Source organism: Erwinia sp. 1181_3, from assembly GCF_052824965.1.
Genome location: NZ_VTDE01000010.1, coordinates 57,672 through 115,342, shown reverse-complemented (window position 1 = coordinate 115,342; position 57,671 = coordinate 57,672). Strand labels below are relative to the sequence as shown.

General features: G+C 55.3%; 46 protein-coding genes (2 of these 46 cut by a window edge). 34 read left to right on the top strand and 12 right to left on the bottom strand.

Features of this window, described 5'->3' with window-relative positions; genetic code table 11:
* The 8 genes from FY046_RS19605 to FY046_RS19570 form a co-directional block, all read left to right on the top strand.
* Nucleotides 1-190: the end of an ABC transporter permease gene (locus FY046_RS19605; RefSeq protein WP_159338592.1), read on the top strand. The gene continues 1,025 nt to the left of window position 1, outside the view; 190 of the gene's 1,215 nt are visible here — the last part of the coding sequence; its start codon lies off the left edge, out of view; it ends in the stop codon at nucleotides 188-190.
* A 45-nt stretch (nucleotides 191-235) separates the two neighbouring features.
* Nucleotides 236-1,792, top strand: a complete 1,557-nt coding sequence (locus FY046_RS19600; RefSeq protein ID WP_133844673.1) for an SUMF1/EgtB/PvdO family nonheme iron enzyme — start codon at nucleotides 236-238, stop codon at nucleotides 1,790-1,792.
* A gap of 229 nt (nucleotides 1,793-2,021) precedes the next feature.
* Nucleotides 2,022-2,504 carry an Hcp family type VI secretion system effector gene (locus FY046_RS19595; protein WP_167864174.1) on the top strand — a complete coding sequence of 161 codons (483 nt, stop codon included), beginning with the start codon at nucleotides 2,022-2,024 and terminating at the stop codon, nucleotides 2,502-2,504.
* Nucleotides 2,505-2,529: 25 nt separating this feature from the next.
* Nucleotides 2,530-3,153 carry a peptidoglycan recognition protein family protein gene (locus FY046_RS19590; protein WP_259152172.1) on the top strand — a complete coding sequence of 208 codons (624 nt, stop codon included), beginning with the start codon at nucleotides 2,530-2,532 and terminating at the stop codon, nucleotides 3,151-3,153.
* Nucleotides 3,147-3,581, top strand: coding sequence for a hypothetical protein (locus FY046_RS19585; protein WP_171149997.1), 435 nt, complete (start codon nucleotides 3,147-3,149; stop codon nucleotides 3,579-3,581). Before FY046_RS19590 ends, FY046_RS19585 begins: the two co-directional genes overlap by 7 nt.
* Nucleotides 3,582-3,772: 191 nt before the next feature.
* Nucleotides 3,773-3,919 (top strand): hypothetical protein, encoded by a 147-nt coding sequence (locus FY046_RS19580; RefSeq protein WP_171149447.1) that lies wholly within the window; start codon nucleotides 3,773-3,775, stop codon nucleotides 3,917-3,919.
* Between the two features lie 178 nt (nucleotides 3,920-4,097).
* Complete coding sequence (kduD, locus tag FY046_RS19575) at nucleotides 4,098-4,859, top strand: 2-dehydro-3-deoxy-D-gluconate 5-dehydrogenase KduD (protein WP_159338338.1); 762 nt, start codon at nucleotides 4,098-4,100, stop codon at nucleotides 4,857-4,859.
* A 59-nt stretch (nucleotides 4,860-4,918) separates the two neighbouring features.
* Entirely contained in the window at nucleotides 4,919-5,557 is a 639-nt protein-coding gene (locus tag FY046_RS19570; protein WP_133844663.1) for an RpiB/LacA/LacB family sugar-phosphate isomerase, read from the top strand.
* Nucleotides 5,558-5,628: 71 nt separating this feature from the next.
* Here FY046_RS19570 and FY046_RS19565 read toward each other — a convergent pair whose 3' ends face one another.
* Nucleotides 5,629-5,949 carry a cupin domain-containing protein gene (locus FY046_RS19565; RefSeq protein WP_133844661.1) on the bottom strand — a complete coding sequence of 107 codons (321 nt, stop codon included), beginning with the start codon at nucleotides 5,947-5,949 and terminating at the stop codon, nucleotides 5,629-5,631.
* 3 nt (nucleotides 5,950-5,952) lie between these two features.
* Nucleotides 5,953-7,134 carry an oligogalacturonate lyase family protein gene (locus FY046_RS19560; protein WP_446186400.1) on the bottom strand — a complete coding sequence of 394 codons (1,182 nt, stop codon included), beginning with the start codon at nucleotides 7,132-7,134 and terminating at the stop codon, nucleotides 5,953-5,955.
* Between the two features lie 504 nt (nucleotides 7,135-7,638).
* On the opposite strand from FY046_RS19560, the gene FY046_RS19555 reads away from it, so the two are divergent.
* The 4 genes from FY046_RS19555 (at nucleotide 7,639) to FY046_RS19540 (ending at nucleotide 12,982) form a co-directional block, all read left to right on the top strand.
* Nucleotides 7,639-9,213, top strand: coding sequence for an MFS transporter (locus tag FY046_RS19555; RefSeq protein ID WP_167864179.1), 1,575 nt, complete (start codon nucleotides 7,639-7,641; stop codon nucleotides 9,211-9,213).
* Between the two features lie 89 nt (nucleotides 9,214-9,302).
* Complete coding sequence (locus FY046_RS19550; RefSeq protein WP_446186399.1) at nucleotides 9,303-11,378, top strand: right-handed parallel beta-helix repeat-containing protein; 2,076 nt, start codon at nucleotides 9,303-9,305, stop codon at nucleotides 11,376-11,378.
* 24 nt (nucleotides 11,379-11,402) lie between these two features.
* Nucleotides 11,403-12,083 carry an oligogalacturonate-specific porin KdgM family protein gene (locus FY046_RS19545; RefSeq protein ID WP_133844653.1) on the top strand — a complete coding sequence of 227 codons (681 nt, stop codon included), beginning with the start codon at nucleotides 11,403-11,405 and terminating at the stop codon, nucleotides 12,081-12,083.
* 236 nt (nucleotides 12,084-12,319) lie between these two features.
* A complete protein-coding gene (locus tag FY046_RS19540) occupies nucleotides 12,320-12,982 on the top strand; it encodes a hypothetical protein (RefSeq protein ID WP_171149449.1) in 663 nt (220 codons plus the stop codon).
* A gap of 66 nt (nucleotides 12,983-13,048) precedes the next feature.
* Here the strand turns inward: FY046_RS19540 and FY046_RS19535 are convergent, their stop codons facing one another.
* The 7 genes from FY046_RS19535 to FY046_RS19505 form a co-directional block, all read right to left on the bottom strand.
* Nucleotides 13,049-13,990, bottom strand: coding sequence for a metallophosphoesterase (locus tag FY046_RS19535; protein ID WP_159338342.1), 942 nt, complete (start codon nucleotides 13,988-13,990; stop codon nucleotides 13,049-13,051).
* An 11-nt stretch (nucleotides 13,991-14,001) separates the two neighbouring features.
* Entirely contained in the window at nucleotides 14,002-14,829 is an 828-nt protein-coding gene (locus tag FY046_RS19530) for a carbohydrate ABC transporter permease (RefSeq protein WP_374760147.1), read from the bottom strand.
* An 8-nt stretch (nucleotides 14,830-14,837) separates the two neighbouring features.
* Entirely contained in the window at nucleotides 14,838-15,749 is a 912-nt protein-coding gene (locus FY046_RS19525; protein WP_133844645.1) for a carbohydrate ABC transporter permease, read from the bottom strand.
* Between the two features lie 9 nt (nucleotides 15,750-15,758).
* Nucleotides 15,759-17,039: an ABC transporter substrate-binding protein gene (locus FY046_RS19520; protein WP_159338343.1), complete on the bottom strand. Its 1,281-nt coding sequence runs from the start codon at nucleotides 17,037-17,039 to the stop codon at nucleotides 15,759-15,761.
* 28 nt (nucleotides 17,040-17,067) lie between these two features.
* Nucleotides 17,068-18,171, bottom strand: coding sequence for an ABC transporter ATP-binding protein (locus tag FY046_RS19515; protein WP_171149450.1), 1,104 nt, complete (start codon nucleotides 18,169-18,171; stop codon nucleotides 17,068-17,070).
* A gap of 162 nt (nucleotides 18,172-18,333) precedes the next feature.
* Nucleotides 18,334-18,945, bottom strand: a complete 612-nt coding sequence (locus tag FY046_RS19510; protein ID WP_133844639.1) for a hypothetical protein — start codon at nucleotides 18,943-18,945, stop codon at nucleotides 18,334-18,336.
* Between the two features lie 129 nt (nucleotides 18,946-19,074).
* Nucleotides 19,075-19,659, bottom strand: a complete 585-nt coding sequence (locus FY046_RS19505; protein WP_159338346.1) for an HD domain-containing protein — start codon at nucleotides 19,657-19,659, stop codon at nucleotides 19,075-19,077.
* A 63-nt stretch (nucleotides 19,660-19,722) separates the two neighbouring features.
* On the opposite strand from FY046_RS19505, the gene FY046_RS19500 reads away from it, so the two are divergent.
* From FY046_RS19500 to FY046_RS19430, 15 genes are all read left to right on the top strand, one after another.
* Nucleotides 19,723-20,181, top strand: coding sequence for a MarR family winged helix-turn-helix transcriptional regulator (locus FY046_RS19500; RefSeq protein ID WP_133844634.1), 459 nt, complete (start codon nucleotides 19,723-19,725; stop codon nucleotides 20,179-20,181).
* Nucleotides 20,182-20,268: 87 nt separating this feature from the next.
* Nucleotides 20,269-20,697, top strand: coding sequence for an organic hydroperoxide resistance protein (locus tag FY046_RS19495; protein ID WP_133844632.1), 429 nt, complete (start codon nucleotides 20,269-20,271; stop codon nucleotides 20,695-20,697).
* 333 nt (nucleotides 20,698-21,030) lie between these two features.
* A complete protein-coding gene (gene eptB / locus FY046_RS19490; protein WP_133844630.1) occupies nucleotides 21,031-22,698 on the top strand; it encodes a kdo(2)-lipid A phosphoethanolamine 7''-transferase in 1,668 nt (555 codons plus the stop codon).
* A gap of 717 nt (nucleotides 22,699-23,415) precedes the next feature.
* Nucleotides 23,416-25,026, top strand: a complete 1,611-nt coding sequence (dppA, locus tag FY046_RS19485) for a dipeptide ABC transporter periplasmic-binding protein DppA (protein WP_133844628.1) — start codon at nucleotides 23,416-23,418, stop codon at nucleotides 25,024-25,026.
* 206 nt (nucleotides 25,027-25,232) lie between these two features.
* Complete coding sequence (gene dppB / locus FY046_RS19480) at nucleotides 25,233-26,252, top strand: dipeptide ABC transporter permease DppB (RefSeq protein WP_133844626.1); 1,020 nt, start codon at nucleotides 25,233-25,235, stop codon at nucleotides 26,250-26,252.
* Nucleotides 26,253-26,261: 9 nt separating this feature from the next.
* Nucleotides 26,262-27,164, top strand: coding sequence for a dipeptide ABC transporter permease DppC (dppC, locus tag FY046_RS19475; RefSeq protein ID WP_133844624.1), 903 nt, complete (start codon nucleotides 26,262-26,264; stop codon nucleotides 27,162-27,164).
* 8 nt (nucleotides 27,165-27,172) lie between these two features.
* Nucleotides 27,173-28,159 carry a dipeptide ABC transporter ATP-binding protein gene (gene dppD, locus FY046_RS19470; protein WP_167864184.1) on the top strand — a complete coding sequence of 329 codons (987 nt, stop codon included), beginning with the start codon at nucleotides 27,173-27,175 and terminating at the stop codon, nucleotides 28,157-28,159.
* On the top strand, nucleotides 28,149-29,150 hold the full coding sequence (dppF, locus tag FY046_RS19465) for a dipeptide ABC transporter ATP-binding subunit DppF (RefSeq protein WP_159338348.1): 1,002 nt from the start codon (nucleotides 28,149-28,151) through the stop codon (nucleotides 29,148-29,150). The genes dppD and dppF overlap by 11 nt, the downstream gene beginning before the upstream one ends.
* Nucleotides 29,151-29,690: 540 nt before the next feature.
* Nucleotides 29,691-30,464 (top strand): cellulose biosynthesis protein BcsO, encoded by a 774-nt coding sequence (gene bcsO, locus FY046_RS19460; protein ID WP_446186398.1) that lies wholly within the window; start codon nucleotides 29,691-29,693, stop codon nucleotides 30,462-30,464.
* Nucleotides 30,455-31,252, top strand: coding sequence for a cellulose biosynthesis protein BcsQ (bcsQ, locus tag FY046_RS19455; protein WP_167864186.1), 798 nt, complete (start codon nucleotides 30,455-30,457; stop codon nucleotides 31,250-31,252). The genes bcsO and bcsQ (FY046_RS19455) overlap by 10 nt, the downstream gene beginning before the upstream one ends.
* Nucleotides 31,253-31,347: 95 nt before the next feature.
* Nucleotides 31,348-33,447 (top strand): UDP-forming cellulose synthase catalytic subunit, encoded by a 2,100-nt coding sequence (gene bcsA / locus FY046_RS19450; RefSeq protein WP_446186397.1) that lies wholly within the window; start codon nucleotides 31,348-31,350, stop codon nucleotides 33,445-33,447.
* The gene (gene bcsB / locus FY046_RS19445) at nucleotides 33,444-35,939 is read left to right on the top strand and encodes a cellulose biosynthesis cyclic di-GMP-binding regulatory protein BcsB (RefSeq protein WP_446186396.1); all 2,496 of its coding nucleotides are present in this window, start codon (nucleotides 33,444-33,446) and stop codon (nucleotides 35,937-35,939) included. Before bcsA (FY046_RS19450) ends, bcsB (FY046_RS19445) begins: the two co-directional genes overlap by 4 nt.
* Nucleotides 35,939-39,982: a cellulose synthase subunit BcsC-related outer membrane protein gene (locus FY046_RS19440; protein ID WP_446186404.1), complete on the top strand. Its 4,044-nt coding sequence runs from the start codon at nucleotides 35,939-35,941 to the stop codon at nucleotides 39,980-39,982. The genes bcsB (FY046_RS19445) and FY046_RS19440 overlap by 1 nt, the downstream gene beginning before the upstream one ends.
* A 2-nt stretch (nucleotides 39,983-39,984) precedes the next feature.
* Nucleotides 39,985-40,449: a cellulose biosynthesis protein BcsD gene (gene bcsD / locus FY046_RS19435; RefSeq protein ID WP_133844610.1), complete on the top strand. Its 465-nt coding sequence runs from the start codon at nucleotides 39,985-39,987 to the stop codon at nucleotides 40,447-40,449.
* 11 nt (nucleotides 40,450-40,460) lie between these two features.
* Nucleotides 40,461-41,459: a glycosyl hydrolase family 8 gene (locus FY046_RS19430; RefSeq protein ID WP_167864274.1), complete on the top strand. Its 999-nt coding sequence runs from the start codon at nucleotides 40,461-40,463 to the stop codon at nucleotides 41,457-41,459.
* Between the two features lie 443 nt (nucleotides 41,460-41,902).
* On the opposite strand, the gene bcsG is transcribed toward FY046_RS19430, so the two are convergent.
* From bcsG to bcsE, 3 genes are read right to left on the bottom strand one after another with little or no spacing between them, the layout of a single operon-like run.
* Nucleotides 41,903-43,558 carry a cellulose biosynthesis protein BcsG gene (gene bcsG / locus FY046_RS19425; RefSeq protein ID WP_167864187.1) on the bottom strand — a complete coding sequence of 552 codons (1,656 nt, stop codon included), beginning with the start codon at nucleotides 43,556-43,558 and terminating at the stop codon, nucleotides 41,903-41,905.
* Nucleotides 43,555-43,746: a cellulose biosynthesis protein BcsF gene (gene bcsF, locus FY046_RS19420; RefSeq protein ID WP_133844606.1), complete on the bottom strand. Its 192-nt coding sequence runs from the start codon at nucleotides 43,744-43,746 to the stop codon at nucleotides 43,555-43,557. The genes bcsG and bcsF overlap by 4 nt, the downstream gene beginning before the upstream one ends.
* On the bottom strand, nucleotides 43,743-45,290 hold the full coding sequence (gene bcsE, locus FY046_RS19415; protein ID WP_133844604.1) for a cellulose biosynthesis protein BcsE: 1,548 nt from the start codon (nucleotides 45,288-45,290) through the stop codon (nucleotides 43,743-43,745). Before bcsE ends, bcsF begins: the two co-directional genes overlap by 4 nt.
* Nucleotides 45,291-45,587: 297 nt before the next feature.
* Here bcsE and bcsR point away from each other — a divergent pair, with 297 nt between their 5' ends.
* The 7 genes from bcsR to FY046_RS19380 all read left to right on the top strand — a co-directional run.
* Nucleotides 45,588-45,779, top strand: a complete 192-nt coding sequence (bcsR, locus tag FY046_RS19410) for a cellulose biosynthesis protein BcsR (protein ID WP_159338350.1) — start codon at nucleotides 45,588-45,590, stop codon at nucleotides 45,777-45,779.
* On the top strand, nucleotides 45,779-46,507 hold the full coding sequence (bcsQ, locus tag FY046_RS19405) for a cellulose biosynthesis protein BcsQ (protein WP_159338351.1): 729 nt from the start codon (nucleotides 45,779-45,781) through the stop codon (nucleotides 46,505-46,507). Before bcsR ends, bcsQ (FY046_RS19405) begins: the two co-directional genes overlap by 1 nt.
* The gene (bcsA, locus tag FY046_RS19400; protein ID WP_133844598.1) at nucleotides 46,504-49,113 is read left to right on the top strand and encodes a UDP-forming cellulose synthase catalytic subunit; all 2,610 of its coding nucleotides are present in this window, start codon (nucleotides 46,504-46,506) and stop codon (nucleotides 49,111-49,113) included. The genes bcsQ (FY046_RS19405) and bcsA (FY046_RS19400) overlap by 4 nt, the downstream gene beginning before the upstream one ends.
* Before the next feature lie 10 nt (nucleotides 49,114-49,123).
* Entirely contained in the window at nucleotides 49,124-51,370 is a 2,247-nt protein-coding gene (bcsB, locus tag FY046_RS19395) for a cellulose biosynthesis cyclic di-GMP-binding regulatory protein BcsB (protein ID WP_446186403.1), read from the top strand.
* Nucleotides 51,370-54,348 (top strand): cellulose synthase subunit BcsC-related outer membrane protein, encoded by a 2,979-nt coding sequence (locus tag FY046_RS19390; RefSeq protein ID WP_159338352.1) that lies wholly within the window; start codon nucleotides 51,370-51,372, stop codon nucleotides 54,346-54,348. Before bcsB (FY046_RS19395) ends, FY046_RS19390 begins: the two co-directional genes overlap by 1 nt.
* A 162-nt stretch (nucleotides 54,349-54,510) precedes the next feature.
* Entirely contained in the window at nucleotides 54,511-56,508 is a 1,998-nt protein-coding gene (hmsP, locus tag FY046_RS19385; RefSeq protein WP_167864191.1) for a biofilm formation regulator HmsP, read from the top strand.
* 184 nt (nucleotides 56,509-56,692) lie between these two features.
* Nucleotides 56,693-57,671: the 5' portion of a dicarboxylate/amino acid:cation symporter gene (locus FY046_RS19380; RefSeq protein WP_133844594.1), read on the top strand. Its footprint extends 296 nt past the window's final position; 979 of the gene's 1,275 nt are visible here — the first part of the coding sequence; its start codon is at nucleotides 56,693-56,695; the stop codon falls past the right edge of the window.

Genomic DNA, 57,671 nt, shown 5'->3' with positions numbered 1-57,671 from the left:
GATTGCCAGCCAGGTCTTTAACCGGGCGCTGGCGGGTAGCCAGGCCACGGGGCAGATGCTGTGCAAAATCACGCCGATGCATAGCCTGCTGGCCATGGCCCTGACGGCGGTGGTAGCGCTGCTGGTCGCCAGTATTGGCGCTTACCGTGCCATCCATATTGAACCCGCGCAGAGTCTGCGCGAGGTGTGATGCTGCCACCCTTATTTTCTTATTACTGATTAGCGGAGACTGTTCGTGACCTTTACGCCTTCCTCATTGTCATCCTGGCTGTTTCTGGCTTTGCTCGCCAGTGCCGCACCTGCCCTGGCCGAGCCCTGGACAGGCGATAGCTACAATCCTAAACCTGATGATGACGATATCATTCTGCCGATGCCCTGCGAGGGATCGATGGCTTTTCGCCGGGTCGAGATTCCCCTTGCTGGCCCCCTTGATGACCTGCCGATCACGCTGGGGCAGGATGGCGGAGAATGGGGCTTTGTTGAACACAGCTATCCGGCTTTTATCGCCGGGAGCTTCTCCGATGCCGGTAAGAGCAAAGGCCGTTATTACCTGATGGCAAAATATGAGCTTACCGCATTGCAATATCAGGCACTGACGCAGGGAACCTGCCCCACGCCGTCGCGTAAACTCAGCGTGCCGGAGACCGGTATCAGCTGGTTTGATGCGGTCAGCGTGGCGAATAAATACAATGAATGGCTACGCAGTAATGCGGCCGATAAACTGCCGAAAGAAGACGGTACCGCTGGCTTTTTACGCCTGCCTACGGAGGTGGAGTGGGAGTTTGCTGCCCGTGGCGGACTGAAGGTTAACAGCGCGGAGTTTCGTGATGTCCATTATCCAATGGATGACATGAAAAACTTTGAGTGGTATTCCGGTGCGCAATCGTCCAATGGCAAGGTGCAGCTGATCGGGCGTCTCAGCCCGAATCCTCTTGGCCTGCATGATATGTTGGGCAATGTCTCGGAGATGATGTTTACCCCGTTCTATCTCAATAAACTCAATCGCCTGCACGGTCAGGCTGGGGGCTTTGTGGTGCGCGGGGGCAACTTCCAGACCAGTGCAGCGGAGATCCGCAGTTCGGCGCGCAAAGAGGTGAACTATTACGACAGTACCAGCCCTGCGACCAGTAAAACCACCGGGCTGCGCCTGGTGCTGGTAGCCCCCGCGATGACCTCAACGGGCCGGGTTAAGCAGCTGGAAAAAAGCTGGGCTGCGCTCGGGGCAGACAGTAGCGGTGCAGATAAGAAAAAAGATGAAGCGAAAGACACCGTCAAAGCACTGGGAACGCTGGCCTCAGGGGTAGATGATGCCGCACTGAAGAAAAAGCTCAATGACCTGGAAAGTCAGCTGCGGGCCAGCAATCAGCAGCAGCAGGAAGAGCGAGCGCAATCGATCCGCGCCAGCCTTAACCTGGGATCGTTCCTCTGCACCAAGCTGCAGGATGATGGTCGCTTCCTCGATTTCCTCACACATAACTATGAGGCGCTGTGTAAGGATAAAGACAGCAGCGATCAGAACTGTGCTATCCGTAAAACCAAACTGGGTGAGCAAACAAAAAGTTTACAGCAGGTGACCAGTTACTACGCCAGTAGCCTGGTAGATTCGGCGACCTTATATGGGCAGGAAGGGCTGAAACATGAGGTTGGCGTCTTTGATCAGATGCTGACCCTGAACAAGCGTCTGTCCGGGCTCAAACCTTTCCTGGCCGCACACTGGCAGAACCAGCAGAAATATCTGGAGAACGGCAAGATTGATACCGCCGGCTGGCTGGAAAGCTGCAAGAAAATTTAACGCCTTTACTTGAGGCCTCGCCAGGGTTGTGTTAATCGCACAGCGGATAGCAGGCCTCATCTCTTCAGCAACAATTAGAAAATCATTTTTTTACTATTTATAACCCTCCTCAATTAGCCGTACCTTCCCTTGTTTATAAATATTCAGCTTATTAATTATTCCACTAATAAGCTCAGGCTAAACCAATAGCCATGAGTTTTATCGTTTTACTCATATACAAGGAGGACGTATGGCTCAGGATATTTTCATTACATTTAAGGGGATTGAGGGTGAATCTCTGGATTTTTCACATAAAGGTGAGATTGAGGTTATACGCTGGAAATGGGCCGTCAGTCAGCCTGCCAACATGCACTCAGGAAGCGGCGGGGGGGCCGGAAAGTCGACCGTCGGCGATCTGTACTTCGATCACCGCCTCGATAAAGCCAGCCCCAATCTTCTTCAATACTGTCTTACTGGCAAGCACATACCGGAAGTCGTGCTGACCGTTCGCAAAGCCGGCGGCTCTCCGCTGGAGTATCTGCGTGTGACCTTAGAGGAGGTGATCATTACCCGGGTTGAGTCTTTCGGTTATGACACCATGCGCAGTCCGCGAGAAAAGGTCGGGTTATCATTCTCACGGGTGAAAATGGATTATGTTTTGCAAAATGCAGAGGGCGGAATGGCAGGCACGGTTTCCATGGGGTATGACATTAAAGCCAACGCCATTATTTGATTTTTGTAACCTAAGGAAGGGACTTATGCTTTATATCGACGAGGGTGGTTATATTGATGCAGAACGCATCATCCTGAAAATATTCAATAATATTGAGCGTGGAAAGATGGATGCGGTTAATGGCATCGTTGTGCATCAGACCAATGCGCCGACAGCCAGCAGTACCTTTCACAGTTATCAAACGAAAGGCGCCACCGGCGCTCACTTCCTGATTGACAGAGATGGCAGCATCTATCAGACCGCTTCGTTATTCCAGATCACCTGGCATGTGGGAAAATTACAATCCCGCTGTTTTCTGACCAAAAAATGCGAACCGACGGATTTTCAAAAAGTGGCTGAACTGGAAAAGTCATGGAGAAATTCTGACAAAGTGCATCAGATTGAAAAAGTGAAAAACTACCCTGATCGATTCCCGAGCAATGTGGATAGTATTGGGATTGAGATTGTGGGTGAGTCAGTAGAGGTTAAGAACAAAAAAACGGGTAAAGACGAATATATCTATGAGGCAGTCAATGCGCGACAAAATGACTCTTTGACATGGTTAATTAAAGAATTATCTGAAACACTCAACGTCAGTATGAATGAAATATATCGTCATCCGGAAATAGGAAGAAAAAACGAAACGGAGGCTAGTACAGCACAATGGTAAAATTTAAAAAATCATTTAGTGTTGTCTTATTCATCTTCTTCTTTATTTCAACGCAAGCACAGGGAAGAGAAGTCAGTCAACTTGACGTTGAAGGGATAGGATTACATTACGATGGACGTACAGACAAAAATGAAGAAGAAGCTTGTAAGGTCTTCAGGCCGACGAATAAACAGATGATCCGTTTTTTCAACCAGGCTAAAGAGTCAAAAAAAAGTGGGAACCTGCTTCATGAATACTATTCGCCTTGTGTTTCTACTGGCGAAGTAAAATTCCAAGATGGTTCTTCCGGGCACTGGACGGTGCAATCCAGCGGTCTGGGGCTTGTAATCTTCGATAATGGAGAGGCAGCCACTTTCTTCCTTAAAGACAACCAGTGGGCCGATCCTTATGCCTGCACTTATGGCTTAGGTGATGATCCAATATGTTAAATAAACCAATGATAAAGGGTCGTTCGGAAAAGATGATCGACCCCTACGAGAAATCGCAATCGCGTTGGGTTTTTAAAACCGACAGCGAGTACGATTTTGCGTGGAGGGGGCCAGCTTGAGGTAAGCCGGGCGTCACGCGCCAGGACGGCGCGTGTCGAGGCCCGCATGGATGCGTCTTTTGCCGATCCGGCGTGCTCAAACTGGCCCCGGACCTGACGCCGGATGAGCAGCCACTCCTGTTTGTGATGCAGACCTGGCCCGTGGTACACACCATCCGCCCGGGCCGATCGGAAAAGATGATCGGCCTCTACATCATTCCTGAACTCTCCAGGATGTGATCCCCGCAGCAAAAATAGATACTCAGGTTTATATAAAATGAAACATCGTTTCATTTTGTTGAGTTTACCCCACTTTGCCGTTAAGCTGCCTGTATCAGTTTTGGTATCGGGCACTGTCCGCACACTTTAGGGTCACGGCAAGCGCCTGAACATGTTTGGTCAAACTCAAGGAAATAACATGATTCTGGATAATTTCTCCCTGTCGGGAAAAGTGGCGGTGGTGACCGGATGCGATACCGGTTTAGGCCAGGGCATGGCGCTCGGCCTGGCGGAAGCGGGCTGCGATATTGTCGGTATCAATATTGTCGAACCCACAGAGACCATTGAACGCATCGCGGCAACCGGGCGTCGTTTCCTCAGCCTGACCGCCGACCTCAGTGACACCAAAGTGATCCCGGGATTGCTGGAGCGCGCAGTCGCCGAGATGGGCCACCTGGATATTCTGGTGAATAACGCCGGGATTATCCGCCGTGAAGACGCCATCGACTTCAGTGAAAAGAACTGGGATGACGTGATGAACCTGAACATCAAATCCGTGTTCTTTATGTCGCAGGCGGTGGCAAAACAGTTTATCGCGCAGGGAACAGGCGGGAAAATTATTAACATTGCGTCGATGCTCTCTTATCAGGGGGGTATCCGTGTGCCTTCTTATACTGCCTCGAAAAGCGCGGTGATGGGCGTCACCCGTCTGCTGGCGAACGAATGGGCGAAGCACCAGATCAACGTCAACGCGATTGCACCCGGCTATATGGCCACCAACAACACTCAGCAGCTGCGCGCCGATGAAGCCCGTAGCGAAGAGATCCTCGGCCGCATCCCGGCCGGGCGCTGGGGCCTGCCAGCCGACCTGATGGGGCCGGTGGTGTTCCTCGCATCTACAGCATCTGACTATATTAATGGCTACACCATCGCCGTCGACGGCGGCTGGCTGGCGCGTTAATACCCCCTAATTCACTGATGTGCAGCGGGCGATCCCGCTGCACCCAAGAGGACGTTAAAATGAAAATTGCACTGATGATGGAAAACAGCCAGGCGGCTAAAAACGCGATTATCCTGAAAGAGCTGAACGCGGTCGCCGGGGAGAAAGAGTACCCGGTGTATAACGTTGGCATGTCAGACGAGCAGGATCACCACCTGACCTATATTCACCTGGGGATCATGGCCAGCATTCTACTGAACTCGAAGGCGGTGGACTTTGTGGTGGCGGGCTGTGGCACCGGCCAGGGCGCGCTGATGTCGCTGAACCTGCATCCGGGCGTGATCTGCGGTTACTGCATTGACCCGGCAGACGCCTTCCTGTTTGCCCAGATCAACAACGGCAATGCGCTGTCGCTGCCGTTTGCCAAAGGATTTGGCTGGGGTGCCGAGCTGAACGTGCGCTTTATCTTCGAAAAAGCCTTTAGCGGTGCGAAAGGTCAGGGCTATCCGGCCGATCGTAAAGAGCCTCAGGTACGCAATGCCGGCATCTTAAATCAGGTGAAAGCCGCCATCGTTAAAGAGAACTACCTGGATACACTGCGCGCTATCGATAAAGAGCTGGTAAAAACGGCGGTCTCCGGCGAGCGCTTCCAGAAATGCTTCTTCGAGAACAGCCAGAACAAAGAGATCGAAAACTTTGTGCGTGAAATCCTCGCATAACGCGCTCTCTTTCTTCAGGCATAAAAAAACCGGTGCTGAATCAGCACCGGTTTTTTATTGGGCACGATGACTTATAAAAAGTCCTGCCGCTGCGGGGTAAAGGTGTCTAACAGCACGCCTTTTTCCAGGCAGATGCAGCCGTGAACAATGTCCGGCTTTTTATACAGCGTATCGCCCGCGCCTACTTCATGAGTTTCGTCGCCGATGGTAAAGCGGAAGCGGCCGGAGAGCACATAGGTGAGCTGTTCATGCACATGGTGATGCATCGGGCCAATGGCGCCGGTCTCAAAGCTGACCTCCACCGCCATCATGCTGCCGCCATGGGCCAGAACGCGACGGCTTACGCCATCGCCCAGGTCCTGTAAGGGTCTGTCTTGCTTGTAGATAAACACGGTTTAATCCTTCCTTAATGAGTGGCGCAGGGCATCCGGGATCTCCGCCAGATAGAGCGCAGGCAGCCCTTCATGGTCGGTCGTGAACAACACATGGCGATCGTCCGGAGAAAAAGAGGGGTGCGGATGGGTCACCTGGCGGTCACCGTCCAGCACCTGCCAGGAACTGTTATGTGCAGCCAGCGGCGCATACTGACGCGTCTGCGCATCGAAAATATACAGCCACGGATCGTTTTCAATAGTGTGGCTGGCCGTATCCTTCACATCTACCGGTGTACCGGAGCCATCGCCAACCAGCAGCGTGCCGTTATCATTGCTCATCAGGTGCGAACAGGCGGGCATGGTCATCAGGCTGATGTCTTCACCCGTTTGCGGGTCGAAGCGGCGAATATGGCGGTCGTGCTGGCCCTTCAGATAGGAAACATAGATCAGCGCGGAACCGTCCGGCACCCAGAACTCATGAGTGCAGCTTTCCCCTGGCGCGTGTTCTTTCACTTTACGCACGTTGCTGCCGTCTTCATTCACCAGCCACATACGCGCATCCACCAGATCGTGCGGGCCTTCATGGCAGAACGCCACGGTGCTGTCGTCAAACGGACGATAGATCGGGTGCCCCAGCCACTCATTTTTCTCGTGGATGACGTGAGACTGGCCGCTGAGCAAGTCGATGCGCAGCAGGCGGCAGTGCGGGTTACTGTGGTAGAACGACTGGAAAATGGTCCAGTCGGAGAGTGGCGTCCAGTCCTTGCGGTCGATCTCAATCCCCACCAGGCTGGTGCACTCGCTGTTGGCGACCCAGGTGCCGTAACCGACCCAGGCATCCGGCACCTGATAGACGGTTTCCTCACTGAAGTCAGCCAGCGTAACGCGTTGCAGCAGGCGCTCATTTTTTACGTAGTAAAGGTACTGGTCATCCGGCGACAGGAAACCGCCGAAGGTGTTATCACCGTCGCCCTCCGTCAGCTGTATCGCCTTCTGCGACTTCAGGTCGAGCAGATAATAGTTGCGATGACCGTCGAACTCTCCGGCAAACAGCAGCTTGCTGCCGTCGCGGGTAAAGCACTTCTGATAGAAGTAGTTACGGTGGCACAGCACATCAGGTGGCGTTAAGCGCGTCACCCGGGCGCCGGTCTGCGCATCCTGAACGGTGTGGAAGTTGAATTGGATCTGAGAACCTTTTGCCATGATTCACTCCATCGGTGGCCATGAGTGTCGCCCTGTGTTGAGCGTCTTCATTTAATTGAAATGCTGTTTCATAAATATGAAAACACATTACCACCGTGGAGAAGGCTGCGGGGTCAGTCGCTGCCAGAAATGCAAAGCCGATCACAAAACAGCCGCTTTTTGTTCAGAAAAGCGGGATAGATGGCGCAGGTAGTGGGACGTTTTTTTCTTTTCTCACCGGGATGCTTCGGACAAATTGTTATATTTAAGTGTCTGTATTGTAGTAAAAATAACAGCGATTTCGTTATTTTTACGCGGCATCACGGTGGGCCAGGTGAGGCTGGCTTAGTCGTTTTATTGATAAGAATGTTACATGTCTCGCAAATCTGTCTGAGAAATCACCGTCTGCTGTTTTAACTGTGAGTTAATTCACATCTATTCAGCGGGGAGATCTATATAAAACACCGTATCTATAAAAATAAAACAACGGTTCATTTTTATAAAATCTCTCTGGGCGGGGCTCACATGAACGTAGAAAAACCAATTCTCTTCAGACATCAGCTGGCATACGGCGGTGGTAATTTACTCGGTAGCGGGGCGCTGGCGATTGCCGGTATCTGGCTGCTTTACTTCTATACCACTTTTTGCGGGCTGACGCTGTTACAGGCGTCGGCGATCTTCTCGGTTGCCAGTATTATCGATGCGATCAGTAATCCGCTGATGGGCTATCTTTCGGATAACTTCGGCAAAACGCGCCTCGGCAAACGCTTTGGCCGCCGTCGCTTCTTTATCTTACTCGGCATCCCGCTGATGATGGTCTACCCGCTGCTGTGGGTGGAAGGCTTCGGCTTCTGGTACTACCTCTCAACCTACGTGCTGTTTGAGCTGATCTACACCTCGGTGATGGTGCCTTATGAAACCCTCGCTACCGAAATGACCACCGACTTCTCGGCGCGCTCCAAGCTGACCGGCTACAAGGCGATTTTCGGTAAGGTTGCCAATTTCCTCGCGGCATTTATCCCTGGCCAGTTCATTCTCATTTACGGTAAAGAATCTGCCGAGCCGTTCTTCTTCACGGCGCTGACCTACGGCGTGATTTTATGCGTGGCGATGATCATGCTGTATATCTCCTCCTGGGAACGCCCGGTAGAAGAGACGACGCCGGTCGATGAGAAGAAAATGACGCTGGCGAAAACCATGCTGACGCTGGTGCGCGATATGAAGTCGACCTTCCATCTGCGCGTGTTCCGCAAACATCTGGGTATGTACCTGTGCGGGTTCGGCGCCGAGTGGCTGTTCGCCTCGGTCTTCACCTACTTCATCATCTTCGTGTTGCAGTACGACCCGGCGATGGTGGCGGGCCTGAGCAGCCTTAACTCCCTGTTACAGCTGTTCTCCACCGCGATCTTTATCGGCATCTGCGTCAAGCACGGTTTCAGCAAACCCTACATTTTGGCGCTGGGCATCGTGGTGTTCTCCGTGGTGTGTTACAGCCTGCTGCACTTCCTGCATCTGCCGCAGCAGTATGCGACGGCGGCCATGCTGGGCATCACCGTGGTATTCGGCATTGGTACGGGTGGCGTCTACTACATTCCCTGGACGGTCTATACCTTCCTTGCGGATATCGATGAAGCCTTTACCGGCCGTCGCCGTGAAGGGATCTACGCCGGTGCCATGACCTTCTCCGGCAAGCTGATGCGTTCGATCATTGTCTTCGCGATGGGCGCCATCCTCAGCTTCTACGGCTTCCAGTCTAAATCTCAAACGCAGCCGGAAAGTGCTATTACGGCAATTGCGCTGGTCTTCTGTGTGGGCGTGATTGCGCTGGCGCTGATGGCGATGGTCTTCAGCCATCAGATGAAGCTGAACCGCAAAACGCACCTGGTGGTGCTGGGCGAAGTCGCCAGAATCAAATCGGGTGGGCTGATCGGCCATGTTCAGCCAGACGTGCGCTTAGTGATGGAAGAGCTGATCGGTTACCCGTATGAAGAGTGCTGGGGCAACAGTAAAGTGTGCCGCAAAATCTTCGATACCCCTGCCGTTGAACTGGTTGAGGAGCCTGCACCGAAACCGCTGGTGAACCGCACACAGCATCCGTAATACCCCGATTTAACACGCGATTTATCCACCTACCGACTGGCCGGAAAACCCGGCCAGCGGCGCCCTGCGCCTAAAGGATGAGAATGATTATGTGGGAACGTCAACTCTGTATTATCACGTTGTCCCTCGGGCTGAGCGCGCCCGTTGCGGCGGCGCTGCCGGAGCCTGGCACGCTGGTCTGGCACAGCATCACCTTTGGTCAGTCGACCGACGTTAATTTTGCCACCAACGTACTGGCAGACAAAATCGGCCGCAATGAAACCCTGCTGGCCGGGGGTAAGGCGGTGCCGGCAGAAGGCAGCCTGCTCACCACGCCCTTCACGCTGGAAAGCCGTGGCGGCAAGGTGGGGAACAGTCACGATGGTCTGACGTATTTCTATACGCGCTTACCGGCGGACGCCAATTTCCTGCTGGAAGCCGATATCACGCTGAATCAGTTCGGCCCGGAAAACGGGGCAAAACCGGCCGGGCAGGAAGGCGCGGGATTGCTGGTCCGCGATATTTTAGGCCCTGCACGCGCGCCCGCTGTTCAGCCGGGCATTGAAGAGTTACCGGCCGCCTCGAATATGGTGATGAATACGGTGATGGCGATCGGTGACAAGCTGCCCGTGGTGGCGCTGGTGGCCCGTCAGGGCGTGCAGCAGCCCTGGGGCAATACCGGCATCGGCATCGTGCGTGAGCCGTATCAATCGTTGAATACGCCACAGCATTTTTCACTGCGTCTGAGCCGAACAGACAGCGGGTTTGAGGTGGCGTATGCCCCTCAAGGCGGCAGCGCATGGAGCAGCAAAACGGTGGCGGGTGCAGACCGTATCACCCAACTGGATAAAACGCAGTATTACGTCGGCTTCTTTGCGTCACGTAATGCCAGCATCACGGTGAATCACGCCACGCTGACGCTCAGTGAGGCACATACGCAGCCCGGTGCGCCGTATATCGCGCCTGTGCTGCAATCGCGTATTGAAGTGATGTCATCCCCTCGCCTCACCAGGCGTGACGGCGTGTTCCAGCTGCGCACCAACGGCAACGGTCTGATCACTATAGAACGTGGTGACACCGTGCTGCTGCGCCAGAAAAGAGTGCGTGGCGGCGAAGTGGTGGCGCTACCGGTGAAGGCCACATCGATGCCGCGCGATCTCAAGGTCACCTTTACACCGGATAACGGCCAGCGTCTGACGCAAACGTACCCGCTAAGCCTGGCGCAGGTCAGTCATCCGGATACGTTATACGCTTCCGCGCAGGGGGCTGCGGATAACGATGGCTCACGTGAACATCCGCTGGATGTAGCCAGCGCCGTCAATCTGTTGGCGCCGGGCGGCACGCTGTGGCTGGCGGAGGGCGAGTATCCGGCCACGGTGATCCCTGCCACGGCCAGCGGCACCGGGCAGCACCGTAAAATGCTGCGGCCGCTGGGCGACAACGTGGTGTTTAACGGTCTGACGCTCGATGCCAGCTACTGGCATATTCAGGGCATCACCGTCACGAAGAAAAGTTTCCATATTGCCGGCAGTCACAACCATATCGACCGCGTCCGTGCTCATCATGCCGATGATACCGGCATCTGGGTCGCCTCACCGGATGGCATCGGCCGCGCGCTGTGGGCCAGCCATAATCTGATCAGCAACGCTGAGTCCTGGGGTAATCAGGACCCGGGACGGAAAAACGCTGACGGTTTTGCGGTGAAAATGCGTGTCGGTGAGGGCAACCACCTGGTGAACTGCTATTCCCACGACAATATTGATGACGGTTTTGACCTGTTCAACAAAATTGAAGACGGCCCGAACGGCAGCGTCACCATCGAAAACAGTCTGTCGGTAAATAACGGCAGCAACGGCTTCAAACTGGGAGGCGAAGGGCTGCCCGTGGCGCATGTGGCGCGCAACAACATGGCACTGAACAACGGCATGGATGGCTTCAGCGATAACTTCAATCCTGGCGCGCTGATTATTGCAGGCAACCGGGCGCTGGATAACCAGCGGTTTAACTTCCTGTTCCGTCCGTCGCCTTACACCACGCCAGATAAACAGGGCACGTTTAGCGGCAATATTTCTCTGCGTACCGTGCCGGGGAAATATGACGATGTGGTCAGCGGTAATACCGATGACACGAATGTTTTTTATCACGTGAAAACGAGTGAATTAATCAAAAGTACGATCCAAAAATAACATCAAACTCTCTGGGATACCAAAATGAAAAATAACAGACTGCTGCTCTGCGGTCTGCTGCTGGCCAGCGCCAGTAGTCAGGCCGTCACTCTCGACGTTCGCCATGAGTGGCTGGACGACAGTAAACAACACAAAGATCGGTTCATGGTGTCACACCGGTTTGATAATGGCTTTGGTTTTTCACTGGAAGCCAAATGGAAATCGGGGGGCGATAATAAGAATAAAGCCTTTACCGATCTGGTGGATAGCGGTACAGAAAGTACCGTCAGTTATCAGTACAAAGTCACGCCCGCCTGGTTCCTGCAGCCGGGGTTCACCCTGGAATCCAGTTCGGATAACAGTATTTATAAGCCATTTTTAACCACCGGATACCAGTTTGAAAACGGTATTTATTTTAACGTGCGCTACCGTTATGAATATACGCGCTCGACGAAAGAAAATACGGATGATAAGAAAACGAACCGGGGTGAACTCTGGCTGGGTTATCGTCTGGCGGACTGGCGCTTTGAATATAACTATATTTATAAGCACAGTGACCAGGTGTTATACGACAACGACAAATGGGATTATGAGCAGGATCTGAAGGTGGCGTATAACATCAATAAGCAGTGGACGCCTTATGTGCAGGTGGGTGATGTTTCTGTCAGGAAAACCGCCGATGACAGGCAGACCCGCTTGCGCATCGGGGTTCAGTATAACTTTTAAAGCTCACGGCTGATGCGTTGCGCCCGCCGGGGTTCCGGTGGGCGCAACGTCTGATTTTCAGGTCTTTCACCGTCCCTGAAAAAATAACAGGAAAATTCGCTTTTTTTCGCCTCAAAATAGTATTTTTACTCATTGTCGCTATGACCTTGAACTGATAAGTTGCCACCGCGTTTGGGAACGCGAAAAACTCAGAAATCAAATGAATAACATGTTGAAAAATATAAAGGATTATATTTATGAAGGTTCTTTTTGTCGGAAGCGGTCTATCGGCCCAGCAGGCGCGTAGTGATAAATATCACGACCATATCAAAGTGTGCCTCAATAATGCCTGGCGTATCTATGAGGGAGGCGAGTTTGATTACTGGATACATCCTAATGATTTTCCGAAGGAGAATTTCCCTTCTTGCGTGAATTATCAACATGAGATCAGGCATGAAGAATACTCTGCGGTTATTCATAAAGGTGCCCGTCGTTTGGGTATTCAGGCGGATACAGGCTTTGATATTGAAATAAATATTGGCTACACCTCTTTTTTCCAGGGTCTGTACTGGATAATGCTGGGTTTATCGCCAGAAAGAATTGGTTTGCTTGGGTTTGACCACGACTATAACAAAAATAAAACGGATAAATGGGTCGCGGACGACAAACCTAATATTCAGAATTTTTTTAATAATAAAAAAGAAAAAACCATAAAAGAGTGGGCGGATAATTATTTTCAGGGGTTTGAAAAAGACTTTTTCTATGGCCATGGTACGCCTGATCCAATGCGATATGGCCCGGAATATATCGAGAGAAAAATGGTCCTGGCGCAGGAGAATGCAAAAACCCTTGGGATCTCGATCGTCAACTATTCTGAGCGCGAATCGCCCTATAAAATATTTGAGCGTCATATTATTTAATATTCTTCTTTTCGTCATGCCGATTCTTGCTGCCGTCCGCCCGTTGCCGCAAGAATCGGATAAGTACTAATCTTTTGTCAGTATCCGGCTGATTTCATTTCCGTATCCCCTTACAGTCACGACGCCATCCAGCAGTTCCACCACCGCGTAAGGGACGTCTTCCGCGCCGTCGAGCATCCCTTTCATAATAATAAAATCGGTATTGTCGCGCCGCACATAGCCACCGCGATGGTCATGCCCGGTAAAGCAGGCACGTACCTGATAGCGGCACAGCAAATCAGCCAGTTCACCGCCATTCCACAGGATATGACCCGTATGCGGGGCCAGCGGATAGTGACCAAACACCACCACGGTTTCTCCCAACTGCTGGGCCTGTTGCAGCTGCGTTTCAATCCATGCCAGTTGAGCACTGCTCACCGCGCCGTTCCACAGCTCGGCCTGCGGTTGCTGACGGGCCACCAGGTCGGCCAGTATCGCTTTCGCCTGCTGACGGTCATCACCGTTGCCCTGATTGCAATACAGGCTGATGTCATTACCGTCGAACACGATAAAGCGGTAGCCCGCAAGGCGGAACTGATAATAGCTTTTCGGTAAGCCCGCTGGCGGCGTATGCGCCGATGTCAGGCGGTCAGAAATCACCTGCGCATCATGGTTGCCAATCACAATCGCATGCGGATGATGCAGTGTTTCATACAGCGGCAGTAGCGCCTGATAGCTTGACCAGTGGCGATCCACCAGGTCACCCAGCGTGACGACAAAATCGAGCGGCTTGCGGTTAAAGGTGGCAATCGCCTTAGGCAGCTTGTGCAGTGCATGGCGATAATAGAGATTTTTCGGCACATCTGCCTCCACATCAGCGTACTGCGGGTCGGCAATCAGGCCAAAGCGCAGCGTGCCGTCGGCGGGATGAGTGGAGCGCATCACCGGTGGCTGATACAGCATGGCCGCAGCGCCCAGCGCCTGACGTTGCAGAGAAGAAAGCGGGTGCGGTGTGGTTTCAAAAGACATATATCGCTCCGTTAGCGGATGCCGGCACGCATAAACGACTGAACAAACTGACGCTGGAAAATCAGGAACAGCACCAGCAACGGCAATGACGTCATCAGCGTTGCGGCCCCGACCAGCGCCCACTGTACCCCTTGTTCCGGGGCGGAAAACAGCTGCAAACCGACGGTAATGGGCCGCACGTTGACCGAGTCGGTGATCACCAGCGGCCAGAGGAAATCGTTCCAGTGGAAGCTGATCGACACCAGCGCAAACGCGATATACACCGGTTTGGCCAGCGGCACATAAATACGGCGCAGAATGGTCCAGCGGCTGGCACCTTCAACGATCGCCGCTTCTTCCAGCACCAGAGGAATACTTTTAAACGTCTGACGCAGCAGGAAAATAGCAAAGGCCGAAGCAAGATAGGGCAGTGCAATGCCCCACAGTGTGTCGCGCAGCCCCAGCGCGCCCACGGTTTTGTAATTGTTGAGGATCAGCACGTCGGGGCTGATCATCAGCTGTAGCAGGATCAGGGCAAACAGCAGACCGGAGAACTTGAGGCGAAAACGGACCAGCGCATAGGCAGCCATTGTCGCCAGCACCAGCTGGCAGATCACAATCATCAGCACCAGCAGCGTAGTGTTGAGGAAATAGCGGGCGAACGGTGCGGCGTGCCAGGCATCGATAAAGTTCTGCAATGTCAGCGGGGAGAACAGCACAAAGGTGCCCTGATCCGATGCAGGATGAATGGCAACCCAAACGGCCACCAGAATCGGTAGAAACCACAGCAGGGCGGCCAGCCAGATCGCCAGATTCAGGCACAGACGGCCCAGCGAAAACGACCGTGCGGGAAGCGTCATGGTCAGGCTCATTGGTAATGCGCTCGCTTATCCAGCAGGTGGAATTTGATTAAAGCAATCGCGCCGAGGATCACCAGCAACACCACGGTCATGGCGGAAGCGGCCGGTAAATCCCAGAAGCTGAAAGCGGTACGGTAGATGTAATAGAGCAGCAGACTGCTGCTGTTATTCGGTCCACCGTTGGTCATGGCGATCACCTGGTCGACGATGCGGAACGCGTTCATCGAGGCATTGATCAAAATAAACAGCGTGGTGGGCATCAGTAATGGCCACTGCACGCGGCGGAAGAAATAGCGGCGTGAGGCGCCTTCAATGTCTGCCGCCTCACTCAGCCGCGGGTCTATCTGCTGCAATGCCGCCAGATAGAAAATCATAAAGAACCCGGCCTCACGCCAGACGGAAACGGCCATCAGGCTCCAGAGCGCACTGTCGGGGTCCCCCAGCCAGTTGACGGGCGGCAGCGAAAACAGCGCCAGTAGCTGGTTGAGCAGGCCGAGCTGGGGCGTGTAGAAAAACAGCCACAGGTTGGCGATGGCAATCATCGGCAGCAGTGAAGGAATAAAAAAAGCGGCGCGAGTCAGCGCGCTGCCGCGCAGGCGGCGATTCACCGCCAGCGCCATCAGCAGGGCCAGCCCCACCGCCAGCGGGATCGTGACCGCGGCATACAACAGGTTATTACGCAGCGACAGCATAAAAATGTCGTCATCCAGCAGTGCGGCGTAATTATCCAGCCCGACGAACCGGGCCGGATGCCCGTTGCGCGCCGCAGAGAACAGGCTCTCCCACATCGTGGCCACCGCCGGATAATGGGTAAACGTCAGCAGAAACCCCAGTGCCGGTAACAGCAGCAGGTAGCCATAAATCTGCATTGACAGACCCCGATTGCGGGCAGCCGGTGCCAGAGTGTGAAGAGAGCGCATAGGTGTCCGTTACTGGTAAGGTTTCAGCAAGCGGTCAGCCTGCTTCTGAGCCGACTCCAGCGCCTGCTCAGGGGTTTTCTCCTGAGTGACGGCGGCTTCAACCGCATGGTTCAGGGCATCCTGAATCTGCACGCTGTTGTAGGTCGAGAGTTCCGGTTGTGAATATTTCAGCTGCTCACGCGCGACCAGCGCCTGTGGCACCTGTTTGACGTAATCCTGCATCACCGTGGTGTCCCATGCGGCAGGTGAGGTTGCCACGTAGCCGGTGGCGATACTCCAGCGAGCGGCCTGCTCAGGTGCTGATACCCAGCGAATAAATGTCATCGCGGCTTTTTGCTGCTCAGGAGTGGCATTTTTGAACACGTAGAGGTTACCGCCGCCGGTCGGGCTGCCGCGCTGGGTTTTCTCCGGCAGCATGGCGACGCCGAACGGGAATTTGGCGTTGTCACGCACGGTGGTCAGGTTACCGGTGGTGGTCACCATCATGGCGGTTTTGCCGCTGATAAAGTCCTGAGGTGTGGTGCTCCAGGCAATTGCGCCTTTCGGCGACACGCCCTCTTTCTGCCCAAGGTTGGTCAGCCACTGCAAGGTTTCGACGTTGGCCGGGGTATTAAAGGCCACGGCTGTGCCTTTGCCGTTATCCAGGCGGCTGCCGTTGGTGGCCGCCAGACCCTGGAAGTTCCAGTAGCCGTTCGGCGTGGACGGGATCTCAATGCCCCACTGGCTGACGCCTTTGTCGTCTTTCACCACCAGCTTTTTACCGAAGTCGACCACCTGCTGCCAGTTAGCGGGTGGGGTTTCGCCGTCCAGACCGGCTTTCTCAAACGCCTGTTTGTTCCAGTACATCACTACGGTGGAACGCTGGAACGGGATGCCCCACACCTTGCCTTCGATATGGCGCAGGAATGCCGGGTAGAATCCTTCAATCCACTTTTTGCCATCGGCATCATTCGCCAGGTCGCTGGCCGCGGTAATCGCACCGGCGTCGATCAACGAATAGGCTTCGATATCCCCAATCACGGCCAGCTGTGGCGCATTGCCGCCGCGAAACGCTGTCAGGGCTTTGGTCACTGTCGTGGCATAGTCACCGGTATAAACAGGCTGAATGCTGACATCCGGGTGCAGTTTTTCAAAGTCAGCGACCAGCGTATCGACGGTGTGGCTGATTTTGCCCCCCACGGCAATCGGGTAATACATCTGAAGTTTTACAGGGTCGGCCGCGAAAGCAGATGAGGCAGCACAAAGTAACAGGACAGACGTCAGGCGTGAGAAACGGAGAACTGGAGACATGGTTTTCCCTTGAGCGATAAAAGAGTGGTTAAACAGCATATTTTTGTTCTGACGGTAAAACGTTCTGTTCCGCGCCGTAACAGCGTTTGCCGCTGGCGCTGACAAAGAAATAGTGTTTGCTCGCAGACCATTGCAGCCCGACCGGGCTGTGCTCGCTAAAGCGCCTCATGCCGGCCACTTTGACGGTGATTGGCTCCTGACAGGCGGCGATTTGGCAGACCAGCAACGTGTCTGCGCCCATGTATTCGTAGCTGAGCACACGGGCAGTCAGAGCGGCGTGTTCGGCTGAGGTCAGTTGAATATCCTCGGCGCGCAATCCGAGGCTCAATCCGGCTTCAACGCCGTACTGCACCACCGGGATCGGCATCTCACCCAGGTAGTGATGGTTGCCTTCACGGCGCAGCGGGATGATGTTCATCGGCGGGGCTCCGATAAATTGCGCAGCAAATACCGTGGCCGGGTTGTTGTAGAGGTTATCCGGGGTGTCGTGCTGTTCGATGTTGCCGTCATTCAGCAGAATAATTTTATCGGCCATGCTCATTGCTTCGGTCTGATCGTGGGTCACGTAAAGCATCGTCAGGCCGAGCTTTTTCTGAATGGCGCGGATCTCGCGGCGCATGCTCTGGCGCAGTTTGGCATCGAGGTTGGAAAGCGGCTCATCCATCAGGCACAGTTTATTGTTGGCGATCACGGCACGGCCCAGCGCCACGCGCTGCTGCTGCCCGCCGGAAAGCTGGGACGGCAGACGGTCGAGCAGCGGTTCCAGCTCCATCAGGCGGCTGACATCGGCCAGACGTGAGGGAAAATGACGCTTATCTTCACCCCGGGCGCGCAGCCCGAACAGCAGATTTTCCCGCACATTCAGATGCGGGAACAGCGCGTAAGACTGGAACACCATCGACAGTTTGCGCTGTGAAGGCGGCAATGCTGTCACATCGGACTGCTGGAAATAGATCGCGCCACTGTCGGCCGATTCCAGCCCGGCAATGGTGCGTAGCATGGTTGATTTGCCACAGCCGGAAGGCCCGAGCAGCGCGATAAAATCACCCTCTGCCACCTCAAAACTGATGTCGTTCAGCGCGGTTTTGGTGCCCCAGGCTTTGTGAATATGGTGAAGAGAGAGATAACTCATGCCAGCTGTGCGTCTTTGCAATAAGAAGTGGGCCTAAGCTAGCGGGACTGGATGAACTTTTTATTAACGCAGGATGACGCTTAGAAGACGGGGATCGCTGACGCCGGGCAGGGGGACGCCGCAGTAGCGTCCCGTCAGCAGGACACTGACGGGACGACAGGTTCAGACGCGGCGTTTTTCCTGACATAAGTAGCCGAAAGTCGCAAACAGGCAAAGTGAATACCCCAGCAGTTCACTGCCTTCTTCCGCCATGTTTTTCACCGTGCGGTTATAGCCATCCAGCATCAGATGTTCCCAGAGTTCGTGCATACCGAACAGCCGTGAGAAGACCAGAATTGTCAGCATCCCGGCAGACAACAGGCCCCATGCCGGTTGGCTCACAAAGGCGGCAAGACCCGGGATGATGCTACGTGGGTTACGCAGCGCGACTGCCACGCAGGCCAGGGTCACCGCAAGGGCAAACCAGAGCCAACAGCCGTGTCTGATCGTATCAAACAAAAAATCCAGCTCACGAATGAGCATGCAACTGAAGAAACCGGCCACCAGAATCATCACCGGCCGCTGCGCCGGAGAACGCCAGGCGCGATGAAAAAACAGACAGGCAATGACTGCCAGCATGATTTCCTGCGCCATTTCAGTCAATGAGGTTTCATGGACGGCATTATTCATCCAGACGACATCAGCAAAGAGCAACCCCATCATCATGCCAAGAAACAAAGCAGCGCCTAAAAATGTGAATATCTTATTTTTTATAATCGATAAATCAGTCGACATGTTACCCCCCGGTCAATATTGGGGGGCAATGATAGGGATGTTCCATAACAGAACTGGTCATTTTATGCGGTTGTCTTATATAGAGCACATAATGACATGTAATTTGCATTTTTTTAATTCAACTAATTGTTATGGATGGTATTTTTTCTCCTGCTGTTCAAACCAGCTGGCGGGAACGTTATGGGGAGGTTGACCAAGCTGCGCAATCCCCTGTTCGATAACCTGATCGGCCATCTGGTGCAGGGTGGCATGCCCTGCGGTCAGCAGACGGATTTGCACCCGTTTTTCAATCAGATAGACGCGGGCAAAATGCGGATCAAAATGAATAATTGAGCGGGTATTATCGATAATATCCGCCAGCTTGATGGTCTGCGCGTCAGCAGAGGCCTGTTGAGTATGGCGAAAATGGGCCAGCTTACGTGCGGTGCGGTTTTGTCCGGCAACGGCACCCTGGTTGGTCAGCATTTCAACCAGCGATGTCACCCGCTCGCCGAAATGGGTGCGGATATCCTCCAGCGTACTGCTGGTGTCTTCAACAGTATCGTGCAGCCAGGCCGCAGCCAGCATCTCTTCATCGTCACTGACGCTACGCACCAGTTCGACCACCGCAGCGGGATGCACGATATAAGGCTCATCGGTGTATTTTCGGCGTTGATCTGCTGCGGCATGGGCTTTGCTGGCGTAGCGCTGCGCCCGTTCTTCCAGAGTTTGCATCGTTTTTCTCCCTGCCTGTAAAGTCGCTTGCAATTGTATAGTGCGCTATCTATATTATTTTTCATGACTACAGATAAAGATGACAAAAAAGCGGCGGATGCGCCACTGTTGCTCGACCGGCAGCTGTGCTTCGCGATCTATTCCGCTAACCTGGCGCTGCATAAGATCTACCGGCAGCTGCTGGCCCCGCTGGATATCACCTATCCCCAGTATCTGGTGATGATGGTGCTGTGGGAGCGGGATGACGTCACGGTGTCGGAGATCGGTGAGCGGCTGTTTCTTGACTCTGCAACCCTGACACCGCTGCTGAAACGTCTGGAAACTGCCGGGCTGCTGCACCGTCTGCGTTCGCGTAAAGATGAACGTCAGGTGGTGGTGACGTTGACGGATAAAGGACATGAACTACGCCAGCAGGCGCGGGCTATCCCTGAATCAGTGATCGGTGCTACGTCCTGTGAGATGGAAAAATTACAGTCGCTAAAAGGCGAACTGGAAATTCTGCGCAATAATCTGAACGGCTAATCTGCCCTTGTTCTTTGAGTCAAAAAGCTTTATTAATATAAATAGTGTGCGATTTAATCGCGTGAAAACTAAAAAAGGAAACACACCATGTCGTTAGAAAAAGTTGTATACCGTGCAAAAGCAAAAGCCACCGGTGGCCGTGAAGGCCGCGCTACTTCTTCCGATGGCGTGCTGGATATCCAGCTGGGCCTGCCGAAAGAGATGGGCGGCGCAGGTGGCAATGTCACTAACCCTGAGCAGCTGTTCGCGGCGGGTTACTCTGCCTGCTTCCTCGGAGCGATGAAGTTTGTGGCGGGGCGTGACAAGTTCGCTATGCCAAAAGAGGCGTTTGTTGAAGGGGAAGTGGGTATTGGTCCATTGCCGACGGGCTTTGGCATTGAAGCGACCCTCAACATTCATCTGCCGGGCATGGACAGTGCTGAGGCGAAAAAGCTGGTCGATGCCGCCCATATCGTCTGCCCTTACTCCAATGCCACCCAGGGCAATATTGACGTGACGTTGAATATTATCAACTAAGCCGTCTGACCGGGGCTGTCGCCCCGGTTATCGTCATTCCTGCTGTATCTGATCCCACACTCTTGCATACCGTTCGCGGCACGATTCCGCACCTTCCTCTCAATGATACGTAAAATGCCGAAATTACATATCCTCACAGACTAACCCTGCTGAGTGTGTTTAACTACGCCCCCTGCGAAGGATTGTTACCCCTCATTTATCATCAGATTCCTCTGGTTATGGACGGCCTTAAGGTTTATCGGTATTGCGTCCGAACTCTGACGCCGTACCAGGGTCTGATTAGCGTTCAGATCGTGTTAGCAATTGTTTAGGTTACGCCAGGATTAAGGTCGAATGAATTCTATTAAATTGTTTACCCAGCAAAAGTTGTCGCTGTTGCTGGCTGTCTACATCGGGTTGTTTTTAAATCTTCCGGTATTTTATCGTCGATTTGATCCCTTCCTCGCTAAGTTTGAAATGATGCAATGGCTTTCAGCACTGGCAGAAGGGATGGCGGCGATCCTGCTGACCTTCTTCCTGTTACGTCTGCTATCGCTGGGTGGAAAAATGTTCTGGCGCGTTACCGCCAGCCTGCTGGTGCTGATCTCTGTCTCAGCCAGCTACTACATGGCTTTCTTTAATGTCGTTATTGGCTACGGCATTGTCGCTTCCGTGATGACCACCGATACCGACCTGTCTAAAGAAGTGGTGGGTTATCACTTTGTCCTGTGGATGGTACTGGTCAGTCTGATCCCGCTGGCGTTGATCTGGTGGAGCAGCCTGCGCATGACGCTGCTGGAGCAGCTTAAAACGCCCGGCCAGCGCATCAAGCCATTACTGACGCTGCTGCTGGCGCTGCTGCTGACCTGGGGCCCTATTCGCTATTTCGATAAGGTGCAGAGTGCCAATGAGAAGCTGACCAACGTTGACCTGCCGAGCTATGGCGGGGTGGTGGCGCACTCTTACCTGCCGTCCAACTGGCTCACAGCGGTCGGGCTGTTTGCCTACACCAGCTATGACGAAAAAATGGACAGCGATGATCTGTTCGATCCGGCAAAAAACTTTACCTATAAGGCGCCTGAAGGGCTGGATGATACCTATGTCGTGTTCGTGATTGGTGAAACCACCCGCTGGGATCATATGGGGCTGCTGGGCTATGAGCGTGACAACACGCCAAAGCTGTCAAAAGAGAAGAACCTGGTGGCGTTCCGCGGCGAGTCCTGTGATACCTCCACGAAACTCTCCCTGCGCTGCATGTTTGTGCGTGAAGGGGGAACGATGGATAACCCGGGACGCACGCTGAAAGAGCAAAATGTCTTTTCGGTGTTGAAATCGCTGGGCTTCAGTTCGGATCTGTACGCCATGCAGAGTGAGGTGTGGTTCTACAACAACACCAATGCTGACAGCTATGCCTTCCGCGAACAGATTGGCTCAGAGAAGCGTAACCAGGGGAAATCCGTGGACGATATGCTGCTGATCCCGGAGCTGAAATCGTCGATTGACGACCACCCGAAAGGTAAGCACCTGGTGATCCTGCATACTAAAGGCTCTCACTATCTTTACTCTCAGCGCTATCCGCGTGAATTCGCTCGCTACCAGCCGGAGTGCATGGGCGTGGATGATACCTGCAGTAAAGCGATGCTGATTAACGCTTACGATAACTCCATTCTGTATGTTGATACGATGCTGGACAGCGTGTTTGACCAGCTGCGTGATAAGAAAGCGATTGTGTTTTACGCCGCCGATCATGGTGAGTCCATCAGCGAAAACATGCACCTGCACGGTACGCCACGCAATATGGCGCCGCCGGAGCAGTTCCGTGTGCCGATGATTGTCTGGGCGTCGGATAAATATCTGGCAGACCCGGCCAATAAGAGCGCGTTTGAGCGCCTGCAGGCTGAGCAGAAAGCGGGCAAGACGCACCGCCATGTGGAGCTGTTTGACACCATCATGGGATGCCTCGGCTATACTTCTCCCGATGGTGGAATAAATCCGGCCAACAACTGGTGTGCTAAACCATAAACAAACGTAGGGGTCAGGCATTCCTGACCCTGACCTGGGCGAGGCATGCCTCGCCCTACGTTTGCCATCATCCAACCGAATAATCTGCTGCCGCTCAACCTCTGAACAGCCCCCCTTTTTTGCAAATCAATTCCCATAAAACCGCATAAATCCTTATCCCGCCTGTATTGCCACTTAATTCGCAACGCGTTTTTCTTATGACCGAATGTGACTTGTTGCCTGTTTCTTATCTTAGCGTTGCAGCATTTTTATCTATAAGTTAGCCATATAGACCATTTTATCGGGTGGAAATTGGTTGTTTGTGGATTATTTTGTGGGTTTTTTTTCGGCGTGATGTTCTGTAGTTATGCCATTAACCCAGGGTTTAATGTGGTATTCATCACACGTAATAACGTTTTACGCTACAAATGTTATTAAATTGTTTTTTTTATATTTGCTTGCTGTTTCTCACACTCTGAGTAAATACCCTACGCTTGTATTGACGTTCCCTGAAACAATTGACAAATTGAAGCCTCAGTACAAAAGGTAAGGGGATTTTTCTGATAGTTTCTGCATCGTCAGAACGTCTCCACATCCCGTCAGATTGACTGATGCCGCAAGGCACCACGCACAGGCCACTCAAAAAAATTATCGGCCGGCGTAACTACTCCTCTTTCTGCCAAAAACAGTAAGTCGGGTATGCACACAACAACATCACATCACTATTGGAGCATAAGCATGAGTATTTCCCTGGCTAAATCCGGGATGCTGAAAGTCGGTCTCAGCGCGATCGCGTTGTTAATGGCTACAGGTGTTCAGGCGAAGACCCTGGTGTATTGTTCTGAAGGTTCGCCTGAAGGTTTTAACCCGCAGTTATTCACCTCTGGCACCACCTATGACGCCAGCTCGCGTCAGATCTATAACCGTTTGGTGGAATTCACCATTGGTACCACCGAATTACATCCTGCGCTGGCAGAAAAATGGGATGTGAGTGCTGACGGTAAAACCTACACCTTCCACCTGCGTAAAGGCGTGAAGTGGCAGACCACCAAAGACTTTAAACCGACGCGCGACTTTAATGCCGATGACGTGGTATTCACCTTTGAACGTCAGCTGGATAAAAATAACAAGTATCACGGCGTGTCTGGCGGCAGCTACGAATACTTCGAAGGCATGGACATGCCGAACCTGATCAGCAAAATCGTGAAAGTGGATGACTCTACTGTACGTTTCGAGCTGACCCGTCCTGAGTCGCCGTTCCTGGCCGACCTGGGCATGGATTTCGCCTCCATTCTGTCGGCTGAATACGCTGACAATATGATGAAAGCCGGTACGCCGGAAAAACTGGACCTTAACCCGGTCGGTACGGGCCCGTTCCAGTTACAGCAGTACCAGAAAGATTCGCGCATTCTGTACAAAGCCAACCCGGAATACTGGGGTACTAAACCGAAAATTGATCGCCTGGTGTTCTCCATCACTCCAGACGCTTCCGTACGTTACGCCAAAATGCAGAAAGGAGAATGTCAGGTGATGCCGTACCCGAACCCGGCTGATATTGCACGCATGAAGCAGGATAAAAACATCAACCTGCTGGAGCAGCCAGGTCTGAACGTCGGTTATCTGTCGTTTAACGTTGAGAAAAAGCCACTGGATAACCTGAAAGTTCGTCAGGCGCTGACCATGGCAGTGAACAAGAAAGCGATCATCGAAGCGGTCTACCAGGGGGCGGGCCAGGAAGCGAAAAACCTGATCCCACCGACCATGTGGGGCTACAACGATGCCGTTCAGGACTATCCGTACGATCCGGTCAAAGCTAAAGCCTTGCTGAAAGATGCCGGTATGGCAGACGGCTTCGCTATCGATCTGTGGGCGATGCCAGTACAGCGTCCGTACAACCCGAACGCACGTCGTATGGCTGAAATGATTCAGAGCGACTGGGCGAAAATTGGTGTGAAAGCCAAGATTGTCACCTACGAGTGGGGCGAGTATCTGAAGCGTGCTAAAGCCGGTGAACACCAGACCGTCATGATGGGCTGGACCGGCGACAATGGGGACCCGGATAACTTCTTCGCCACCCTGTTCAGCTGTGCAGCCGCGAAAGATGGCTCGAACTATTCACGCTGGTGCTACAAGCCGTTTGAAGATCAGATCCAGCCAGCACGTGCCACCGACGACCACAACAAACGTATCGAGCTGTACAAACAGGCTCAGGTTGTGATGCATGACCAGGCACCAGCGCTGATTGTCGCGCACTCTACGGTCTACGAGCCAGTGAGTAAGAAAGTGTCAGGCTATGTTGTTGATCCGTTAGGCGGGCATTACTTCGCTCAGGTTGATATCCAGGAATAGTGTTCAGGGACGGGACTGACCCGTCCCACATCATTATTTGTAGGGGTCAGGCATGCCTGACCCTTCTTGCCAGGAAGCAAAAAGGTCGTCAAGGCGCGGTTCGCTGCGTCGCGGGTGGATGTCCCCTGAGGATTTTCGCGCGCAAGATGTGAGCAATAATAATCCTGTTGGTTACGGCTGGCAGGAACTAATAGAGAATGCGGAATATGCTGCAGTTCATACTCCGACGCTTGGGGCTTGTCATCCCAACGTTTATCGGTATCACCCTGTTAACCTTCGCGTTTGTTCATATGATCCCCGGTGACCCGGTGATGATCATGGTGGGCGAGCGCGGTATCTCCCCTGAACGTCATGCACAGCTGATGGCCCAGCTCGGTCTGGATCAGCCACTCTGGCAGCAATATCTCTCCTATATCAAAGGCGTGATGCATGGTGACCTCGGCATCTCACTGAAAAGCCGTGTCCCGGTGTGGGAAGAGTTCGTCCCGCGCTTTAAGGCCACGCTTGAGCTGGGTATCTGCGCGATGCTGTTTGCCGTTGCCGTCGGTATCCCGGTAGGCGTGCTGGCTGCGGTTAAACGCGGTTCCATTTTTGACCACACGGCGGTGGGCATCTCCCTGACCGGTTACTCCATGCCGATCTTCTGGTGGGGCATGATGCTGATCATGCTGGTTTCGGTGCAGCTCAACCTGACCCCGGTATCCGGGCGCATTGGCGATACGGTGTTTCTTGATGACACCATGCCGCTCACCGGCTTTATGCTGATTGATACCCTGATCTGGGGCGAACCCGGTGATTTCAAAGATGCTGTGATGCATATGATCCTGCCCGCCATTGTGCTGGGGACCATTCCGCTGGCCGTGATTGTGCGTATGACGCGCTCGGCGATGCTGGAAGTGCTCGGCGAAGACTATATCCGTACTGCACGTGCCAAAGGGCTGACGCCGATGCGGGTGATTGTGGTGCATGCGTTACGTAACGCCATGCTGCCGGTGGTCACGGTGATTGGTCTTCAGGTCGGTACGCTGCTTGCGGGTGCCATCCTGACGGAAACCATCTTCTCCTGGCCAGGCCTGGGGCGCTGGTTAATCGACGCACTTCAGCGCCGCGACTATCCGGTGGTTCAGGGTGGGGTGCTGATGGTGGCCACGCTGATTATCTTCGTCAACCTGCTGGTCGACGTGCTTTACGGTGTGGTTAACCCACGCATCCGTCACAAGAAATAAGGGGCCAACATGTCTGTTGTGGATCCAGGCAGCGTCAACGCTGCACCCAAGCCGATGACCCCGTTACAGGAATTCTGGCACTACTTTAAGCGTAATAAAGGTGCAGTGATTGGCCTGGTTTACGTGGTACTGATGATTATTATCGCGGTGTTTGCCAACGTGCTGGCGCCCCACGCGCCTGCTGAGCAGTTCCGCGATGCGTTACTGCGTCCGCCAGCCTGGCAAGAAGGTGGCAGCTGGCAGTATGTTTTCGGCACGGATGATGTTGGCCGTGACGTTCTGTCGCGCCTGATGTACGGCGCCCGTCTGTCACTGCTGGTTGGCTGTCTGGTGGTGGTATTGTCGCTGATCTTCGGCGTCATTTTCGGCCTGATTGCTGGCTACGTTGGCGGTTCCGTGGATGCGGCGATTATGCGTCTGGTGGATATCATGCTGGCGCTGCCAAGCCTGCTGCTGGCGCTGGTGCTGGTGGCGATCTTTGGTCCATCGATTGTTAATGCCTCGATAGCGCTGACCTTCGTTGCTCTGCCGCACTATATCCGTCTGACCCGTGCGGCGGTGCTGGTGGAGGTGACGCGCGACTATGTGACCGCCTCCCGCGTGGCCGGGGCCGGAGCTGTACGTCAGATGTTCGTCAATATTTTACCAAACTGCCTGGCACCGCTGATCGTGCAGGCGTCTCTCGGTTTTTCCAACGCGATCCTCGATATGGCCGCGCTGGGTTTCCTGGGTATGGGTGCGCAGCCACCAACACCGGAGTGGGGCACCATGCTCTCCGACGTGTTGCAGTTTGCGCAAAGTGCCTGGTGGGTGGTCACCTTCCCGGGTGTTGCCATTCTGCTGACGGTACTGGCATTCAACCTGATGGGCGATGGTTTACGCGACGCTCTTGACCCGAAACTCAAACAGTAGGCAGCGAGATGGCACTTTTAACTGTAGATAAGCTTTCGGTGCATTTCGGTGACGAAAAAGCACCTTTCCGCGCCGTCGACCGCATCAGCTACCAGGTTGAGCAGGGGCAGGTGGTGGGTATTGTCGGTGAGTCCGGCTCCGGTAAGTCCGTCAGTTCGCTGGCGATCATGGGGCTGATTGATTACCCCGGCAAAGTCATGGCAGACAACCTGGTGTTTAACCAGCGAGACCTGAAACGCATTTCGGAAAAAGAGCGCCGCCAGCTGGTGGGCTCCGACGTTGCGATGATTTTCCAGGACCCGATGACCAGCCTCAATCCGTGCTACACCGTGGGTTTCCAGATTATGGAAGCCATCAAGGTGCATCAGGGCGGCAACAAACGTACCCGACGTCAGCGTGCTATCGACCTGCTCAACCAGGTTGGTATTCCTGACCCGTCGTCGCGCCTTGATGTGTATCCGCATCAGCTTTCGGGGGGGATGAGCCAGCGCGTGATGATCGCCATGGCGATTGCCTGCCGACCTAAGCTGCTGATTGCTGATGAGCCGACCACGGCGCTCGACGTGACCATTCAGGCGCAGATCATTGAGCTGCTGCTTGACCTGCAACGCCAGGAGAATATGGCGCTGATCCTGATTACACACGATCTGGCGCTGGTGGCGGAAGCCGCGCAGCACATTATCGTGATGTACGCAGGTCAGGTGGTGGAAACCGGCAAGGCGGTAGATATCTTTAAAGCCCCGCGCCATCCTTATACCCAGGCCTTGCTGCGTGCGCTGCCGGAGTTCGCGGCGGATAAAGCGCGCCTCGCCTCGTTACCCGGGGTGGTACCCGGCAAGTATGATCGCCCGAACGGCTGCCTGCTGAACCCACGCTGCCCGTATGCCAAAGATCGCTGCCGCAACGAGGAACCGCCACTGCGTGATATTGCCGGGCGTCAGTCCAAATGTCATTTCCCACTGGATGATGCCGGGAGGCCCACTTATGAAGCCTGAACACGATAAATCGACGCTGCTGATGCAGGCGATCGATCTGAAAAAGCACTATCCGGTTAAAAAAGGCTTGTTTGGTCAGGAGCGTCTGGTCAAAGCGCTGGATGGTGTCTCGTTCGATCTGGAACGGGGCAAAACGCTGGCCGTGGTGGGGGAGTCCGGTTGCGGAAAATCAACGCTCGGCCGTCTGCTGACCATGATTGAAACGCCAACGGAAGGTCAGCTGTTCTATCAGGGGCAGGATCTGCTGAAGCATGACCCGCAGGCGCAAAAGCTTCGTCGCCAGAAAATCCAGATCGTTTTCCAGAACCCGTACGGTTCTCTGAACCCGCGTAAGAAGGTCAGTCAGATCCTCGAAGAACCGTTATTGATTAATACGGACTTTACGCGCGCCGAGCGCCGGGAGAAAACCCTGGAGATGATGGCGAAGGTTGGCCTGAAAACCGAACATTATGATCGCTACCCACATATGTTCTCAGGCGGCCAGCGTCAGCGTATTGCTATCGCACGCGGGTTGATGCTGGACCCGGACGTGCTGATTGCCGATGAACCGGTATCAGCGCTCGACGTGTCGGTGCGTGCGCAGGTGCTGAACCTGATGATGGACCTGCAGCAGGACCTCGGCCTCTCTTACGTGTTTATCTCCCACGACCTGTCGGTGGTGGAACATATCGCGGATGAGGTGATGGTGATGTATCTGGGCCGCTGTGTGGAGAAGGGGAGTAAAGAAGAGATCTTCGCCAATCCGCGCCATCCTTACACTCAGGCGCTGCTGTCAGCGACGCCACGTCTCAACCCGGATGAGCGGCGTGAGCGTATTAAACTGACCGGTGAGCTGCCAAGCCCGCTGAATCCGCCGCCGGGATGTGCGTTTAACGCACGCTGCCGCCGCCAGTTTGGCACTTGCGTGCAGCTGCAACCGCAGTTGAAAACCTTCGGCGCACAACAGGTAGCCTGCTTTGCCGTGGAGCAGGACGAAAACAGTCAGGCCTGACCTATCTGGCTACCCTGAAAATGGCTCTTCTCCGGAAGGGCCATTTTGCATTTCCCGCCCGCTATCGACCGGGCGCCGCCGCCCCAACCAGTCTTTTCCCTTCTTATTTTTCAGATGCCTCTACTCATAAGCCGGATGAAATGCTTAAGAGAAATACGAGATTCATGAAGTACTGCTATGCTGTATGAAAAGCAGGCTAATGTATCGATTCTAAGTCCAGGTGCTCAGAAATGAGCAGAACACGCGCAACAGACGTTTCTTTTCAGTAGGTTAGGTAGCCTGTACGCGAAAAGAGAAAAAACGATGTACTGGAAAGAATATTACAGAGGTAAATGAACCGCTATGAAAGAGTAAGAGTTAGCAGGGTATTTCATTTTCACGAAATAGCTCACATCAAAATGTCATAAATAGACGATTAAGACAAATAATCACCCGGCTGATATATCACTTATGTAATTATATTTTTTTATTAAATTTCAGGTTATTAGCTCATTAAAAGTGTTTCTTCTATGATATGAGAATAGTCTGAACTATTTAAAAATGTATGTTATATTGCCGCGAAATCATCCACCTTGCGCGATCAGACATATGAACAGTTATGATGACCTGCAGCGTTTTAAGGAAAAAACGCAAACAAACCACATTGAATTCAAAGATATGTCTGAGCAAACGCTGAACTCGACAACCACCAATTGGGCCATCATCAAACAGTTGCTGAATGAGGGCGCAGGGTCGGTGCTGGATAACAGTCAGCGTATTGATCGGGCTGTTCCTCAACCGGTTGATTTTGCTGCTTTTACATCGTCATCGGTGGAAAACGCGCCGGCTATATCATCGCTGCCGGTTCAGTCCTTTGTGCCTGCCACGCCGGGCGCTTCAGATCGTGTTGGCGCCTCGCTGCTCGACAGTATTTCGGCCTCGTTGCAGCCTGCCGCTGCGCCTGCTGAAGCGGTTGAACCCTCGACGGTTAAGGCACCGGCAGCCGAGCCTGCTCCGCTGCGCGCCATGCCGGTTGCACAGCAAACGACGGTATCCGGTAGCTCACTATTAGCGCAGTTGGCCGTCAGTACCGCGCCTGCACCACAGCCAGCCGCTGTCGTTCCGGCACAGCCAGTGTTCCAGGCCGGCACTGCTCACGTACCGCAGGCTGTTGACGCTCAACCCGTTATGCCGGCACATTCGCCTGCTGTCGAAGCACCGGCGAATGTGAGCTACAAACAGTTGTTTAGCACGGCAGCCGCGCCGGGCTCCGCTGCACTTCCGAAAGATATGTTGTTACATCCCTTGCTGGAGAAAATTGCCTCATGCCGTTAGTTTGTGTTTGCTCCCCTAAAGGCGGTGTGGGTAAAACCACCATGGCAGCCAACCTTGCTCACGCCCTCGCTCGTGGCGGCAGTAAGGTGCTGGCGATCGATTTTGACGTGCAAAATGCGCTGCGCCTGCACTTTGGTGTTCCGCTGGCCGATAGCCGTGGTTTTGTGGCGAAGTCCGCCGAATCTTCTGACTGGAGTCAGTCCATTCTTACCACGGGTGGCAATATTTTTGTTCTGCCTTATGGCGAGGCGACAGAAGAGCAACGTGTTGAATTCGAAGAGAATTTAACCAAGGATTCTAACTTTCTTGCGCGTGGTCTGCATACGGTCCTGAACTATCCCGGGCTGGTGATCATCGCTGATTTCCCTCCGGGTCCGGGTCCGGCCCTTAAAGCTATGGCTGCACTGGCCGATATGCATTTAGTGGTTATGCTGGCAGACACGGCCTCACTGTCTCTGTTACCACAAATTGAAAATGAGAAAATGATTGGTGGCCCACTCAACCACCGTGATGGTCATTATTTCGTTCTTAATCAAAGCGATAGCCGCCGCAATATCAGCCGGGATGTTACCGCTTTCATGCAGCAACGCCTCGGCGACAAGCTGATGGGCATCGTCAACCGCGATGAAAGCGTGGCGGAAGCCAATGCTTCCCAGCAGTCTATTTTTGATTTTAGCCCGGTCTCTGCCGCGGCATTTGACATTGAGCTGATCGGTAAACGCCTTGCCGCGTTGCTTGACATCAAAGTCGGTGACGGTGAAATGCACGCCCCGCTAAAGTCCCGCTAACCGCCGGAATATTGCCAGGCAGGGATGCCTGAAGACGCGCGGTCCGATTATTTGGGGCTGCCACGAACTATAACAATCCGTATTCAGGATGACTTATGAATAAAGTCATGTTTTATCTGCTGCTGCTGATATTATCCCCCTTAGCCGCAGTGATCATCATCACGCCGATGGATAGTCAGAAACAATATATTTTCGGCTTAATCTCTATCGCGATCCTGTTCTTATTAGGGATCAGTAAGAGCAAAAAAATCTCGCTGGTGATGGTGATTCTCTCCGCAATGATGTCTACGCGTTATATTTACTGGCGCGCAACGGAAACGCTGCATTTTAATTCTGAAGTAGAAGCTATTCTCGGTATCGGGTTATTTATTGCCGAACTTTATGTCTGGCTGATATTAATCCTCGGTTATCTGCAAACCTCATGGCCGCTTAAACGTACTATTGAGCCAATGCCGGACGATGTCAGCCTGTGGCCAACCGTGGATGTTTACGTCCCCAGCTATAACGAAAGCCTGGATGTGGTGCGTGATACCGTGCTGGCCGCCCAGTGCATCGACTACCCGCGCGATAAGATTAAAATTTATCTGCTTGATGACGGTAAGCGCAGCGAGTTTGCCCGCTTTGCCGCCGATGTGGGCGTGGGCTACATCACCCGTGATGATAACCGCCATGCGAAAGCCGGTAACCTCAACCACGCGATGAAAATCACCAAAGGTGAACTGATCTGCGTGTTTGACTGTGACCACGTCGCGACCCGTACTTTCCTCCAGGCGACCGTGGGTGCCTTCCTGAAAGATGAAAAGCTGGCGCTGCTGCAAACGCCTCACTATTTCTATTCACCGGACCCGTTTGAACGCAACCTGAAAGCCGCGCGTGACATTCCTAACGAAGGCGCATTGTTCTACGGCCCGGTACAGCAGGGTAACGATAACTGGAACGCGACTTTCTTTTGCGGTTCCTGTGCGGTGATCCGCCGTTCAGCGCTGGAAGAGATTGGCGGCTTTGCGGTTGAAACCGTCACCGAAGATGCGCATACCGCGCTGAAAATGCAGCGTCTGGGCTGGGGCTCTGCCTTCCTGGCGATCCCGCTGGCGGCCGGTCTTGCGACCGAACGTCTGGGCCTGCATATTGTTCAGCGTACCCGCTGGGCGCGGGGCATGACGCAGATTTTCCGCGTCGATAACCCACTGCTGGGCCGGGGTCTGAAATGGCAGCAGCGTCTGTGCTATCTCAACGCCATGCTGCACTTCCAGTTTGGTCTGCCGCGCGTCATCTTCCTGACGGCACCGCTGGCCTACCTGCTGTTTAACCTGAACATTATTCACTCATCAGCCAGCCTGATCTTTGCTTATGTGCTGCCGCATCTGGTGATGTCGCTGTATGTTAACTCCCGAATGAATGGTCGCTTCCGTGCCACCTTCTGGGGGGAGATATACGAAACGGTGATGGCATTCCATCTGGTGATCCCGACCTTCCTGACCATGATTTCACCGAGGCACGGTAAGTTTAACGTGACGGATAAAGGCGGCCTGCTGGATGTCGGTTTCTTCGACTTTAACATCGTTCGTCCACATGTGATCTGCGCCCTGCTGCTGCTAGTGGGTGTGGTCAGCGGCATCATCCGCGCTACCGCCCATGATTACTTTGGCGTTGACCCTTACGTGATTGCGCTAAACGTCGGCTGGGCTTTCTTCAGCCTGATTATTCTGATGGCCGCCATCGCCGTTGCGCGTGAGACCAAGCAGGTGCGTAAAACCATCCGTATTGATGTCAGTCTGCCGGTCGTAGTGCATTACGCCAGCGGCATCTCTTCGCGGGCCACCACCATCAACCTGTCGATGGGGGGGGCGCAGATTCAGGCCCCGGACCAGCGTCATGAAAACGATGAGATTGAAGCGATTGATGTCATCCTGCAATCCGGTGTGATCTCCATCCCTGCGCAGTTTATCGGTGCTGAAGATGACGTCATCCGTCTGCAATTCCACGAAATGCCGCTGTCGCGCCGCCGTGAACTGGTGCGTGTGGTGCTGTCGCGTGCCGATGCATGGATTCAGCCGGAAGGACGTAAAGATAATCCGCTGCGTTCGTTGTTAACCATTATTCGTACGGTATTTGAACTGTTCTGGCTAACGTGGAAAGACCGTCGTGCCAAGAAAAAACGTCTGGCACAAGCGGAAGAGGATAGTGTGGCATGAAGCATTTTTTACTGCGCGCACTGTGCCTGAGTACAGCGCTTACCCTGGGCAGTGTTCAGGCCGATCCGACCAGCGTGACCCAGGACAGCAGCGCGCTGTCTGATATTCCGCCGCCGGCCGATGTCGGTGCGGCTGCGGAACCTGTTGCACCGTCTGCTGAGTTACAAGAAAACGATCAGCCTGCCGCTGCTGCGGAAGGCGACTTACCTGCGGGCGAAGAAGCCGCACTGCCGCCGGGGACTAATGAGGGGCTGCCTGCGGGCCTGCCACCGTTACCGGCCCCGGTGATGGACGATGCGGCGCCAGCGGAAACGGTGATGCTCAACCAGCCGCTGACCAGTACGGTCAGCGTGGCGCAGATGGGCCAGACGCAGGGTATTACACTGACCGGCGGACAGTTGCAGTCAGGCATCGTCTTTACACTGCCGACGGATGAAGTCATCACCAATGCGCGTCTGAACCTGTCGCTGAAAGTGTCACAGGCACTGGCAGCGCGTAACACCTCGCTGCAACTGATGCTGAACGGTCAGCCACTGGGCACCTTGCCACTGAGTGCGTCCGACCGTGCCAGCGAAGATTATCAGCTGGATATTCCCGCTGCGATGGTGGTATCGAGCAATAACCTGAGCTTCAAAGTTAACGATGCAGACCAGTTAATCTGTGAGCGCGATAGCGATCAGCTGTATCAGGTGACAATCCTGCCGAAAACCACGCTGTCGCTGGAAGGCCAGCAGTTGAACATCGGCACCAGCCTGCGTAATTTCCCACGTCCGTTTATTGATCCCCTGCGGATGAGTCCGTCCAGCGTTGCCATGATCTTCGGCGAAAATGTGACGCCAGGTGAAGTCAGTGCAGCGGCGATCCTGTCATCCTGGATGGGGATTCAGGCAGACTATCGCGGCATCAACTTCCCGGTGATTCGTGGACAACTGCCCGAGAAAAACGGCGTGGTGTTTGGTCACCCCGGCGAGAAAATTGGCAGCCTGACGTTACCGGACAGCGAAGGTCCGTCACTGCAAATCGTGAATAACCCGGATAACCCGGTCTATAAACTGCTGCTGATTATCGGGAAAACCGACGACCAGCTGCGTCAGGCGACCTGGCGACTGATCCAACCCCTCAGCGTGGATGAGTCTACGCTGGCCGTGTCTCCGCAGAGTATGCCGCTTCGTCAGCCTTACGATGCGCCACGCTGGATTAATACCGACCGCCCGGTTCGCCTGAGCGAGTTGCTGCGTAAAGATCAGAACCTGACCACCACCGGCCTCTGGCACGATGCGCTGCGCGTTAACTTCCGCGCCGCGCCAGATCTGTTCCTGTGGGACGGTGACAGCATTCCGGTGCAGCTGAACTATCGCTTCCCGTCAGAAAGCTGGATTGATGAAGATCGTTCCCTGCTCAACGTCACGCTAAACGGCACTTTCCTGCGTAACCTGACGGTGAACAAAGTGGGCCTGCTGGAGAACATCTGGCATCGCCTTGGCGGCGATGCACGTCAGGAGAAATACAGTCTGAGACTGGACCCGTACCTGATTTACGGCGACAACCAGATGCAGCTCTATTTCAACATCAAACCCAAGGCCAGCGCCCCCTGTAGCGTGCTGACCAATAACAACATTAAGAGCCGGATTGAGGATGATTCGTTTATCGATCTGAGTCATACCCGTCACTTTACGCTGTTGCCGAACCTCTCTTACTTCGTGGGTGCCTCTTTCCCGTTCTCGCGTCTGGCTGACTATTCGCAGACGGTGCTGCTGCTGCCCTCAAACCCAACCGATGCTGAAATCAGCACGCTGCTGGATATGGCAGGGCGTTCGGGTAATGCAACGGGTGCGGCGCTGAGTCAGAACAGCGTGATGTTTGGTATTCCGACGACCGGCACACTGCGCGGTCGTCTGGAAAACAGCGATATTCTCTCGGTATCCACGCTGTCGCAGGCCAGCTTTAACCGCGAGATGCTGGAGAGTTCACCGTATGAGCTGAATAACCATACGCTGGGCGTTAAAGTCCCGAATATACTGGATAACCTGCGTGGCTGGCTGACGGGTGACTGGTATCGCCAGACGCTGGATGCTGACCGTTACTTCTCGTCAAATGAAGACTGGCGTGGCTTTATCAGCTATCGCTCACCGTGGAACAGCAGCCGCCTCGTGGTCATGACGGTGGCAACGGATGATAACCAGCTGGCCCGTTTGCATACCGACATGACTTCATCGCGGATTAACGCCGGTATTCGTGGCGATACGGCGATCATTACGGATGAAAACGGTATTCGCAGCTTCCGCGTTGGCGCGCAGTTCCCGAGCGGGCAGATGCCGTGGTACATGATGGTCGTGTGGTATGCCAACCAGCATGCGGTATTGCTGTCGTTGCTGGCGCTGTTCTGTTCAACGGTGGTGGGCCTGAGTGTCTATGTCTTGCTGAAACGCCATGCACGGCGTCGTCTGCAACCGAATAATAATTCCAATAGCTCTGGCGAGACAAAAGAATGATGAAAACCAAACTCACCCCATTAACCGCCAGAATTCGTCATTGCTGGATGATTGGCAGCGGGCTTGCGCTGTCGGTGATGGCATCCCCATTGTTTGCCGCAGAGAGTAACCCGGCGATTCAGGCGCTGTTTGACCAGGCGAACTACTGGCATCAGAAAGCCCATGATGAGCTGGCGCGTGATGCGTTAAACAAAGTGCTGATGGTTGACGGCAACAACACCCAGGCGCTGTATCTGATGGCGCTCTGGTCCCAGCAGAGCGGTGACGGGGCAGCGGCGGCTCAATGGCGTGCACGCCTGAGTCAGGTGTCTCCGCAGGATTCGCGTCTGTCTGAGCTGGATAACGCACGCCAGTTGCAAACGATTCCGGCGGCGCAGCTGTCGCTGGCACGTCAGCAGGCGCGCAGCGGCAACACCGCCGCCGCATTACAGACCTGGCGTAATACCTTTAAAGGCACCGAGCCTCCTGCCAGTGTGGCGGCAGAGTATTACCTGACAATGGCCGGTGACCGCGCCATGCTGCCGCAGGCGGTAGACAACCTGCGCCAGTTTGCAGCACAGCATCCACAGGATACGGGCGCGAAGCTGGCACTCGGTAAAGCGCTGACCTATCAGGAAGCGACCCGCCGTGAAGGTCTGCAAACGCTGGAAGGGCTGGCAGGCGGCAATGCCGATGCTGACCGCTCTCTGCGTCAGGCCCTGCTCTGGCTGGGTCCGCAAGCCGGGGATGCCCCGCTGTACCAAAATTACCAGCAACGTCATCCGCAGGATAAGACGGTGATGGACTACTTCCGTAAAAACGTGGGCGGCGCAGCGAAAGGCCAGGGCTTTAACGCACTGAACAGCGGCGACGTCACGGGTGCGCAAACCGCGTTCGACCAGGTCCTGCAAACCAACCCGGAAGATGCGGATGCGCTGGCCGGCCTCGGCTATGTGGCGCAGCGCAGCGGTAATTACGCCAAAGCGGCTGATTACCTGGATCGTGCCGCGAAGCTGGGTGGTACTAACAGCGAGCAGCGCCAGCAGCAGGCAACAGATGCCCGTTTCTACGGTCAGCTAGCCAGTGCGCAGCAGGCGATGAAATCCGGCGACAGCGCCCAGGCGCTGAGCCTGAGTGAACCGTTAACGCAGGCGGCGGGCGAGAAAGGCGTAGCGGCGAAGCTGTTCCGCGCTGACGTGCTGCGCCGTAATAATCAACTGGATCAGGCCGCACAGAGCTATCGTGATGTGCTGGCGAGTGATGCAGATAACCGCCCGGCGAAAGAAGGGCTGTTCTATGTGCTGCGTCAGCAGGGCAATACCGCCGAAGCCAACACGCTGCTGGCCTCGCTGCCTTCCAGCGTGCGCGAAGCGGTGACCCCACGTCCGGTGGCGACCAGCGAGCCGGTACGTCGTGAAGCGAAACAGGCGCTGGCTGCGGGTAATCCACAGCGCGCCATCAGCATCCTGCAACAGGGCATGCAGCGCTTCCCGGCTGACGGCTGGTTGCGCCTCGATCTGGCGCGTATTTATCAGCAGCAGGGCAATACCGCCGCCGCATCGGGTGTGATGCAGCCTGCCTTCCGTAACGGTGCCAGCAGCAATGAAGTGTATGCTGCTGCGCTGTTTGCCAGCGAAAGCGGTGCCTGGGCACAGGCGCAGAGCCTGCTGTCCCGCATTCCTGCTCGCAGCCAGAATGCTGATATGCGTGCGCTGGTGCAACGTGTGAACTTCAATCAACAGATGTCCGTCGCTCAACAGTATCTGGCGCAGGGCTCGAATGCGGCGGCAGCGAATACGCTGAAAGCGCTGGCGGCGAACCCGCCACAGAACCCGGCCGATGTGGGTAACCTGGCGAAAGGGCTGGCGCAGGCGGGCGATATGTCCACGGCGGTGGCTCTGGTGCGCGCGAATATGCAGCGCGGCGTGCAGGGTAATGCCGGTGACTACGCGGCACAGGTGGCGGTACTGAACCAGGCGGGCCTGGGCGCAGAAGGGCAGGCCTTCCTCAGTAACCCGGAATTGCAGTCACGCAGCACCAGCGAACAGCTGGCAGGTCTGCGTAACGGCGGGGTGATCAATGAAGTGGATAACCTGCGCGAACGCAAACAGTATGCTGCGGCCTACGACAAGCTGATTGGTGCCCTGCAGAAAGATCCACAGAACACCGATCTGATGTTCGCGATGGCGCGTCTGTACCAGTCCGGCAAAATGAACAAAGAAGCGGCGGTGGTTTACGACTACCTGATGACGCGCGACACCGAGACCCAGGACGCGCGCGAAGGGGCAATCAATACTGCCCTGGCGCTGAATGACGTGCCAAAAGCACGCGGTCTGGCCAGTGGCCTGCGCGGGGAACCTTCACCGGAACGTCTGCTGCTGCTGGCGCGAGTGTCCGAAGCGGAAGGCGACCACAACCAGGCGCTGAGCTATCTGCGCACGGCGAAAGGCAAGATGATTGGCCTGGATGGCAGCAGCGTGGGCAGCACGGTCGGTATTGGCGGGCTGACGTTATCAGATAACCCGTTTATCAACCGCACCACCATGACGGTACGCAAATCACCTTCGGTGTATGGCAATACCATGCCCTGGCAGCAGGCACCGGATGCACGTGACTACCGTGATATTGAGGGTGTCAGCGGCGGCCTGACGGTGGTTGGCGGTGGCTCAGAGGCCGCCCTCAAGCAGAACCAGACGCTGCACCAGATCGACACCATGATGGACGATCTGACGAAAGATACCGGAACCTGGATGCAGGGGGGCGTGCAGATCCGTGGACGTGACGGCGAAAACGGCTTAAGTAAGCTGACCGAAGCCAAAGCCCCGCTGGTGTGGTCAAGTTCTCCGCTGGGTGATGCGCGTTTTGAGTTTACCGTAACGCCAATGACGCTGAGTGCGGGTAGTGCTGATGGGGATGCTTATCGCCGTTCAGGAACAGGTGCGATCCAGCAGGGTGTAAATAATTTGGTCTCGACTATAACGGGCGAAGCCAATGACACGAACACAAATGCAACACGGACGGCTTTACTCGCTGCGCATCCTGAGCTGAATATCGATGAGCTTAAATTGCTGAAGTTTGATGATTTAAATCCACTAACGTCAACGGGCTTGGATAACCTTAACTATATTGATAACAATAAAGATATCCGGAATTATTTAAAAGCCTCTTCATTCAAACCCAATGTTGACAGTGACGGTAACGGTTCTGGTGATTCACAGACAGCTTCCGGCGTAGAGCTTAACCTGGCCTTGAGTGGTGACAGCTACAAAATTGACCTCGGCAGCACGCCGCTTGGTCAGGATCTCAGTACTTTGGTCGGTGGTGTAAAGTGGGCGCCGAAGCTGACGGACTACCTGACACTGGTTCTGACCGGTGAACGCCGTGCCGTCACCGACAGCCTGCTCTCTTATGTGGGTGTGAAAGACAAGTTCACTGGTAAGAGCTGGGGTCGCGTGACCAAAAACGGCGGTAACGCGCTGTTAAGTTATGATGATGGCGATGCCGGATTCTATGTGGGCGCAGGCGGTTACAGCTATATCGGTGAAAACGTCGCCAGCAACACCTCGTTAGTGGGGAACGCCGGTGCCTATGTGCGTCCGTTCCACTTTAATGACCGCGAGCTGAAAACCGGTATTAGCTTGAGCTGGATGGATTTCTCTAAAAACCTCAGTTATTACAGCTACGGACAGGGCGGCTACTTCAGCCCGCAGAACTATGTCAGCGTGTCGTTCCCGGTCGAGTTTACGCAGACCTATGATGACCTGAGCGTGAAGATCGGTGGCGCGGCGGGCTATCAGTCCTATACGCAGGATAAAAGCGATTATTTCCCGAATAACAGTGATTACCAGGCATTGCTGAAAGAGCTTGTTGACGACGGATATAGCAAAGAAGATCAATATTCCGGCGGCAGCAAAAGCGGCATCGGCTATAACCTGCATGCGGGTGCCGATTACAAGATCAACAAAGACGTTACCATTGGCGGTCAGTTGGGCTATGACACCTTTGGCGACTATAACGAAAGTACAGCGCAGCTCTACTTCCGCTACATGCTGGGAGGCAAATAAGCATGAGTCAGTTACAGGAACGCACCCTGCAATATTACCGTCAGCAGCAGTATCAGCCGGGCTGGTTTGATCTGCTAAGTGTGATGATTAACGGGATGCTGAATAACGCCGGTGAGCGCGAAAGTCAGGCTTTTTTACGTCAGATGGGCGATAACCTGGCCCACCGTTACCCGCTGGGCGCGATCGCTACCGTGGCGGATCTGGAAGCACAGATCAATCAGGTGCTGGCGCGCTTCAACTGGGGGTTTGTTGATCTTAAACCGTCGGAGACGGCGATTGTTATCGATCATCTGGCGCTGCCGCCGGGCGATGGGGTGATGCCAGACCGTCAGTGGCGTCTGGCGTTGGGTGCGGTTCTGCTGGGCCTGTATGCCCGCTGGCTGCGCGGTCAGGGAGGGAGCGATAACGTTGCCCTGACCTGTGAAGAAACCGGTGAAAGCTCACTGCGTTTTCGTTACCAGGCGTGAGGAATATGATGATGGCAATGCTCAGGACAGGCATGATTCTGCTCGCACTGGTGCTGGGGATGTCCCAGGCCAGTGCCGCAGAGGGTTGGAGCACGTTTAAAACGCGTTTTATGACATCCGAAGGACGTATCCAGGATACGGGCAATAAGAATGTCAGCCACACGGAAGGCCAGGGCTATGCGATGCTGATGGCGGTGTATTACAACGACCGCAGCAGTTTTGACAGCCTGTGGGGCTGGACGCAGAAGAACCTCAGCAATCCGAACAACGGTCTGTTCTACTGGAAGTACACCCCCGGTGCCAGCGACCCGGTCAGTGACCGCAACAACGCTTCTGATGGTGATGTGCTGATCGCCTGGGCCCTGCTGAAAGCGGGCAATAAGTGGAACGTACCGGCGTATTTACAAGCGTCCGATCGTCTGCAAAAAGCGATTATTGACCGCAATGTGATCACCTTTGCCGGGCGGACGATTATGTTGCCTGGCGCCCAGGGTTTTAACAAAACCAGCTATGTGATCCTCAACCCGTCTTACTTTGTTTTCCCGGCATGGCGTGACTTTGCTGCCCGCAGCCATTTGAAGGTGTGGAATGCTCTGATTGACGACGGTACGCAGTTGCTCTCTGAAATGCGTTTTGGTGACAGTGGCCTGCCAATGGACTGGGTGGCAATGAACGCCGACGGTTCAATGGCTCCGGCTACCGCCTGGCCGCCGCGTTTCAGTTATGATGCAATCCGTGTTCCGCTTTATCTGCACTGGTATGATCCTGCCTCGCTGCAACTTGTGCCGTTCCAGCGTTTCTGGATGAACTTCCAGCGGCTGCAAACGCCGGCCTGGATTGATGTGCTGAGTAACGATAAAGCGCCGTACAATATGGCGGGCGGTCTGCTGGCGGTGCGTGATTTGACGCTGGATGATACCGGTTATATTAATGATGCGTTGAACAGCAGTGAGGATTATTATTCGGCCAGTCTGCGTCTGTTGACGTTCCTGGCGCTGAACGACCGCTAATGCCTGTGGGTCGGGCATGCCCGACCCCTACAACGGACAGGTCACCCACCCTCATTTTGCGTAGGGGCGAGGCACGCCCGATCCCTGCAACGGACAGGCTACTCACCCTCATTTGCGTAGGGGCGAGGCACGCCTCGCCCTGAAACGGGTCGGGCATGCCCGACCCCTACAACGGACAGGTCACCCACCCTCATTTTGCATAGGGTCGGGCACGCCCGACCCCTGCAACGGACAGGCTACTCACCTTCATTTGCGTAGGGGCGAGGCACGCCTCGCCCTGATGCGGGTCGGGCATGCCCGACCCCTACAACGGACAGGTCACCCACCCTCATTTTGCATAGGGGCGAGGCACGCCCGATCCCTGCAACGGACAGGCTACTCACCTTCATTTGCGTAGGGGCGAGGCACGCCTCGCCCTGATGCGGGTCGGGCATGCCCGACCCCTACTGTGGATACGCCACCCAATCCCCACCGTTCAGCCGAATCCACGGTTTACCCTGATACATCATCACCACCGCATTATCATTCTCGGAGATCACCGGGGTCTGGGGTAAATCAGCCGTCAATGTCGCCATATTCACATTGGCGGCATTAAACACCTGACCATCAACCACGCGGGAAACCAACTCGGAAATCGCAAGCAGGCTGGTCGGCGTACTGACATTCAGCGGCTGTGCAGCATGGGGTGCCTTCATCCCAACAAACTTGATGCCCACCGGAACATGGGTAATCGACGGGCTGGGAATATCGCGCAGGCCGGACATCTGCATCCGGTCACCTTCCAGCGCCGCACCGTGCTCTGGCACCACCAGCACCATCACCCGGCGGCCGGACTTATCCAGATTGGTCAGAAAATCATCCAGCTGATCGAACAGCTTTTTCGCCCGTGGCTCCCAGGGGGCGGTTTTGTTGCTACCCAGTTCACGCGTGCCGTCGTGCAGTGGGATCAGATTATAGAAAGTGGCACTGCGGGCCTCGCTGCTTTTCTGCCGGTCATCCAGCCAGCGCTGCATCACCTGGGCATCATCAAACACTGGTTCCCCGTCAAACGAGGTTAACTGAGGTTTCAGCCCGGCCTGTGACATCAGCGGTGCCTGTAAATTGCCGTCATCACGCAGTTCCTGCAAATAACCGCCAAATACACCCGGATGGTCCAGCATCAGCTGTTGCTTAAAGCCGAGCTTCGCCAGGTTATCAAACAGATAGCAACGCTCATCAACCGGTTTGTACAGATCGCTGTGCGAACTCTGACCACAGCTGGCACGCAGCAGGCGGATCCCCGCCGGGCCGCTGTAGCCGGTAGCGGCATTGTAGTTATCCAGCACCACATCAAAGTGCTGCCACAGTGGGTGATTGCGCAGTTTCGCAAACTCGATGTCTGACCAGGCCAGCGAGCAGATATTGATCACCAGAATATCAAAGGGCGCGGAGTCCGCAGGCAGCGTCTCCGGGAACTGCGTAATGCGCTGTTTTTCGCTGTTATAGAAGGCGTTCAGATGAGCCGTCAGGTTGGCGCTGGTGGGAGGAAGCGTCTCTTCCATACCGCTTGCCGCACTTTTTGTGGCCTCAGGTGCCGGGTTTGTTGCCACCGGCGGTGTGGCTTCCCCGGCAGGCAGCAGGTTAAATGCCGGTCCGGCGAGGTTCACTACGTTCACCCACACCAGCATCAGCGAAACCACCACCGTCACCCGCACCCATTGGGCAAGGAACAGATACAGCACCAGCAGAATAAAGGCACCGCCGACCATCTGCCAGTTGATGAAGCGGGTCGTTAAGTCCAGCAGATAGTCGGCGGAAAACCCGGCGAGCTGCCCGCCCTGGCTAAGCAGTGTTTGCAGGCCCGGTAGCCAGGTATCCTGCCAGAACAGGGCAATACCAATAGGAATGGAGACCCAGTGACGCAGCCGGTGCAGCTTCACCGATGGGATCGGCATCAGCAGCCACGCCAGGAAAATCAGATTGTTCAGCGCATGGAAATTAAGGTAGCCAAACCACAGCAACCCAAACTTGAGCAGAAAGTAAAAATTCCAGCCGCCCAGCCCGCGCCAGTAGCGCCAGACAGGGGGGGAAGAAGAAGTGACAGGTTGGCGATCGTTCATCGTTTCTTGGTTTCCGAATCAGGAGATTTTCGCCGCCAGGTCCCTTCATATTTCAGGGCGCGGGGGGGCAGAACACGGTGCAGGATCCCGCGCCATTTTTTGGGCAGCCAGCGGCTGTAAAAAGGCTTCAGTAATAACAGGATCAACAGCAGCAGAATGACGATCTGCACCCCATCCATCAGTGTCATTGCGGGCCCTCTTTATCTGAACGGGTGGCGAGCGTCACTTCTTCCGGCACCAGGCGGATCTCTGGCTGTTTGGTATCGGCCGCCAATTCGTGGGTCTCAGTCGGTGGGGCATCACGCCAGGCGCTGGGCAACATACTGGTTATCTGCCTGACTTCCGAGAGGATTTGTAAATCTTCAAACCACACCATCCGGTTGGTGAAAATCTCGTTGGGTGGCAGATGGAAAATGTACTGCAATGCCGTATCCAGGTCGTTGTAACGGCAGGAAGAGAGGAACAGATACACCCGGTCCTCTATACGCGTCACAAGGTCACCGTAGCGTCGCGGCTTGCACAGCGTCAGTGCCTGTTCAGGGCTGAGTTCCGGAACGGGACGCAGGGCCACCAGCAGACCTTTGCCATCCTCCGGCAGCATGGTGTTATCGATCAACCGTGCCACTGAGCGGCAAAAATGCTCCAGCGGCAGGTAGCCTTTCTCCTGCAGTGGCTGCATGGAGCGCAGTAAAACGCCAAGGTCAGCAGGCACATGGCGGTTATAGAACTGCCCCTGCAACCCTTCCAGAGTGGTCAGAAAACGCGACATAGTGGCATTGAAGGGCACGATGGCATTCACGCCGCAGGCCAGCAGCAGGCGTTCATCGCTGTAGCGCAGGGACGTTTGCATTTCACGCACCACAATTTTCAGGGCGCTGCCGCGCGTGCGGCGCAGGCCGTGAATATCACCCGCCAGAGTCGCGATCTGGTCGTTATGATGCAGATTAAAGATCACCGTGGCGGCACTGGCCTGCTGTGCCCGGCTGGCAAGCTGGCTGTTATCATCAAACAGCGTCCATGCGCTGGAAAGAGGGGGCGCACCTTCCAGTACCGTTTTTTCTGCCAGATAAAGATATTCATCATTTAATGTTAACGGTGTGTTTTGCTCTTCTTCATTAATTTGCTGGAAAGCATCCTGAATCAAAGTGAGGCGCAGCGCACGATCTGCCAGCATGCCACTTTTATTACACCACCAGTTAACCCGGTAATTCCAGCTGTCCTGTTGCCATTCAAGATGCGACAAACCATCCAGATGGCGATAGCGTGTCTGTAAATCATTGCGCAGAAGATTAACGCCGGGACCGGAGGTGATAATCAACAATGTTGATTTTCGCGCGGTTAACCATTTTTGAATCCCCTTCAGCCAGTTATTTAACTCAATGGACGATAACGTCTCCCACGTACTGAAGGCGGTATAAAAAATCAGGAATCGGGGTTTATTGGCTAATACCCGGGAAAAATCTTCCGCTAAATCCATCAGCGCTTCGGTCGTTTCAGGCAAAGAGAATAACGGGATCTTATTCGGGCCGCCTTGTGGGGCAGGTGTCAGCAGGCTGTGGGGAGGTTCAGTCGTGCTGATCAGGGTCAACGCTCGTTGAGCGGCTATCGTCTGGCGCACCAGCAGGCGTGCATCTTCCTGCCTGTTTACTGTGACCCAGTAGCAGCCTGGCGGTTGCATCAACACTAATTCATTTTGAACCTGTCCAAGCCCTAAGGTAAATGAAATCGTCATAAGATTTTTTTGCACCAGGAATAATCCAGCGTGATGGCAGCCTGGAAAAAATTTTTCATACCGCTTGTTATACTGTAAATATACATTACTACTTAACAGGTGCCAGTGAATCATTGATATCGCTTTCACATTTTTATGCATTAGATTGTCGGGATAGTCTGACCACTGACGGCGGTCAGTGTGGGGTCGTGCGCCATCGATGTCTTTTCTGGCATGGTAAAGCAATGAGCTTTAACTCATTAACGTGACAAATGTGTATTATTAAATCGACCTGTTCCTGCATAATGGCTGGCAAAGATGAATAAAAATCAGCGTCCTGCTTTACAAATCGAGAGTGAGCCACCTGATGATATTAGTGCATTGGGGGAGGCATTTTCACTCGGCGCATTTCGTTATATCGATATTGCCCGTCAGGAAAGACTGGCTGCCATTTATGCGCGATGGCCACTACTGACAGAATTGGGTGCACTTCAGAATAAGGAAAGTTAATGCCGATCGTTGCATTGTCGGGATTACGTGGCGGTGTGGGTACCACTTCTGTCACAGCAGGGCTGGCCTGGGCGCTGAACCGCCTTGGGGAAAGGACTATTGCCATTGATTTTTCACCACATAATCAGCTGAGTACCCATTTTAATTCTCCCGTAACACAGTCCCGTGGCTGGGCACACAGCATGCGACACCAGCAGCCGTGGCAGCAGAGCGCGATGCGTTATACCGCGCAACTCGACTTTATTCCCTTTGGGCAGCTTCCGCGTGAAGAAGGGCAGGATTATTTTCGTCAGCCTGAAGCGTTACTGACCCCGTGGTCCACGCGTCTTGAAGCCCTGCGTAGCGAGTATCGCTGGGTACTGCTGGATATCCCGGCGGAGTTATCCCATCTGAATTCTCCGCTGCTGCAGGCCGATCACCATTTACTGGTGCTCAACCCGGATGGCAACTGCCATCTGCGCCTGCATCAGGCGAGCTTTCCTGCCAACACCCTGTTCCTGATCAACCAGTTTACTTCCGTCAGCAAGGCGCAGCAGGATTTGCACCAGCTGTGGTTAAGCTCGCTCAGGGCGATGGTTCCGCTGGTGATCCATCGCGATGAGGCAGTGGCCGAAGCGCTGTTGAGCAAGCAACCGCTGGGCGAATATCGCCCACTCAGCCTGGCGGCAGAGGAGATGGCGACACTGGCGACCTGGTGCCTGGTCAACCTTAAAGGTAAAGCGGCATGAACCCGCTGCGCTGGCTGTTGATCCCCCCGGTGTGGCAGGCATTACACCAGCGTTATCGCGACTATCGCCGTCATCGTACCCCGGTGCTGGCAGCCGCGCTCCAGTGCCTGCTGGTGATGTTGGGCTGGACGCTGCTGCGATTTGAATCCCCGGAGTGGCAGTCCGTGCGTGCCCGCCGTCGCCATCTTTACCCGCAGATTTCGCCGGAACGTCCACGCCCGGCGGATCTGTTGCGTTATCTGGTGCAGAGCCTGTGGCTGATGTTGTTTATGCCGCTTGATGCTTCACCGCGCAGTGAGCGCGTGCGGCTGAATGCGTTCCGCCCGCTGGCACTCAGGCGCAAACTCTTTCATCGCTGGCTGCACCGCCTGTCGCAAAAAGCGCAACGCAGCAGGCTGGAGAGCCGGGGTGAGCGCTGGTTAAATCAGCTGCATCCGTGGCTGCGCAAAGCCTTGTTCAGCGTGGCGGTGCTGGTGGCAACGGCGCTGGCCCTGCTGTGCATCTCGCAGCCGTTTGATATCTGGACGCAGTTTATTTTTGTTATGGTGCTGTGGATGGTGGCGATGGTGGTGCGGCGCATTCCGGGCCGCCTGCCGGTCATGATGATGATTGTCCTGTCACTGACCATCTCCTGCCGTTATCTGTGGTGGCGCTATACCGTTACGCTGAACTGGGATGATCGGCTAAGCCTGTTTTTTGGTTTGCTGCTGATTGCCGCTGAAACTTATGCCTGGGTGGTGCTGTTACTGGGATATTTCCAGAGCCTGTGGCCACTGCACCGTCAGCCGGTGTCGATGCCGGAGGATACTCATAGCTGGCCGACGATTGACCTGCTGGTGCCAACCTACAATGAACCGTTAAGCGTCGTTAAGCCGTCCATTTATGCTGCACTGGGCCTCGACTGGCCGCGAGAGAAGCTGACGATCTATCTGCTGGACGATGGGCAACGCCCGGAATTTCGTGAATTTGCCGCCAGCGTTGGCATTCAGTACGTGGCGCGTGAAACCCACGAGCATGCGAAAGCCGGTAATGTTAACCATGCCCTGCGCACGGTGTGCCGCAGTGAGTACGTCGCCATCTTTGACTGCGACCACGTGCCGACGCGCTCGTTCCTGCAAATGACCCTGGGCTGGTTTCTCAAAGATCCTAAACTGGCGATGTTGCAGACACCGCATCACTTCTTCTCGCCGGACCCGTTTGAGCGCAATCTCGGACGTTTCCGCCGCACGCCCAATGAGGGCACGCTGTTCTACGGGCTGGTCCAGGATGGGAATGATGTCTGGGATGCCACTTTCTTTTGCGGTTCCTGCGCGGTGCTGCGCCGTAGCGCCCTGGAGGAAATAGGCGGGATTGCCGTTGAGACCGTCACGGAGGATGCCCATACCTCGCTACGCCTGCACCGTAAAGGCTATACCTCGGCCTATATCCGCATTCCGCAGGCCGCCGGGCTGGCAACGGAGAGCCTGTCGGCGCATATCGGGCAGCGCATCCGCTGGGCGCGCGGGATGGTACAAATTTTCCGCCTGGACAACCCTTTGCTCGGCAAAGGGCTAAAGCTGGTTCAGCGCCTGTGCTACGCCAATGCCATGCTGCACTTCCTTTCGGGCATTCCCCGGCTGATTTTCCTGCTGGCCCCGCTGGCCTTCCTGCTGTGCCACGCGTTTATTATCTTCGCCCCGGCGCTGGCGATCGCCATTTACGTGCTGCCACATATGCTGCACACCAGTCTGACCAACTCGCGTATCCAGGGACGCTGGCGGCACTCCTTCTGGAGTGAGGTCTATGAAACCGTGCTGGCCTGGTATATCGCGCGCCCGACCACCGTGGCGCTGCTGAATCCGCATAAGGGGAAATTCAACGTTACGGCCAAGGGCGGGCTGGTCGCGGAAGAGCACCTCGACTGGGTGATCACCCGCCCCTATATGTGCCTGGTGCTGATTAACCTTGCCGGCGTTGTCGCTGCCGTCTGGCGCCTTGCATACGGCCCGCCCAGCGAGATCCTGACGGTGCTGGTCAGCCTGATCTGGGTGTTTTACAACCTGATTATTCTGGGGGGCGCGGTGGCGGTGTCCGTTGAGGCCCGGCAGATTCGTGAAGCGCATCGCGTGGAGATTGCGATGCCTGCGGCGATTGCCCGCGCAGACGGGCATCTGCTGCCCTGCACGTTGCGTGACTATTCAGACGGTGGCGTTGGGGTGGAGCTGCGTGAAGGCAATGCGCTGAGCGATGATGAGGCGGTATTTTTACTGCTTAAACGGGGCCAGCAGGAGTTCAGCTTCCCGTGCATTGTGCAGCGCACCTTTGGCCGCCGGGCGGGCATCCGGCTGGATAACCTGACGACGCAGCAGCACGTTGAATTTATTCAGTGCACCTTTGCCCGGGCCGATACCTGGGCACTCTGGCAGGACGGCTTCCCGGAAGATAAACCGGTACAAAGTCTGGTTGATATCGTGGTGCTGGGTTTTAAAGGCTATCTGCGTCTGGCGGAGTACGGGCCACCGCGCCTGCGCCAGTTATTTGTTGGTTTAACCGCGCTGGCAGCGTGGATAACCTCTTTCCTCCCTCATGGTGTGGGGCGCGTGCGCAGCCCCGTGACGCAACAGTGAAGATAAAATGATGATGATAAAAAAAAGCTGGTTTACTGCGCTGTTGATCGGGGTGATGCCACTGAGTCAGGCGGCCGATATCCCCACGCCACAGGCGCCTGTGATATCACCGCTGCGCGAGTCCGTGCTCAATTTTGCAAAAATCGCGCCGCCGCCCGGGGCTTTCTCCCTGCGCGGCACCCATCCCGAGGGGCAGATTGAATTTGGCGTGCGCAGCGATGAGGTGGCGACAAAGGCGCTGCTGATGCTGAGTTTCCGCCCGTCACCCGCGCTGCTCCCGACGCTGTCGCACCTGAAAATCTACCTGAATGACGAAATGGTCGGACTGGTGACGCTCACCGCCGAACAGCTGGGAAAAGAGAACCAGGTGGAAGTGCCGATTGACCCGCGTTTTATTGGTGATTTCAACCGCATTCGTTTTGAGCTGGTGGGACATTACACCAACGTCTGCGAAAACCCGGCGTACAGTTCGATCTGGCTGGATATCGGTAAAGAGAGCCGTCTGGAGTTGACGCTGCAAAAGCTGCCGCTGACCAACGATCTTTCACATTTCCCGGAACCGTTCTTCGACAGCCGCGATAACCGTCCGATGTCGCTGCCGGTGGTGTTTGCCTCAGCGCCGGACCTTGCCGAACAGCGTGCGGCGGGTATTCTGGCGTCCTGGTTTGGTACCAAAGCGCAGTGGCGCGGGCAGAACTTCCCGGTGATGTACAACCAGCTGCCGCAGGATCAGCATGCCGTGGTGTTTGCGACCAACGCTAAGCGCCCGGATTTCCTGAAGGATCTTCCGCCGGTGAATAAGCCGACCGTGTCGATCGTCAGCCAGCCAGACAATCCCTATCAGAAAATGCTGCTGGTCATGGGCCGTGACGATAACGATCTGATTATGGCGGTTCAGGGGATCGCGCAGGGGGAGTTGCTGTTACGTGGACAGACGTCCATCGTTGACTCACTGAAACCGCTGGCTGACCGTCAGCCTTACGATGCCCCCAACTGGGTGCGTACCGACCGCGCCACCACCTTCGCGGAATTGCAGCAGTATCAGGGGCAGTTGCAGTCTGATGGCCTGCAACCTTCGCCGCTCAATTTCACCCTCAATCTGCCGCCGGACCTGTTCCTGATCCGCGCGCGTGGGATTGATATGGATCTGCGCTATCGCTACACCTCGCCGATCCTGAACGACAGTTCACGACTGGCCGTTCACCTGAATAATCAGTTTGTTCAGGACTACCCGCTGGTGGTGAAGAAAGACCGCAGTCAGCAGCTGCTACACATTCCGCTGATCCAGGGACTGCAGGATGGCAGTACTAACCTGACGATCCCGGCACTGCGCCTGGATGTGGTCAATCAGCTGCGCTTCGATTTTGACTATGCCCTGACCTTTATTGGTGGAACCGCCGACGGGCGCTGTGAAACGGTGGTGCCGGTTAAAAATCACGTGGTGATCGACGGTAGCTCCACCGTCGACTTCTCGGGTTATCGCCACTTTATCGAAATGCCGTCCCTGCGTGCTTTTGCCTCCGCCGGGTTCCCGTTCAGCCGTCAGGCCGACCTGGCGAAGACCCTGGTACTGGTCAACGCGCAGCCGCAGCCTGAGCAGGTGACCGCAATGCTCGACGCACTGGCCACCATCAGCGCACAGAGTGGCTATCCGGCGATGAAGGTTCGCCTGACTGATAACTGGTCGCAGGCGAAAACAGAGGATGCTGACCTGCTGATGATTGGCAGCCTGCCCGCAGACTTAAAAGATGACAGCAAAATTAATCTGCTGGTGGATGCGGCAAAAAGCTGGGTTAACAAACCGCTGCGTCAGCCGGTACTCAGCAGCGTTGACGGCCCGGCGGTCGATCGGCAGCCGGAAAGCCAGACCACCATTGTTTCCGCCGGGCCGATGGCCGCCGTTGTGGGCTTCCAGTCGCCGTTCTTTGAGCAGCGTAGCGTGGTCGCTCTGCTGGCCGACAGTCCACAGGCCTGGCGACTGCTGGCCGATGCCATGAATGACAGCGGCAAACGGGACGCGATGTTTGGGTCGGTGTCGATTATTCGAGAGTCCGGCGTTAACAGTCTGCGTGTGGGTGAGACCTATTATGTCGGGCACCTGCCGTGGTGGGAGCGCCTGTGGAACCTGCTGGCGACGCACCCGCTGTGGCTGGCAACGCTGGCGGGTGTGGTGGTGATCCTGTTCGCGGTACTGGTCTGGCGCGTGATGCGCGGCATCAGCCGTCGTCGTCTGTACGACGAGGATGACGAAGAGTGATGCGCCCGCTGCATGGGCTGCTGCTGCCTGTTCTCCTGTTGCCGCTCAGTGCCGTTTTTGCGGCGGACAGTGTGGCGCCGGTAGCGTGGCTGTTACAACAGGTGCGTACCGGGGAGGCGACCAATAAGTACGACCTGGTCGCCCAGTCACTCTACCGACTGGACAAAATTGCCCCGGATAACCCGGATGTGCTGGCGGCAAAACTGCGTCTGGCGCTGCGCCAGGGCGATCAGGCCACCGCTGCCCGGCTGATGAGCCAGCTTAATCAGATTGCCCCGTCTTCGGCGGCAGCGCGGCAGGCAGCAGCCAGTATGCTGCTGATCACGCCGGAAGGGCGTCAGCAGTTCCAGCAGGCACGGCTACTGGCGGCGTCAGGTCGGCTGGAGGAAGCCCGGGCCGCCTGGGACCAGCTATTCCACGGCGCGTTTCCGTCAACTGATATTGCGCTGGAGTACTGGCGTCTGGTGGCGCGGCTGCCCGGCCAGCAGGCGCTGGCGCTGGCAGAAATGCAGGCACTGGACGGCCAGGCACCGGGCAATGCAGAGCTACAGCAGTCGATTACTCTGATAAAGCAGGATGTCGGCCGCACACAAGCGGATACCCGTGCCGCGGCGCTGGGCGCACGCGGCCAGGCGCTGACTCAGGCCGGTAACCGTGCGGCTGCCACGACCTGGTTTCGCCAGGCGATCGCTGCTGCCCCGGAGGGTGACGACGTGAGTAAATGGCAGAGCCTGCTGCGTTCGAATCAGTACTGGCTGGCCATTGAACAGGGCGATAAGGCGCTGGCGCAGGGGGATACTCGCGCGGCAGAGCGTTACTACCTGCAGGCACGGCCGCTTGACCCGCGTGACGGCTATGCGCGCATTGGCCTGGGTGATGTGGCGCTGGCCCGTAAGGACAATAGTCAGGCCGAACAGCATTACCGCGAAGCGCTGCGCGTTGAGCCGGGTAACACCACGGCGGTGCGTCGGCTGGCCGCTGTTTATCAGCAACAGTCCCCGCAGCGGGCGCTGGATTTCCTGAATACCCTGCCCGTTGCGCAGCAGCGTGCGCTGGGCGATACCCTTGCCAGTCTGCGTAGCAGTGCGCTCAGTGATGAGGCCGATCGGCTGGGGCAGCAGGGGAAATGGTCGCAGGCAGTAGCAAAATATCGCCAGGCGCAGCCGGATGCCCCGGATGATGTCTGGCTGAATTATCGCTACGCCGGAGCGCTGCGCGAAAACGGCCAGACGGCAGCGGCAGAGGCGGTGATGGCGGCGATGGCCCGGCGCCAGCCGCAGGACCCGGCACAGGTCTATACCTACGGGCTGTGGCTCTCCGGGCGTGATAACGATGATGCCGCGTTGAAGCAGCTAAATACTCTGCCAAAATCCCGGTGGACGCCCGATATTCAGGCGTTGTCAGACCGTCTGGAAAGCCAGCGTCTGCTCGACCAGATTGATGCTCAGATAGCGCAGCAGCAGCCTGCTGATGCGCAGCGTCTGTTACAGGCGTTGCCCCCTGTGGTCAGTGCAGCCAGCCTCAGCAACGGACGCCGGGTGGCGAATGCCTGGGCGAGCATCGGTGAAACCGATCGTGCGCGGACACAGTATGCCGGGCTGAAAGCGCAGGCAGAAAAAGAGAGCCCGTCGGAGCTGAGTGCGCTGGTCCTGCGTGATGCCGCCAGGCTGGAGGCCGCACAGGGCCAGTCCGCGGCCGCACTGAACGATTACCGGCAGGCGATGGTGTCCAGCGGTATTGCTGCACAGCCCCCGGTCGATAACGATACCTTTACCCGGCTGACGCGTAACGATGTGCGCGATGACTGGCTGAAACGGAGTATCCGCAGCGACAGTGCCGACCTGTATAAGCAGCAGGATACGGTGTTCACGCTCGAAGAAGATTACTCGCGTAATAAAGGCACCGGCGGTATTTCAGATTTCACCGCACGTACCACCATGTTGCAGGCGGAAACGCCCTGGGATGAGGGCCGTAGCTGGCTACGACTGGACAATGTCGATGTGTCGGCGGGGACCTTTTCACGCAATAGCAGCGGTAATATCACCGAAAATTTCGGCACCTGCGCCAATGACGATGCGCAGTGCCGCCAGGACGTTAAACAGCACCAGAATGGCACCAGCATCGGCGCAGGATATCGCAGCGATCGCTGGTCAGCCGATCTCGGCACCACCCCACTCGGTTTCGAGGTCACGAACTGGGTAGGGGGCCTGACCTGGAATACCGATATTGATGAGGTGGGTGTTTCGCTGACCGCCTCACGGCGACCGATTTCCAGCTCGTTACTGGCTTTTGCCGGGGCGCGCGACCCGAACCCGGCCAGTGGAAAAACCTGGGGCGGGGTGGTGGCTACCGGGGGTGCCATTGGCCTGAGCTATGACCGGGGTGAGGCACATGGCATCTGGGCCGATATCAGCGCTCATCAGATCGGCGGCACTAACGTGGCGGATAACTCTCGCGAACGCCTGATGAGTGGCTACTACTATAAGTGGATTAACGAGGATAACCGCCGCGCAACGATTGGCCTGAATGGCATGCTGTGGCATTACGCGAAGGATCTCAGCGACTACTCTCTCGGCCAGGGCGGCTACTACAGTCCACAGCGTTATGCGTCAGTGTCAGTGCCTGTCACCTTCCGTCAGCGCACAGAAAACTGGTCATTTGACCTTGGCGGTTCGGTTTCGCTGTCCCACTCAAAAACGCGTGCTCAGCCGCGCTATCCTCTCAGTTTTGGCGACCTGACCCGCGATAATCCGCCGGGCAGTGACGGGGGCGGCAGCGGCGTTGGCTACACGTTACAGGCGCTGGTGGAACGGCGGTTATCGTCACACTGGACGCTGGGGCTCGGGGTGGATATTCAGCAGGCGAAGGATTACACCCCCAGCCACGGATTGATGTATCTGCGCTATTCGATGGCGGGCTGGCAGGGCGATCTGGATATGCCGCCGCAGCCGCTGATCCCCTATGCAGATTTTAAATAATGCGCAGGGAGCCTGAAAAGGGGACAGGAAGACCAGGAAAACCCCTAAACGAACGATTGCGAGGCGTGATAGCTTAAAATACGCTTGCCTTAGGATATACTCGGGACTGTTTTTTTGCCCTATATGCCCTGAATCAGAGATTCGGTGCTTCGGAGAACAGGCTTGCGCGTCAGTCGTTCGTTAACGATTAAGCAAATGGCGACGATTTCCAGCGTTGCAGTCGTGACCATTTGTATTTTTATCGTCATACAGCTTTTTCATTTTGTGCAGCAGCGCAGAATCGACTACGCCCAGCAAATGGAGAACGTGGCACATACCGTTCGCCAGCCGTTGTCACAGGCGGTACTCAAAGCGGATATTCCTCAGGCTGAATATATTCTTAACTCACTGCGTCCGGCCGGTATTCTGGCGCGCGCAGAAGTGGTGCTGCCCAATGGGCTCCAGGCGCTGCATACGGACTTTGAGCCCGAGAAACCGGTGCCACGTTTTATCATGGAGTTGTTTGAGCTGCCGGTGCAAATCACGGTCCCTCTCTATTCTGTCCAACCGGCCAACCCTAAGCCCCTGGCGATACTGGTGTTGCAGGCCGATTCCTGGCGCGTGTATCAGTTTATCCTTAGTGCTGTCTCGACGATGGTCACCGCCTATCTGCTGCTGGCGCTGATCCTCTCTGTCTCTATCAGCTGGTGTATTAATCGGTTGATGGTGCGCCCGCTGCGCAATATTGCCCACGAGCTGCGGGACCTGAGCCTGCAACAGGCGATCGGTCATCAGCTGTCGTTGCCGCGTCATCATCGTGATGATGAAATCGGCATGTTGATCCGCCACTACAACCGTAACCAGAAGATGCTGGCATCGTCCTTTGATGAGATGAGCCACATGAGCACCCATTTTTCTCTCACCGGCCTGCCGAATAAAACGCTGTTCCTGGCGCTGCTGGAGCAGCATCTGCGCGCTGTTGGCCCGGCGGGTATGTTTACTCTGATCGTGGTGCGTATTGAAACGCTGCTGGAGACCAACGGGCTGGTCACCGACGAACAACGTCATGCCATGCTGCTGACGCTGGTGGAGAAAATGCGCGAGTGTATTGATGAGCGTACGGTACTGGCGCAGCTGTCGATCTGCGATTTTGCCCTGCTGGTGAAACGCGCGAATAACCCGTTCCGTGGACTGCGGCTGGCGCGGACTCTGATGGTGCGCCTGAATCAGCCGATCGGTTTGCAGCATATGCAGCTGCGGCCGAATATCAGCGTGGGCATGGTACTGCGTGAAGCCGACAGCCTGAGTGCCGCCGATCTGCTGGCCCGCGCGACCTCGGCCATGGTCTCAGCACGCCATCAGGGGAAAAACCAGATCTTGTTCTTCGACCCGGCATTAACCGAGCGCGCGCAGAAACGGCTCACCCAGGAACATGATATTTTGCAGGGGCTGGAGCAGCAGCAGTTTGCACTGTGGTTGCAGCCGCAAATCGATATGAACAGCGGTAAGCTGGTGGGCGCTGAGGCGCTGCTGCGCCAGCGTCAGCCCGATGGCTCCTGGTGCCTGCCGGAAGATCTGATTACTAACGCGGAGGAGATTGGGGTGATTACCGCGCTGGGCCGCTGGGTGTTTGAAGCCTCCTGCCGCCTCCTGGCCGACTGGCAGCAGCAGGGGATCGAATTGACGCTGAGTGTGAATCTCTCGGCAATCCAACTGCGCGAAGCCACAATGGTCAGTCATTTACAGGAGCTGATTCAGCGTTATGACATCCGTCCTGGTCGTCTGATGCTGGAGATCACTGAAACCGCCCAGATCGGTGAGCCAGAGCAGGCGCTGCACCTTTTGCAGGAATTACAGAAAACCGGCGTTTCCATCGCGCTGGACGATTTCGGTATGGGCTATGCCAATCTGAACTGGCTGAATCAGTTTAAAACGCTGCCGATTAGCAAACTAAAAATGGATCGCAGCTTTGTCGCCGCGTTGCCGAATAATGACAGTATGGTGAGAATTGTTTCTTTCATCGCTGAGATAATGCATCTGGACGTCGTGGCCGAGGGTGTGGAAACCGAAGAGCAGCGTGACTGGCTGCTGGCACGGGGTATCTCTATTGGTCAGGGTTATCTGTATTCAGAGGCGCTGCCGCTGCCGCAATTTGAGCAACGTTATCTGTCACAATCCTGAGACGCGGGTCTACCTTCTACTTTCTTTAGTTATACAACTTTCTGCTGACGTGATTCAGCTCTTATAAATGTCGATTAGGTGGCCCCACGCCGGGCCACCCCGTACCAATCCTGTTAACCGGATGTTACTTTCGCGCTGTCGTTGGACTAAAAAACAACAATTAACGCGGTTAACGGATACCTTTATGAAAACTTCCCTGTTCAAAAGTCTTTATTTCCAGGTACTGACAGCTATCGCCGTCGGTGTTCTGCTCGGGCATTTCTACCCGGAGCTGGGCGCGCAGATGAAGCCGCTGGGTGATGCCTTCGTCAAGCTGATCAAAATGATTATTGCCCCGGTGATCTTCTGTACCGTGGTGACCGGTATTGCCGGTATGGAAAGCATGAAAGCGGTCGGGCGCACCGGTGCCGTGGCGCTACTCTATTTTGAAGTGGTCAGTACCATTGCGCTGATTATCGGCCTGGTGGTAGTGAACGTGTTGCAGCCTGGCGTGGGCATGAACGTTGACCCGGCTACGCTGGATGCTAAAGCGGTGGCGATGTACGCCCAGCAGGCTGAACAGCAGGGCGTGGTGGCATTCCTGCTGGATGTGATCCCGGGCAGCGTCATTGGTGCCTTTGCCAGCGGCAATATTTTGCAGGTGCTGTTGTTCGCGATCCTGTTTGGCTTTGCTCTGCACCGTATGGGCGATAAAGGCACGCTGGTGTTCAACTTTATCGACAGCTTCTCCAAGGTCATTTTCGGCATCATCAATATGATTATGCGCCTGGCACCGATCGGGGCTTTCGGTGCGATGGCCTTCACCATTGGCAAATACGGCGTGGGTTCACTGGTACAGCTCGGCCAACTGATCATCTGCTTCTACATCACCTGCCTGCTGTTTGTGGTGGTGGTGCTGGGGCTGATTGCTCGCGTGGTTGGTTTCAATATCTTCAAATTTATTGCCTATATCAAAGAGGAGCTGCTGATTGTCCTGGGGACGTCCTCTTCTGAGTCGGCGCTGCCACGTATGCTGGATAAAATGGAGAAGCTGGGGTGTAAGAAATCGGTCGTCGGCCTGGTGATACCCACCGGTTACTCCTTCAACCTCGACGGCACCTCGATTTACCTGACGATGGCGGCGGTCTTTATCGCTCAGGCCACCAATAGCCATATGGATATCT

Coding starts and splice junctions, on each gene's coding strand:
- bcsQ (WP_159338351.1), top strand. CDS start 45,779: ATGCCGATCGTTGCATTGTCGGGATTACGTGGCGGTGTGGGTACCACT.
- bcsB (WP_446186403.1), top strand. CDS start 49,124: ATGATGATAAAAAAAAGCTGGTTTACTGCGCTGTTGATCGGGGTGATG.
- FY046_RS19545 (WP_133844653.1), top strand. CDS start 11,403: ATGAAAAATAACAGACTGCTGCTCTGCGGTCTGCTGCTGGCCAGCGCC.
- FY046_RS19590 (WP_259152172.1), top strand. CDS start 2,530: ATGCTTTATATCGACGAGGGTGGTTATATTGATGCAGAACGCATCATC.
- dppB (WP_133844626.1), top strand. CDS start 25,233: ATGCTGCAGTTCATACTCCGACGCTTGGGGCTTGTCATCCCAACGTTT.
- bcsR (WP_159338350.1), top strand. CDS start 45,588: ATGAATAAAAATCAGCGTCCTGCTTTACAAATCGAGAGTGAGCCACCT.
- FY046_RS19525 (WP_133844645.1), bottom strand. CDS start 15,749: ATGCGCTCTCTTCACACTCTGGCACCGGCTGCCCGCAATCGGGGTCTG.
- FY046_RS19500 (WP_133844634.1), top strand. CDS start 19,723: ATGACTACAGATAAAGATGACAAAAAAGCGGCGGATGCGCCACTGTTG.
- FY046_RS19560 (WP_446186400.1), bottom strand. CDS start 7,134: ATGGCAAAAGGTTCTCAGATCCAATTCAACTTCCACACCGTTCAGGAT.
- dppA (WP_133844628.1), top strand. CDS start 23,416: ATGAGTATTTCCCTGGCTAAATCCGGGATGCTGAAAGTCGGTCTCAGC.
- bcsA (WP_133844598.1), top strand. CDS start 46,504: ATGAACCCGCTGCGCTGGCTGTTGATCCCCCCGGTGTGGCAGGCATTA.
- FY046_RS19535 (WP_159338342.1), bottom strand. CDS start 13,990: ATGTCTTTTGAAACCACACCGCACCCGCTTTCTTCTCTGCAACGTCAG.
- dppC (WP_133844624.1), top strand. CDS start 26,262: ATGTCTGTTGTGGATCCAGGCAGCGTCAACGCTGCACCCAAGCCGATG.
- bcsF (WP_133844606.1), bottom strand. CDS start 43,746: ATGACACTGATGGATGGGGTGCAGATCGTCATTCTGCTGCTGTTGATC.
- dppF (WP_159338348.1), top strand. CDS start 28,149: ATGAAGCCTGAACACGATAAATCGACGCTGCTGATGCAGGCGATCGAT.
- FY046_RS19540 (WP_171149449.1), top strand. CDS start 12,320: ATGAAGGTTCTTTTTGTCGGAAGCGGTCTATCGGCCCAGCAGGCGCGT.
- FY046_RS19585 (WP_171149997.1), top strand. CDS start 3,147: ATGGTAAAATTTAAAAAATCATTTAGTGTTGTCTTATTCATCTTCTTC.
- FY046_RS19390 (WP_159338352.1), top strand. CDS start 51,370: ATGCGCCCGCTGCATGGGCTGCTGCTGCCTGTTCTCCTGTTGCCGCTC.
- FY046_RS19505 (WP_159338346.1), bottom strand. CDS start 19,659: ATGCAAACTCTGGAAGAACGGGCGCAGCGCTACGCCAGCAAAGCCCAT.
- bcsO (WP_446186398.1), top strand. CDS start 29,691: ATGTATGTTATATTGCCGCGAAATCATCCACCTTGCGCGATCAGACAT.
- bcsE (WP_133844604.1), bottom strand. CDS start 45,290: ATGACGATTTCATTTACCTTAGGGCTTGGACAGGTTCAAAATGAATTA.
- eptB (WP_133844630.1), top strand. CDS start 21,031: ATGAATTCTATTAAATTGTTTACCCAGCAAAAGTTGTCGCTGTTGCTG.
- bcsD (WP_133844610.1), top strand. CDS start 39,985: ATGAGTCAGTTACAGGAACGCACCCTGCAATATTACCGTCAGCAGCAG.
- FY046_RS19595 (WP_167864174.1), top strand. CDS start 2,022: ATGGCTCAGGATATTTTCATTACATTTAAGGGGATTGAGGGTGAATCT.
- bcsA (WP_446186397.1), top strand. CDS start 31,348: ATGAATAAAGTCATGTTTTATCTGCTGCTGCTGATATTATCCCCCTTA.
- FY046_RS19530 (WP_374760147.1), bottom strand. CDS start 14,829: ATGACGCTTCCCGCACGGTCGTTTTCGCTGGGCCGTCTGTGCCTGAAT.
- FY046_RS19555 (WP_167864179.1), top strand. CDS start 7,639: ATGAACGTAGAAAAACCAATTCTCTTCAGACATCAGCTGGCATACGGC.
- FY046_RS19515 (WP_171149450.1), bottom strand. CDS start 18,171: ATGAGTTATCTCTCTCTTCACCATATTCACAAAGCCTGGGGCACCAAA.
- bcsQ (WP_167864186.1), top strand. CDS start 30,455: ATGCCGTTAGTTTGTGTTTGCTCCCCTAAAGGCGGTGTGGGTAAAACC.
- FY046_RS19440 (WP_446186404.1), top strand. CDS start 35,939: ATGAAAACCAAACTCACCCCATTAACCGCCAGAATTCGTCATTGCTGG.
- FY046_RS19520 (WP_159338343.1), bottom strand. CDS start 17,039: ATGTCTCCAGTTCTCCGTTTCTCACGCCTGACGTCTGTCCTGTTACTT.
- dppD (WP_167864184.1), top strand. CDS start 27,173: ATGGCACTTTTAACTGTAGATAAGCTTTCGGTGCATTTCGGTGACGAA.
- FY046_RS19570 (WP_133844663.1), top strand. CDS start 4,919: ATGAAAATTGCACTGATGATGGAAAACAGCCAGGCGGCTAAAAACGCG.
- FY046_RS19495 (WP_133844632.1), top strand. CDS start 20,269: ATGTCGTTAGAAAAAGTTGTATACCGTGCAAAAGCAAAAGCCACCGGT.
- FY046_RS19430 (WP_167864274.1), top strand. CDS start 40,461: ATGGCAATGCTCAGGACAGGCATGATTCTGCTCGCACTGGTGCTGGGG.
- FY046_RS19510 (WP_133844639.1), bottom strand. CDS start 18,945: ATGTCGACTGATTTATCGATTATAAAAAATAAGATATTCACATTTTTA.
- bcsG (WP_167864187.1), bottom strand. CDS start 43,558: ATGAACGATCGCCAACCTGTCACTTCTTCTTCCCCCCCTGTCTGGCGC.
- FY046_RS19550 (WP_446186399.1), top strand. CDS start 9,303: ATGTGGGAACGTCAACTCTGTATTATCACGTTGTCCCTCGGGCTGAGC.
- bcsB (WP_446186396.1), top strand. CDS start 33,444: ATGAAGCATTTTTTACTGCGCGCACTGTGCCTGAGTACAGCGCTTACC.
- kduD (WP_159338338.1), top strand. CDS start 4,098: ATGATTCTGGATAATTTCTCCCTGTCGGGAAAAGTGGCGGTGGTGACC.